The sequence below is a fragment of the Thermoclostridium caenicola genome, from assembly GCF_900142095.1.
GTDB lineage: Bacteria > Bacillota > Clostridia > DSM-8532 > DSM-8532 > Thermoclostridium_A > Thermoclostridium_A caenicola.
In genome coordinates this window covers 1-52760 of the sequence record NZ_FQZP01000014.1, presented here as the reverse complement: position 1 = coordinate 52760, position 52760 = coordinate 1, and the positions used below count along the sequence as shown (strand labels likewise).

Here is a 52760-nt window from a genome sequence, read left to right as displayed (position 1 = left end):
CCGTACTTTAAGCAATTGAAAGCAATAGCGGCTAGTATGAGCATTATTTAGTAATCTCCAAAGAAGGTGTCTAGCAAAATCCTACAACAAGTTGACACCGTCCGGCAAAAGCACTGTGTTGCACCGACAGCCGGGGAAATGGTAAGCTAATGTCGTAATGAAATGAAGCGTCAAACGCTTCAGGCAATACCGGAGGACTTGCAGATGGGACATTTGCTAACCCCTGATGCCTTTCTGAAATCCATCTATGCCATCCATCCCGATGGCCTGCGCAAGCTTGGCATCAAGGGCCTGATCCTGGATATCGACAATACCCTTGTACCGACCTATACCAGGGATGCGGACATAAAGATCAAAAGCTTTCTGGAGGAGTTGAACAAAAACGGCATCAAAACCGTGATCGTATCCAATGCCAAACAGGCAAGGGTAGAACAGTTTTGCCGCTATCTGAACATAGATTACATTTATAAGGCCAGAAAGCCCTTAAGCAACGGCTTCCTCAAGGCTGCCGGCAGGATGGGGCTTGAGCCCTGTCATGTGGCTATTGTCGGTGATCAGCTGTTTACCGATATCCTTGGCGGAAACCTTTTGGGCATGAAAACGTTCCTGATAAAACCAATTGATGACAACGAGCCCTTTTTCATTAAGTTCAAGCGGCTTTTTGAAAAACCGTTTCTCAGAGGCAGGCATTACATGGATAAATTATGATGAATTGTTTTTTCGGATATGCTATAATCCATATCAAAAGATGAGGAGGGAAAAATATGCTTTCAATAAAAAATTACATGGAAGTCATTGTGATGAATGCGATGGATGATATCCTCAAGGATATCAACATGTGCAAATGCGAGAAATGCAGACTGGATATTGCGGCCAAGGCCTTGAATGATTTGCCTCCTCAGTACATAGTCTCTGAAAAAGGGGTGATCTATTCCAAGATCAACAATCTGAAGGCCCAGTTCGAAGTGGACGTGATTGCCGCCATAACCAAGGCAGCCATACTGGTAAAAAGAAATCCCAAGCATGACGAAACCGGCGAGTAGGAGCATGATATCATCCTTTTGCCGAATTCCCATGTTTCGGATATTTTCTGTTGTCACGGCATAAAGCCTGTGCTATAATACTACAGGTGTTTTCAGTACACACGTTGCCCGATTTACAGTTTGTGCTTTGAAAAAAGTGGGCTGTAAAGCTGAAGGCGACGGAGGATTAACAAGAAGGAGGAATTGACATGTCAGTTATTTCAATGAAGCAACTGCTCGAAGCAGGCGTGCATTTCGGTCACCAGACCAGAAGATGGAATCCGAAGATGGCCGAGTACATCTTCACCGAGAGAAACGGTATCTACATCATCGATCTCCAGAAAACCGTCAAGAAAATTGAAGAAGCCTACTACTTCATCCGCGATCTGGTGATGGAAGGCGGAACCATTCTCTTTGTGGGAACCAAGAAGCAGGCTCAGGATGCCATCAGGGAAGAAGCTGAACGCTGCGGCCAGTTCTATGTCAACAACAGGTGGCTCGGCGGTATGCTGACCAACTTCAAGACCATCCGCAAGGGTATCGATCGCCTGAATGAACTGAAGCGATTTGAAGCTGAAGGCGTATTTGATGTGCTTCCCAAGAAGGAAGTCATCAAGCTGAAGCTGGAAATGGAGAAGCTCCAGAAGAACCTGGGCGGTATTGTTGAAATGAAGAAGCTTCCCGGCGCCCTGTTCGTTGTCGATCCCAAGAAGGAAAGAAACGCCATTCTGGAAGCACGGAAACTGGGTATCCCCATTGTCGCCATCGTCGATACCAACTGCGATCCCGATGAAGTGGATTATGTCATCCCTGGTAATGACGATGCGATTAGAGCCGTTAAACTCATTTCCTCAAAGATTGCCGACGCCGTCATCGAGGCCAGGCAGGGTGAAATGGGTTCTGCAGCCGTTGACGAGGCACCTGTCTCCGATGAGGGAAACGCTGCGGAAATGAGTGATGAAAATGAAAATATTGCAGAAGCTACAGTAGAAGAAGCTTAATTCGGGAATATGAACCAGTGTCAGGAGGAATGTACAGATGGAAATCAGTGCTTCAATGGTAAAAGAATTGCGTGAACGCACCGGAGCAGGGATGATGGATTGCAAAAAGGCCCTGATCGATGCCAATGGTGATGCCGAGAAGGCGGTTGAGCTTCTGAGGGAAAGGGGACTTGCCAAGGCTGCCAAGAAGGCCGGCAGGATCGCATCCGAAGGTATCGTTGATGCCTACATCCATGGCGGCGGCCGTATCGGCGTTCTGGTAGAAGTCAATATAGAAACCGACTTTGCCGCAAAGAACGAAGATTTCAGAGCTTTCGTAAAAGATATTGCCATGCAGATTGCCGCTATGAATCCGCAGTATGTGAGGAGAGAGGAAGTTCCTCAGGAAGTCATTGACAGGGAGAAGGAAATCCTCAAGACCCAGGCCATGAACGAAGGAAAGCCTGAGCACATTGCGGAGAAGATGGTAGCCGGCAGAATCGAGAAGTTCTTCAATGAGGTATGCCTCCTGGAGCAGCCTTTCATTAAGGACAACGACAAAACCGTTGAGGAAATCCTCAAGGAAAAGATCGCTCTCATCGGCGAGAACATCAATATTCGCAGGTTTGCCCGCTTTGAGCTTGGCGAAGGCCTGGAAAAGAAGAATGAAAACTTCGCTGAAGAGGTTGCCAAGCAGCTTAAATAATCGGCTTAAAGGGTATTTTGAGTTTTCAAAATACCCTTTTGGTATCTATACCATGCTGCCATCGATTGATTTCATTCTACTATGTTGGAGGCAACTATGGCTTTAAAGTACAAGCGCGTTATGCTTAAGATCAGCGGGGAAGCGCTCGCGGGAGAAAAGGGTTTTGGAATTGATCAGAACATCCTCAGCAAGATCAGTTCCAAGATCAAGGAAGCCCATGATATGGGAGTGGACATGGGCATCGTTGTGGGTGGCGGAAACTTCTGGCGCGGACGGAGCAGTACCGGAATGGACCGGACGACCGCCGACCATATGGGCATGCTGGCAACCGTCATCAATGCGCTGGCCCTTCAGGATGCCCTGGAGGAAAGGGGAGTCCCCACAAGGGTACAAACGGCCCTTGAAATGCCAAGGGTAGCCGAAACCTACATCAGAAGAAGAGCCATACGCCACATCGAAAAAAGGCGGGTCGTCATTTTTGCCTGCGGCACCGGTAATCCTTATTTCTCAACAGACACCGCCGCCGTATTGCGCGCCGCCGAGATAGAAGCCGAAGTCATCCTGCTGGCCAAAAACGTTGATGCTGTTTATGACAGCGATCCGAAGCTGAATCCCAATGCGGTCAAATACGACCGGATCAGCTTCATGGAAGTGCTCAGCAAGCAGTTGGGCGTCATGGATTCTACCGCCACATCCTTGTGTATGGACAATAATATTCCCTTACTGGTATTCAGCATAAAAGAGCCGGAAAACATTATCAGGGTTTTGAATGGTGATAATGTTGGTACATTTGTAGCAAGGGAGGTCTGATTATGACAAAGGATAATTACAAGGCATATGTGACAAAAATGGACAAGACCCTGCAGGTGCTGAAGGAAGAGCTTGCAGGCATTCGTGCCGGCAGAGCCAACCCGCATTTGCTGGACAAGATCACTGTGGACTATTATGGTTCTCCGACTCCTATCACTCAGCTGGCCAACATCACCGTACCGGAAGCCCGGCAGATCACCATCCAGCCTTGGGATGCCAAGATTGTGAATGATATCATCAAGGCCATCCAGACCTCGGATCTCGGCCTGAACCCCAACAGCGACGGCAAGGTGATACGCCTGATATTCCCGCCTCTGACCGAGGAAAGAAGGCGTGAACTGACCAAGGACGTCAAGAAGATAGGCGAAAGGGACAAGGTGGCCATTCGCCAGATCAGGCGTGATGCCCTGGAAGCCTTCAAGAAGATGGAGAAGAACAAGGAGATCACTGAGGACGATCTGAAGGATGCCGAGAAGGATATCCAGAAAATCACCGATGAATATATCGATAAGATCGATCAGATCGTTGATGCAAAAGTAAAGGAAATCATGGAAGTCTGATGTTTGTCAGGCTACATAAACGACGCATCATGACTAAGTGGGGATATTGAACCACTTAGTCATTTTCATATGGATGCCTGATCACAAAAGGCCAAGGAGAAAGTTTATATGCGAATCGAGGAGATCAGCGGAAATGACAGGGAACAGGCTTTAAAGCTAGTCCTGTCGGTTTTCATGGAATATGAGGCTCCGGATTACTCGGAGCAGGGTATGCAGACGTTCAAAGACTTTATTGGCAATCGGGAGGCCATAGACTGCCTGAAGATCTATGGGGCTTACCTGGATGATGAACTGGTCGGCGTCATCGCCACAAGAAACCATGGCAATCATATCGCACTGTTTTTTGTGGACGGCAGGCATCACCAGAAAGGCATAGGGCGAAAACTGTTTGAATATGCTCTTGAAAAAAGCACCGGCAACAAGATCACGGTCAATTCTTCGCCTTATGCGGTTGAAGTCTATAAAAAGCTGGGCTTTGTGCCCAACAGCGGAGAACAGGTTGTGGACGGTATCCGGTTTACGCCGATGACGTACATAAAAGGATAAGGAACCAGGTGATTGGGATGTGCGGAAGGTTCTATGTGGCAGAAAAGGATCTGGACGATTTTGCGGCACTGGTGAATCAGGTGGAAAAGCATTTGCTGAAGAAAGCCGGCGAGATCTTTCCGGGAGATTATGCACCGGTGATTACGCCGGGGAAGAATCATGAAACCGGCCTGGAAGAGGGGGGTAGGCCCGACCAGGTCCATGCCCTGAAATGGGGTTTTCCATCAAAAAGCGGGAAGCTCATCATCAATGCCCGCTCGGAAACCATCGCGGAAAAGCCCATGTTCCGACTGCCGTTTGAGCGCAGAAGATGCCTGATACCTGCCCGGGGATTTTTTGAATGGAAGGACAGCGAAACGGGGAAAAAGCGCGTTAAGTTCTACATCGCTCCGCCGGATTCAAGCCTGATTTTCCTTGCCGGTATCTACTGGTTCTTCAATGACAATTCGGGAAACCTGATTCCGTGCTTCACCATCATCACCACCCAAGCCAATGAGGATATCCTTCCGCTGCACGACAGGATGCCCGTCGTCATCGACAGGGAGAATAAGGACACCTGGCTCTATGGTGACCACCGTTCAGAAAGCGTCAGGAGCCTGATGCTGCCCGCACGAGCCGGGCTTCTGCTGCCTTCATTGGCCGAGAAAGTGGACCAGTCCTGAAAAGGTGGTGATGTGATACTGTCATGACATGGCAACATCCTGCTATTGCGGACCTGGTCTCGCATCAAAAAGAAGGAACAACATCTTGTCGTCTTGATGTAATGACGTTATACTATATCATTACAACCTGGTTATAATAAATTGGGGAAGCACGCCAGCATTCCGTTTTATATGCCATTGGCGCATACTCAAGAGGTTCATGATGAACGCTTTTATGAAAAAAGTTTATGAAATCGTATCACGCATACCGAAAGGAAAGGTAGCCACCTATGGCCAGATAGCGGCTCTCTGTGGCAATCCGCGAGCAGCCCGGGTTGTAGGATGGGCCATGCGGCATGCGCCCGAACACCTGGCTCTTCCTTGTCACAGGGTTGTGAACCAAAGCGGAAGGCTGGCGCCGGATGATGTCTTCGGCGGTCAGCATATCCAGCGTGAAATGCTGTTGCAGGAAGGCATTCCGTTCAGGGAAAACGGATGCATCGATATCAAAAAATGCTTATGGATTCCCGGACAGTCTGACCGGATGGTTCCGTAATCTGTGTTCACCGTCTTTCAGCAGTTTGACATTTGGGAGGATGGGGTTTTGTGAGAGAGAAGCGGTATAAAAAATATAATTCACATTATACAAAATAAAAATTTTGTTTAATATAGAAGGGTAAGTGGTATAATATAAGCATCAGGGATTCCAGGATTGTCCAAAATCCATCCCTGCTTATAGAGTACATAAACGGATAATGCTTACGAATACATACTGAAAGGATGTTTTTATGTCGGTGATTTCCTATGAGGACATGCCTGATATCGCCGTTGAATTCCTCAATTACATGCTGACTATCAAGGGCAAATCCATTAAGACCGTTCAGGAATATTATTATGATCTGCGCACCTTTTTCCGCTATATCAAGCTGACCACACGCCCTGGCTTCAAGGACGCGGATTTTGATACCATCGATGTTCGGGATATTACACTGGATGACATCAAAAAAATTGATCTGGCCGATCTGTACAGCTTTATGTCCTTCATCAGCAGGTTTCGCGGCAATTCCGCCGTTACCCGTGCCAGAAAGGTCGCCTGCCTGAGATCCTTTTATAAATATCTCTTTACCAAGGTCAAGCTGATCGACTACAATCCGGCCGCTGAACTGGATTCTCCAAAGGTGGTTCACCGGCTGCCCAAATATCTCAATGTGGATGAAAGCATCCAATTATTGGAAAGCGTTGAAGGCAAGAACCAGGAAAGGGATTACGCTATCCTGGTCCTCTTTCTGAACTGCGGTCTCCGGTTATCGGAGCTCGTCGGGATCAACCTTTCCAACATACGCGGTGACACCCTCACCGTTATCGGCAAGGGCAACAAGGAACGCACCATTTACCTGAACCAGGCCTGCCTGGACGCGATCAACGCCTATCTGCGCGTGAGGCCTGTGGAAGGTGTCAAAGACAAAAACGCGCTCTTTTTAAGTGAAAGAAAACAGCGAATCAGCCCGAAAACCGTTCAGTACCTTGTAAAAAAATACCTGGGCGCTGCAGGTCTTGACACACAAAAGTATTCCACCCACAAGCTCAGGCATACTGCGGCCACGCTCATGTACAAGCACGGTCATGTGGATATTCGCGCCCTTCAGGCCATTCTGGGCCATGAGAGCATCGCCACCACCGAGATATACACCCATATTGACGACGACCAGCTCCGCAGGGCTGTTGAGAGCAATCCCCTTTCCAGCTATTCCGGGCGATTGAAGCAAAGGGGCAAAACATCAAAGGCCGGTCCCCAGGACTGACGGAACCGGCCTCTAGCAGACAAGTTAAGGCGCATCTGACGGGTTCATTTCTTTGCGTATTTATTCCGCAATTCCCGTTCAAGCTCCTCTGCCACTTTACTGCCGTAGTGGTTGAAAATTAGCGCAGCAACAAATACGATACCGCAAAAAACGATAACGCCGATATCTAGCACGCTCACGGGAGTGCCACCTCCTTACCCGATATTCAAGATTCAGACAAAGAGGTACTTATTTGAATTTGCTCCCGTGATAGCGATTGGACAGAGCTTCGCGAATCTCCCTGCGCAGATCGGAAAAAAAAAGCCTTCTGTAATCGGATTTGGCTGCCCAGGCTGCGAGGGCAAATGCCATAAAGGCTGCCAGGCCAACGTATGCAATAATGCCGAGGACGGATCTTCTGGCCTCATCTTCCGCAAAACAGAGGGCTGTTGGACCGGTTTTGCTGAGCGAGAAAAAAAAGCCATCAAAAGATCCCTGGCGGTTATCCGTGCCAAAGGATAAACCGGCCAGATTAATGATGCATACCAGGATGAGAATGATGACGAACAGAATCCTGAACTTTTGCCTGTTCAATGGGATGTCTCCAGTCCAAAGCATGATACAGATTCCATTATATCATAGAACAGCCTTGCAGGTTCAGGTGTAGTTTACCACAGTCGTCATTGCCTACAGGTCCCGATCCGGTTTTGTCGCCTGTTCCAGCATGGCCAGGTAACGCCAGGCATGGTCGTTGTCTTCGCCGCACATTTCCGGCGTTGGCTCCAGTGAGACGCAAACGGCCGGCCTTTCAGGTTTCCCAAAAAGCTTGCAGCGGTTGTCCTCCGTCAGATTGACGCACCTTTCCCCTGCTTTCTTGCCATGCGGCATCCCGGGGATGGGCGAAGATATGGAGATGACTACGCAGCACGCGCCGCAGCCCGGCCTGCATTCCATAGCACGACCCCGCTTTCCGACAAATGATGCCACCCTGCCGTCCTTACCGGCAGGATTCGCTATTCATGATGCTTATTGATTGCAGATCGGCCAAAAATAAGGGTTGTACCGCCGTACAACCCTTTGCCGTTTTCTATTTCAGGAATACCGAGTAACCTTTGAACGCCGCATAAACATCTACCTTGCTGACCACTTCGAAGGGTGCATGCATGGATAATACCGGCACGCCGACATCCAGCACATCCACGCCCAGATTGGCGATCATCATGGCGATGGTACCGCCGCCGCCCTTGTCAACAGCGCCCAGTTCGGTGATATGCCAGGGGATCTTGTTTTCATTGAAGAGCCTGCGAATCTCGCCGACAAACTCGGCATGGGCATCGCTGGCTCCCGATTTACCCCTGGAACCGCTGAATTTCAGAATGGCAAGGCCTTTTCCGAGATAGGCCGCATTCAGCTTGTCGTGCGTATCGTCAAAATTGGGATCTACAGCAGCATTCACGTCAGCAGACAGCATCTGCGATTTGTCCAGGCACGAGCGCAGCAGGCGGTCGGAATAGGGTTCCTGTGTCGTCAGCGCACAGAGATCGGCCAAGAAGTTTTCCAGAGCCCTTGACTGGGCGCCGGTATTTCCTACGCTTCCGATTTCCTCCTTGTCGGTGAGGACGCAAACCGCCGTGTATTCAGGATTCTGGGTTTCAAGGATGGCCATCAGGGCCGGATAGGCGCAAACCCTGTCGTCATGTCCGTACGCACCGATCATGCTCCTGTCAAATCCCAGGTCCTGGGCCTTGAAGGCAGGCACCATTTCCAGTTCGGCGGATATAAAATCCTCTTCGGTGATGCCATATTTCTCATTTAAAATCTTCAGGATGTTCAGCTTAAACCGGTTCTTGGCCTCCTTGTCGGGATCCGGACGGGATCCGGCCAGCACATTCATGGCTTCGCCCCTGAAGGCGACATCCAGCTTCTTGTCCATCTGATCTTTGGCAAGGTGAGGCAGCAAATCGGTGATGGTAAACACGGGATCGCCCTCATCTTCGCCGATACAGATATCGATTACCGAGCCGTCGGCTTTCATGATGGTACCATGCAGGGCCAATGGAATAGCCAGCCACTGGTATTTCTTTATTCCGCCATAATAATGGGTCTTCATGAAGACCATATCAGTGGATTCATAAAGCGGATTCTGCTTGATATCCACCCTCGGCGAGTCGATATGGGCGCCGATCATTCGGGTACCGGCTTCACAGGGCTTGTTGCCGATAACGGCCAGCATCATCATCTTTTTCTTCACGATGCGATAGACCTTATCGCCGGGTTTCAAGGGCGTCTTGTTCTCCAACACCTTGTCGAGATCCACAAAGCCATTGCGGATGGCCAGTTCTTCTGCTTCGCGGACAAACTCCCTTTCCGTTTTGGCCTTGTTCAGGAACGCTTTATAGCCTTTGCAGAATCTTTCTATTTCCCGCTCGCTCATGGAAGGATTATCCCACGCGTTCCCGGTTCTGTAAACCAGCTTTTCTGCGGGATTGGTGGCTTCCGCAGCCTTATTCTTGGGAGGTCTTCCCCTTCTTCTTGCGGGTTTTTCTGCAGCGGCTGCCACGGCATCCGGGTTTTTTCTGGGTCTTCCGCGCTTTCTCTTTTCTTCAGCCATATTACGGGTTCTCCTTTCTTTTTTCCGCAACCATTTATTTCAATGCAAAAACCTTCGTTCTGATGCGCATTATATATACCTATTATTTATTATACCACTTTTTCTCACAGCTAATATTTCCAGCGCTAAAATTATGCCCAAAAAGAACCGGTCACAGCCATACCGGACTGTGACGCGTCAAACAGCGGAAATGTGAAAGGCCATATGGTAAAACGGGGATGGATCAGAGTATGATGCAGATCAACCCGCCGCTGCCCTCGTTGATGATCTTTTGCAGGGTCTCCTGCAGCTTCAGCTGGGCATCTTCAGGCATCCGGAACAGCTTGTTCTGGAGGCCTTCCGATATCAGTTCATGCAGGGATTTCCCGAATATATTGGATTCCCAGAGCTTTTCCGGCGCGCCTTCGAATTCTTTCAGCAGATAATTGACCAACTCTTCCGATTGCTTTTCGGAACCCACCAGCGGCGCTATTTCGGTCTCGATGTCGGCACGGATCATATGAATGGATGGCGCGCTGCCTCTGAGCTTGATGCCAAAGCGGGTTCCCTGGCGGATGATCTCCGGAGGCTCCAGGGTAAGCTCGTCGATGCTGGGCGTTACGACACCATAGCCCTTTGTCCTGACTTCCTGGAGCGCATTGGCGACCTTGGCGTATTCAGCACGGATGGCGGACAGTTCCTTGAGCACCGAAAACAGGCGCTGCTCGCCGTCGATCTCCAGACCGGTCTCCTCCTTGATCACCTTGAAGAACAGGCCATCGGAAGGCTTCATCTCAAGGCAGACTTCTCCGGTACCCATCTTGACATCCTGGATGGCGGTTTTGCTCAGGAAGTCATAAACATTGAATTTTTCTGCTGCTTCATAGACATTCTGCACCGTGGATCTGTCCGAGAAGGCGTTCCTGATGGCATTGATCAGCTCTTTCTTGAGCCAGTGTTCATTGTCCAGCGAAAGGATCCAGCCTGGAATGTTGAAGCAGATTTCGCGTACCGGGAAGTCAAGGAGAATGCCGTTCATAATCCTGTTGATGGATTGAAGTCCAAGGTTCAGACAGTCAACCGGTATCACCGGTTTACGGTATTTGCTGCTCAACTCTTCTGCCAGGGCTTTGCTTTCCGGGCTTTCAGGCGTGGTCGAGTTCAGCAGGATGACAAACGGTTTTCCTGATGCCTTCAGTTCATTGACCACCTGTTCCTCGGCTTCTTCGTATTCTTCCCTGGGAATATTGGTGAATGAGCCGTCGGCTGTAATCAGGATGCCAATGGTGGAGTGATCATTGATCACCTTCCTGGTGCCAATGGCTGCCGCTTCCTCAAAGGGTATGTCATAATCATACCAGGGCGTCTTGACCATCCTGGGCATTTCACCGTCCATATGGCCGATGGCGCTCTTCACCAGGTATCCCACGCAGTCGACCAGCCTGACGCGCATGCTCACATTGTCGTCCATGGTCACCGTAACCGCTTCATTGGGAACGAATTTGGGCTCAGTGGTCATGATCATGCGCCCTGAAGCGCTCTGGGGTGTTTCATCAACGGCCCTATCCCGTTCGTAGGGGTTCTTGATGTTCGGCAAAACCAGGGATTCCATAAAGCGTTTGATAAAAGTTGATTTACCGGTCCGTACCGGGCCGACCACTCCTATGTATATATCGCCATTTGTTCTCTCAGCAATGTCGCTGTATATGCTGTACAAAGCTTCCACGGCCAATCCCCCTCTGTTAAAGCCTGCGGCACATGCAAACAGCATGGCCAATCGGTCAGTATAAGTATATTGGCCGCCCCTGCGAGATATGAAAAAATTTTGGGCAGCATTATGATTTTAATATTTTCAGACATGCAGCATAGCGGCCGGTCTTTACCGGGTTCAGCCGCCCCCTGGACGAACAGTTGCCGTTTCGCAGGCATACGGCATGACGGCGGGCTTTGCAGCCTCCCGGCCTGAAGCTTTTTTTCGCATTGCTCCTCGAATAACATTTTGTGTAAAAGAAGATTGCTGCGAAACCACTTTGCATGGATCGCAATAACAATAAAAAGAGCGGATCCATGTCCGCTCTCATAAATCCATGCCATATGATGCATCCGATAATGCCATGACGCTTATTTATGGTTTTCAAAATTCAGAACGCATTTGTCCGCCCGGTATTTGCTGACGATGTATTCCACCGGCTGGCCGTTCTTTGCGTAGAGCATGTTGCTTACACGGATCAGCGGCTGACCCGGCTGTACCTTCAGATAGGCCGCATCCTTCTGATCGGTATAGATGACCTCCAGCACGCTCCTGGAGGTGCTGGGAATCAAGGGATACTTGCCCCTCAGAATATCGTGCGAAGGCTTTTTCAGGCGAATGTCCTCGCAGATGTCCGGAAAATGGTACAGAGGAATATAGGAGGTATTCAGGGAGAATACGTCCCCGCCAAGATTGTTGATGTAGGTAATGGCTGCGAATTCCCCGGGCATTTCCGGCTTGAGCCCGAACAATTCGCCAAGCTTCTCATCCTGTTTGCTGCTGACAACCTCAATGGACACGATGTTCTTCTCGGCAGGATTGTTGCTATCCAGGATGGAATCGGTAAAACCGGTGTAATCCTTGACATGTATGTGGGTTTTCCGGGTAGAAACAAATGTACCCTTCCCCTTGAGCTTATAGAGATGCCCGCTGGCTGTCAGCTCGTTGATGGCCTGACGTACGGTGGGTCTGCTGATATCATACTTTTCACAGAACTCCTGTTCTGAAGGGATTTTGGAATCTGCCTTGAACTCACCCTTTTCAATCTTGTCCAGGATGAGGTTCTTCAACTGGCAATACAATGGCACATTGCTATATTTATTAATGTCTACCATACCAAAACCCTCCATCGCATAACCATATGACGTAATGACAATATAACATGAAAACAAGCTCGGTTCAATAGGACTATCAAGCTATTTCGGTCATGCTTTCAGTTCCACATGGACGTCTGATACCTGGTTGGACCGCAGTAAAGGATAGACATGGGTTTCCAGGAATTCTTCCACCTGTTCACGGCTGCGCCCGATATAGTTGGCGGGAGCAAGAACCGCCATGATTTCATCCTTTGTCATGCCAAAGGCCGGATCGTTGGCAATGCGATCGATGAGATCGTTGGGCAAACCATCGACCTTGATGCGCCTGGCTGCAGCCATGGAATGCTGACGAATCTTTTCATGGAGCTCCTGGCGGTCTCCCCCTCTCTTGACAGCCTCCATGAGGATGTTCTCAGTGGCCATGAAGGGCAGCTCTTCCATGACATGCTTTTCGATGATCTTGGGATAGACCACGATGCCATCGGCAATGTTCTGGTAGATGTTCAGTATGGCGTCTACAGCCAGGAAGGCTTCAGGAATGCTGATTCGCCTGTTGGCCGAGTCATCAAGCGTTCTCTCAAGCCATTGGGTGGATGCTGTAATGGCTGGATTCAGCGCGTCCACGATGACGTACCTGGCCAGGGCGGAGATCCGCTCGCTGCGCATGGGATTTCTCTTGTAAGCCATGGCAGACGAGCCGATTTGGTTCTTTTCAAAAGGCTCTTCAAGTTCCTTCAGGTTTGCCAGAAGGCGCATGTCATTGCTGAATTTATAGGCGCTCTGGGCAACTGCGCTCAGGGCATTGAGAATCCTGGAATCCTGCTTTCGGGTATAGGTTTGTCCTGAAACCGGAATGACCTCGGTGTACCCCATCTTCTCGGCGATGAGCCGTTCCAGCTTTTTAACCTTTTCATGATCGCCGTCAAAAAGGGCCAGAAAGCTTGCCTGGGTTCCCGTTGTCCCCTTGTTTCCAAGAAGCCTGAGATGGGAGATCACAAAGTCCAGTTCCTCCACGTCCATCAGCAGGTCCTGAATCCACAGGCATGCCCTTTTCCCCACCGTCACCAGCTGGGCCGGCTGGAAATGTGTAAAGCCCAGGGTCGGCATGTCCTTATATTTCTCCGCAAAGCGGCTGAGCTTCAGGATGACCGAAAGGACCTTGTCCCTGATCAGCCTGAGGGCTTTATGATAGATGATGATATCCGTATTGTCGGTCACAAAACAGGATGTTGCGCCGAGATGAATAATGCCCTTGGCCTTTTCGCACTGGGTGCCGTAAGCCCGGATATGGGACATGACATCATGTCGGGTTTCCTTCTCGATCTGCTCGGCCAGTTCGTAATTGATTTCATCACGGAAGGCCTTGAGTTCATCAATTTGTTCCTGGGTGATATCCAGTCCCAGTTCCTTCTCGGCTTCAGCCAGGGCAATCCAAAGGGACCTCCAGGTTTTGTACCTGGTATCGGGAGAAAAAAGCTCAAGCATTTCCTGGCTGGCGTATCTCAGATTAAAGGGGCTTTCATACGAATTTCTGGACAAGATATGTACCTCCGGAAGCGATAATATGTCAACCTGACATCAGTACATTAGTACATCAATACGATAATATATCATGTTCATATTATCGGTGCAGTAGTATTATATATCTAAACCATCCAAAAATCCAGTAAAAAAAGAGTGAATTTATTAAGTTTATTCACTCTGCACAAATGAAGATGATATATGTGTGTGGAGGTTGCTTTATACCATTTTTTCCAAAACCGCCAGCTCAACGCAGACGCACAGGATCTCGATGGCTGTTTTCAGCTCGTGGAGCGGCGGATAAGTAGGCGCAATCCGTATGTTGGAATCGTCCGGATCTTTGCCGTAAGGGAAGGTGGCTCCCGCCGGAGTAAACGTAACCCCCGCTTCCTTTGCAAGTTCCACGGTGCGGCGCGCACAGCCCTTCATCACGTTGAGGCTGATGAAATAGCCTCCACGGGGCTTATGCCACGTGGCAATCCCCTTCCCTCCCAGATTCTTTTCCAGAATATCCAGGACGGTTTCAAACTTGGGCCTGAGGATTTCGGCGTGCTTCTTCATATGCGCCTTAAGGTGTTCCGGATCCTTCAGAAAACGGACATGGAGCAGCTGGTTGATCTTATCGTATCCAATGGTCTGAATGGATATCTGCTTTTTCAGGTGGGCAATATTTTCCTTGCTGGATGCCACAATGGCCACGCCGGCTCCAGGGAAGGTCACCTTGGAAGTGGAAGCGAACATATAGGCCCTGTTGGGATGAGCGGCCTTCCGGCATTCCTCAATGATATCCAGCAAAGTATCGGGCGTGTCATACAGATGATGGAAGGCATAGGCATTGTCCCACATGATGATGAAATCATCCGCTGCGGTTTTCATGGCTGCAAGACGTCTGACAACCCGGTCCGAATAGGTGATGCCCGTTGGATTGCTGTACATGGGGATGCACCAGATACCCTTGACAGACGGATCTCTGGAAGCCAGATCTTCCACCATGTCCATGTCGGGACCCTCATCGGTCATGGGAACGGTAATCATTTCGACGCCAAACTGCTGGGTGATGGCAAAATGGCGATCATACCCCGGGCTGGGACATAAAAAGCGTACCTTTTCCAGCCTGGACCAGGGCTGCATAAAACCGTTGAGGCCAAACAGAAAGGCCTTGCTGATCAGGTCATACTCGAGATTCAGGCTGGAATTTCCGCCCACAAAGATCTCATCGATTGAAAGGTTAAACAGCGAAGCAAACAGCCTTTTGGCTTCAACAATGCCGTCCAGCCCGCCATAATTGCGGCAGTCGAGCCCATCTTCGGAGATCAGATCCTTCACGTTATCAAAAAGGCCCATGGAAAGATCAAGCTGGTCACTGCCCGGTTTACCCCTGGACATATCCAGCTTGAGGCCTTGATTTTTAAAGGCTTCATACTTTGTCAGCAATTCTTGTCTCCGTTCAGACAGCCTGCTTGAAGGCATGTTCATACATGCTTCCATCTTTGCTCCTCCTAAAATTTAAGCTACGTTTTATTCTAGCGGAAGCATGGTGATTTTGCAAGTTTTATTTTTAAATATTGCAAAAGATTTTCCCTGATTTCCCATCGGACTGCCTGAACAGCTTGATTTATTGCAGAAATAAAGGCCCGGTGCAAGCGGGCTTGCTGTGATTTCCATGACGGACATTTGCATGTTATGAGCCAGTGCTATTCAAAATTCTAGTTATACCAGTCCTGTGGTCCCTGGCCGGAAAACCTGCTGCGGCTGGCTGTCACGCCTTATTGCAGCATATGCACCCAATGATCAACCACCTGGTTCAGATAATCGACAAACTGCATCCTTTCCGCGCTTTCCATGGCGATGAGGGAGCTTTCCCCGATGATCTCGTCCCCCTTGTAAACCGAGACTGTGCCCAGGATGGTTCCCTTGCGGACAGGCGCTTCCACATCCTGCAGGAGCGAAATACGGGTTGACAGCATATCCTTCTCGCCATGCTTCAGGATGGCCTTCACATCATTTGCCACACCTGCCGTAATGGTTTCCTTGTGGCGGGCGCGGATCACCGGCACCTCGCCCATGATATTCCCTTTCCGGAGAAGCTGAACATAACCGTAGTTTTCAAAGGCATAATCCAGGATTCTCATGCTGCTTTGGGCCCTAAGACTCCTTGAGTCGCAAAACAGCACCACCGAGATGAGCCGGATATTGTCCCGTGTGGCCGACGTGACCAGGCATCTTCCGGCCAGCCCGGTATACCCGGTTTTTACCCCATCCGCCCCCTCGTAAAGCTCCAGCATTTCGTTGGTATTGGTCAGCGTCCTTCCGTCATAATAATATTCCCGCGTCCTGACAATCCTGTTGAAAACAGGGTTCTGCAGGGCATAGCGGGTGATCTTGGCCAAATCATAGGCTGTCGTGTAGTGGTCTTTGGCATCCAGCCCGTGAGGGTTGGAAAAATGGGTTTCATAGGCGCCTATTTGGCGGGCCTTCTCATTCATCATGTCGGCAAATGCCTGAACGCTTCCCGCGCAATACTCGGCAATGGCCACCGCAGCATCATTTCCGGAGCAGAGCATAAGCCCGTAAAGCAGATCCTCCATACGGACGTTGGTTCCTGCCTTCAGACCCATAACCGAACCGCCAATGCCGGCTGCCCTGCCGCTGATGGGCACCCAGGCATCCATCGGACAGTTTTCAATGGCCAGAATGGCCGTGATGATCTTGGTGGTGCTGGCCATGGGCCTTTTCACAAACGCGTTCTTCTCGTACAGAATGGTTCCGGTATCGAAATCGATGACACAGGCTGAACGGGCATTGATTGTCGGAAGGGATACGGGTATGGCCTCCTCCGGAAAAGCCTGATCCGAAAAGAAAGGTTCCACGAGATCGGGCAAGATCCCGGGATTATCCTCAGGATCGGGTAAAGCAGAAAGGGTGTCCGGTGAGGTCCCGTTGGGCGCATTGAAAATGCTTCCGAAAACCAGGTTTAGGATGAGAATAACGGCTATGAGATAGAGCAGGTCTCTTGCTTTCAACTCGGTTCCCACCGGATATTGTACTACCCAGTGTCATTTATATGTTTTTCAGGGGCCTATAAAACCATCCTTACGCAATATTTCCACAATCCTTTGGATGGTATGGGACAAATCATTGTCGGAAACCACATGGTAATCGCAGCAGGCCTTGTAAATGGGGTATCGTTTTTCCGCCAGGGAGCGGAGCGCTTCAGGACCGTTTTTCAACAGCGGACGGCCCGAACAGTCAATGTCTTTGACGATGAAGTCAACAGGCCTGTCGATGAAGATGATAATGCCGTTTTTCTTCAGGGCTTTAACGTTTTCTTCCCTCAGGACAGCACCTCCGCCGGTGGAAATGATCACGCCTTCCAGGGCAGATACCCTGGAAATGATTTGGCTTTCCACCTCCCGGAAATAATCCTCCCCCTGTTCAAAAAGCTTTGGAATGGGGCCGAAATCCTTTTCTATCAGCGCATCGGTATCCAGGACAGGCCTTTTCAGTTCCTCACCCAGGCGTTCAGCCACCGTTGTCTTGCCGCATCCCATGATCCCGATCAATACGATGTTTTTCATATACTCCCCCTGATCTCGTCCATGACTTTGCGAATGAGGGCCCTGTCCAGGGTTTTACCCTGCCAGATCTCTTCTGCGCGGAAGGCCTGGGCCACCAGCATGTACAGGCCGTTGTCATGGCGTATGCCCAACTCCTCCGCATATCGGAGCAGGACGGTTTTCTCGGGATTGTAGATCAGATCCATCACAAACCCTGCCCCATCCAGCTGATCCTTGCGAAGTGGGCTTCTGTCCACATCAGGATACATGCCCACCGGCGTGGTGTTGATCACCAAATCATAGCCCCTGGCCGAGAAGGCATCGAGGCTGATACCGGCAAGTCCCGGGAACTTCTGCACGGCACTTTCCGGATCGCGGGATACGAGGGTGATGGTTGCCGCGCCATGATCCTTCAGGTATGCCACGACGGCTCGGGCTGCGCCTCCGCTTCCCAGCACGGCGCATCTTGCGCCTTGGGTTTTTGCACCACAGGCCTCCAGGGCCATGCCAAAGCCGTCGTAATCGGTATTATAGCCCCTGTAACCTTCGGTCAGGCAGATGGTATTGACAGCGCCGATATGGGCCGCCTCGTCGGACAGGGAATCCAGATAGGGCATGATGTCCTTTTTATAGGGAATGGTGACATTAACACCCCGGTAGCCCAGGGATTTCAGGCGCTCAAGAAGCCCGGGAAGCTCTTCGGGACTTGCTTCAACCAGGTCATACTGTCCCGGTATCCCCATTTCCCCGAACAGAAGATCATGAATCTTCGGGGACAGGCTATGGGAAAGCTTTTTGCCGATAAGGCCGTACTTTGCCCCAGAACTTTCCGAAGGCATGGAAAGAAGCCTTGCCTGGAAATCCCGCGAAGCCTTCATGATGGCGGTATAGACAGATGCAATGGACGCCTTGTATGCCGGATTATCCACCTTTGACAGGATGCGTTCAAGAATCTTTTGCTCCCTTGCCGGATCGTGTATGGCCATGCCGGTCCGTTGCTTATAGGCCGCAACCTCCCGTACATAATCCATCCTTTTTTCCAGGAGCCGGGTTATGGCTTCATCCACCTCATCAATTCCCTTTCTGATAGCATCCAGGTTGTCTGCCGCAGACATGGTCCTATACCCCCCATCATGAATCGTACCGTCATGCAAAAGCAGGTCAAAGCATTCTATCTGAACCGGAAACGTCCTTCCTGAGACAGTCGCTTCTTTTCCTGGGCATTTTTCAAATGGCACACGCATCAACTCATAAAACGTGATGTCTGACGTTTATTGGCCTTGCGAACCAAACTGCGCAAGCATCAGATCGCACAGGGCTATGGCGCAGGCCGCCTCCACCACGGGCACCGCCCTGGGAACGATGCAGGCATCATGCCTGCCCTTTATCTCAAGCTTTGCGTTCTCCATCTTCATGATATCGATGGTATCCTGGGCCTTAGCGATGGAGGACGTGGGCTTGAAGGCTACCCGGAACACAAGGGGCATGCCGTTGGTGATGCCGCCGTTGATACCGCCGTTATGGTTGGTCCTGGTGCGCACCTGGTCGCCGTCCATGTAAAAGCTGTCGTTGGCTTCGCTGCCTTTCATCCCGGTAATGGCAAAGCCTGTCCCGAACTCCACACCCTTGACGGCGGGTATGGAAAACAGCATGGAAGCCAGCCTGCCCTCCACATTGCCAAAAATGGGCGAACCCAGTCCGGCGGGAAGACCAATCACTGCTGTCTCGATGATGCCGCCCACCGAATCCCCCTGACTGCGGGCTTCTTCTATGATTTCCATATAGGCATTGGCGCAGGAGGCATCGTTCACGGGCATCTCCATGCGCCATAATTGCTGTAATTGCTCCCTGGAAATGCGGGTCATGTCAAACCCCACATCCTGGACATCGCCGATGCGATAGATATGGCTTCCTATATAAATAGCCTTCGATTCCAGGTATTGACGGGCCAGCGCGCCTGCAAAAACCAGGGGCGCGGTCAGCCTGGCCGAGAAATGGCCTCCGCCCCTGAAATCATTGAACCCGCCATATCGGACATACCCGGTATAATCGGCATGGCCGGGCCTGGCCAGATGGCTGGTTCGCTCATAGTCCTGGGATCGGGTGTCAGTGTTCCGGATAAGGCCGCAAATGGGCGTGCCTGTGGTCCGTCCCTGGAACACACCGCTAAGGATCTCCACCTCATCGGCTTCCTTCCTCGGTGTGGAATAGGCTGAGGATTTGGGCCTTCTCCTGCCCATTTCCATGCCGATTTTCTCAACATCCACAGTTATCCCGGAAGGAAAACCGTCCACCACCACCCCGATACCGGGGCCGTGTGATTCGCCAAACAGCGATATTTTCAGCCGTTCACCCCATATGCTGCTCATCGAAACGACCTCCCAGCGACCTGAAATCATCCCAGAACTCGGGATAGGACTTGGAAACAGCTTCATAGCCGTTGATTTCCATGGGACCATCGCAGCAGGACGAGGCAATGGCCAGCGACATGACGATCCGGTGATCGTTCCAGCCATCCACCGTAGCACCGCGGAAACGCCCAACACCGTTTATGACCAGGCCATCCTCCATCTCTTCCACATGGCCGCCAATTTTGTTGATCTCGGAGCAAACCGCGCTGAGCCGATCCGATTCCTTGAGCCTTAAACGGCGGGCATTGCCGATCAGGCTTTTTCCTTCACACAGCGCGGCTGCCACGGCGACGGCCGGAACCAGGTCGGGGCACTGGGAGGCATCCACCTCGATGCCTTTCAGGGTCCCCGGTCTTACCAGGAGGGTGTCCTGTTCCCAACGGGTATCGGCCCCCATTGCGCGGACAAAATCCAGGATCACCCGGTCTCCCTGGAGGGAAGCCTTGCTTAAACCATCGATGGCCACTTCACCGCTTATGGCGCCCAGAACACAAAAGAACGCGGCCTGTGACCAGTCCCCTTCCACGGCCAGGGAACGCGCCTCTGCCTTCTGGCCGCCCCGTATGCGGAACAACCTGTAGTCTTCGGAATGTTCAACGCTAATGCCGAACTGATGCAGCGCGTCCAAGGTCATTTCCACATAGGGACGGGATTCCAGGGGCCCGGTGATCCGGATGGTGGAATCCCCCTCAAGGAACGGCAACGCCATCAGGAGCCCGGAGATGAACTGAGAGCTCACGTCGCCCCGGAGTTCATACTCACCGGGATTAAGCCTTCCTGAAAGCCTGATGGGCATCCTGCCGTTCTCATCCTCAAAACCGACGCCCTTGCCGGGCAGAATGCTTTTATAAACATCAAAGGGACGTTTTACAAGCCTGCCCCTTCCCGTCAGCGTGACAGGGTCCGCGCACAGCCTGCTGACGGGGATGATGAACCGGGCCGTGGTACCGGATTCCATGCAGTCGATTTCGGGCCGGCTCAACCGGATTTCCCCCGGAGCGGAGAGGAGGATCCGTTTTCTGTTGGCAAAACGCGGGCTGTCCTCAATGCTCACGCCGGCGCCCAAAGCCTGGCAGGCACCCAGGGTAGCCCGGATATCGTCGGACAGGACAATATTGTCGATGACGCTGGTCCCACGCGCCAGGAGGGCGCAAAGGATCAGACGATGGGCCATGCTCTTGGATGGCTGTATAAATATCCTTCCTGAAAGTTTCCTCGATTCAATTCTCAAGCTCGGCAAACAGGTATTCCTCCAATTCCTCGAAACTCCATCGGATTAAATCGCTCTCGCCTATTTCCCGCAGGTAGGCGATGCTGATAAACCCGGAGCGTGATTTTTTATCGATGAGGATGGCACGGAAAAGATCTTCCCTGCTGATCCCCGGCATGTCAACGGGAAGGTTGAAGGATTTCAGCAGGTTCATGAGCCGTTGACAGGTTCCCGGCTTTGTCAGGCCCAGCCTTTCGGTCATGCGGGTGATAACTGTCATGCCCACCGATACGGCTTCACCGTGGGTCAGACCGTTATAATTCTGGACCTTTTCAATGGCATGGCCTATGGTATGGCCAAAATTCAGGAGCTGCCTGACCCCGTTGTCGTTTTCGTCCTGTTCCACAACGGAGCCTTTGATCCTGCAGCTGATGGCGATGATCTCATCGAGATGCCCGCTAATGCTTTCGCGGCTTCCCAGGCTTTCAAGCCTTTGACATAAATCCTTGTCCCGTATCAGGCCGTGTTTGATGAGCTCCGCCATGCCGTCGGCAAACAGCCGGTCGCTGAGGGTATTCAAAAGGCCCGGATCGGTATAGACCGCATCGGGCTGGTAAAAAGCGCCGATCAGATTCTTTCCCTGCTGCATGTCGATGGCGACCTTGCCGCCGATGCTGCTGTCCACCATGGCCAAAAGGGACGTGGGAATCTGTATAAAGCCCAGCCCGCGCAGAAAGGTCGCAGCGGCAAGTCCGGCCATATCCCCGGTCACACCACCGCCAAGGGCCACCACATAATCGCTGCGGGTAAAATTGGCATTGGCAAGGGCCTGGTAGATCCTGTCCAGGGTTGCAAGATTCTTGTGCTGCTCGCCTGCAGGAAAAGTAACCGTGATGGTATCGAATCCCTGCTGCGTGAGTCCGTGGGCAAAACGCTCCCCATAAAGGGCGTATACCGTGTCGTCGCAAACCAGGGCCAGGCGCCTGCCGGTATACCGTTCCCGGAATACCACAGGCAGGCGGTCAAACAAACCGGTCTCTATCTCTATTTCATACGTCCTGGAAGGGGCATTCACCCTGACCTGAATCATAACTTCCTCCTCATGTTGCGCTGACGTCCGACTAGAACTCGGTCCGACGCCCTTCAAATTCGGCCAGTTCCCTCAGGCCGGGAACCAGTGCGGCGTAATTGTCGGGTGTCAGGGATTGCTCACCATCGCTCAGGGCACCCCTGGGATTGTTATGTACTTCAACGATCAGGCCATCGGCTCCCGCAACCACGGCTGCCTTGGACATGGAGGCCACCATCCAGGACTTTCCGGTGCCGTGGCTGGGATCCACGATGATGGGCAAATGGCTCAGTTTCTTAATGGCCGGTACAGCACTCAGGTCTAGGGTATTTCTGGTATAGGTTTCAAAAGTGCGGATGCCGCGCTCGCAGAGAATGACATTCTCATTGCCTTCGCTCATGATGTATTCCGCGGACATCAGCCATTCCTCAAGGGTCGCAGACAGGCCGCGCTTGAGCAGGATGGGCTTTTTGGTTCTTCCCAGTTCGCGCAGCAGGACAAAGTTCTGCATATTCCTGGCGCCCACCTGGATGATATCCACATCTTCAATAAAGCGATCGAGGACATCGGTGGACATGATTTCCGAAACGATGGGAAGACCGACTTCCTTTCCGGCTGTTTTCAGCATTTCCAGCCCTTCCAGGCCAAGTCCCTGGAAGCTGTACGGGGATGTGCGCGGTTTATAGGCTCCGCCTCTTAAGAAAGTGGCGCCTGCCTCCTTCAATGCCCGTGCAATATTGATTATCTGTTCCTCACTTTCCACCGAGCACGGACCTGAAATCAGCACGAAATGCCCTGCCCCAATCTTTTTGCCGCAGACGTCAATCACCGTATCCTCGGGCTTGAACATGCGGTTGGCCTTTTTGAAAGGTTCCCTGACCCTCAGGGTGTTGGCCACGATCTCATGGGAGGACAGGGCATATGGATTGATCCTGGAGACATCGCCGATAAGGCCGATGATGGTGGTTTCTTCACCGACCGAAACGTGCACCTTCAATCCCAGGTTTTCGATTTCCTTGATCAGTTCTCTTCTCTGCTCTTCTGTCGATCCGGGTTTCAATACCAGAATCATAGTCTCAACTCCTCTTGGGCATCAAAGGTTTGCCCGGGTAATATGTATCAAGATGGTTCATGCAGCAGGAGGCAATGCCTGCTACCTGAAAAATTCGTCATAAATGCAGACAATGGCCTTGTCCACGTCCGCCTCGGAGACGCCAAACATGATGCTGACCTCGGATGAACCCTGGTTGATCATCCTGATGTTGATGCCACTCTTGGCAAGGGCCTTTGTAATCCTTGCGGCAATACCCACCGTGTGCATCATGCCCTCGCCGACCACCATGACCAGCCCAAGGTCATACTCGATATTCACGCTGTCAACACGGAGATCCTTGGCGATCCTTTCCATGATGCGGCTCTTTTTCTCATCATCCATGTATTGTTTCCGGATGATGATGGAGATATCGTCTATTCCCGAAGGCATGTGCTCAAACGGCACAAACTCTTCCTCAAGGATTTGGAGCACCTTGCGGCCAAAACCGATCTCACGGTTCATCATATATTTATGGATATTGATGCTGCAGAAGCCTGTTCCGCCCGCAATGCCGGCCACAGGCGACATGGAAGCGTCCCTCATGGGGGTGATCAGCGTACCGGGGGCATCCGGATTATTGGTATTTCTGATGTTGACAGGTATACCTTTCTGGTATACGGGCTCCAGGGTATCCTCATGGAGCACCGTAAAGCCGGCATAGGCCAGCTCGCGCATCTCACGGTAGGTAAGAACCGAAATGGGCTTTGGGTTCTCGATGAGTTTGGGGCTTGCTGCAAAAACCGAATCCACGTCTGTAAAGTTCTCATAGACATCCACTTCCAGGGCTGCGGACAGAATGGAACCCGTGATGTCTGAACCGCCCCTGGGGAAGGTGACCACATCGCCGGACAGGGAATAGCCGAAAAAGCCCGGGAATATGACAATCCCCTTCATGTCTTTTATCTTTTTGAGGTTTTTGATGGACTGGGGAAGCACCCTGGCATTGCCATACTCGTCGCTGAGGAAAAGACCGGCGTCTTTGGGGTTCAGATACTGGGCCTGGTATCCGATGGATTTCAGATAGGCCGCCACCAGCCTTGCGGCGTTATCCTCGCCGGCTGCCTTCATCCGATCCATCAGTTTCTCCTCGGAATCGTATCCCATCTGGAGCCTTGTCCGGATGTTGTTCTCAATATCGATGACGATTTTGTCTCCAAGGCCGAGATCGGCTGCAATCTCGCGGAACCTGGAAATGATCTTTTCCAGGACTTCCTCATGATCCTCACTCTTCAGGAACCGGTTGGTGCATTCGATAAGCAAATCGGTGACCTTGGTATCGGAACCAAACCGCTTGCCCGGAGCTGAAACCACAACGACGCGCCTCTCCGGATCGGAGGTGATGATGGAACAGACCTTCCGAATCTGCTCCGCATTTGCCATGGATGTTCCACCAAACTTACAAACCTTCATGTAGCATACCTGTCCTTTCCTTTGCGGATTATCGGTTCCCGGCATCTTTCCCATGCGGGTAAGGCATGAAAAACCCATAAAAAAAGCTTGTTAAAAATATGGACGCCGGGAAGCGCAAGCAATGCCTGCATAATAAAAATATCACACGACAAACAGATTCATTCTGACTGTCGTGTACAGGATTCTTTCTGTTTCTTGGCATAATAAAAAAGATAAAGGGTCGCCCCTTTATCCATAGATTTTAATATCAAGCCCAATCTTTGTCAATCATCATATCCATGTTATCTCTATGGGAAACCCATTATCTACCGATAAGCCGGATGGTTTCCTTGGCGATGGCCAGCTCTTCATTGGTGGGTATGACCAGTGTGCGTACCTTGGCCCCCTCCGCGCTGATATCGATCTCGGCGCCCCTAATCTTGTTCTTTTCCGGATCAATTTTAATTCCCAGGAATTCCAGGTTGGAGCAGATCCGCTGGCGGATACCCGGGTTATTCTCCCCTATGCCCGCCGTGAACACGACGGCGTCCAAACCGCCCATGGCGCAGGCATATGCCCCGATATACTTCTTGACCTGGTATGCAAAGATCTGAAGAGCCAGCTCCGCACGCTCATTGCCCTTTTCAACGGCATCGTCCAGATCCCTGAAGTCGCTGGAAACGCCCGATATGCCATAAACACCCGACTTCTTGTTCATGATCTCATCCATCTGTTCAGTGGTGAGTTTTTCCTTGTTCATCAGGAAGGTCACGGCAGCAGGGTCTATGGTACCGCAACGGGTTCCCATAGCCAGTCCGTCCAGTGGTGTAAAGCCCATGGAAGTTTCCACGCTCTTACCGCAGTCTACGGCGGTGATGCTTGAGCCATTGCCGAGATGGCATGTAACGATCTTCAGCTGATCATAGGGTTTGTTCAGCAACACAGCGGCCCGCTCTGAAACATATTTGTGGGATGTGCCGTGGAAACCGTATTTACGCAGCTTGTACTTCTCATAGTATTCATAGGGCAACGCATAGATATAGGCCTTCTTTGGCATGGTCTGATGGAATGCCGTATCAAAAACGGCCACCTGGGGCACGCCCTTCATAATTTCAGTACAAGCCTTGATGCCTGTAACATTCGGCGGATTATGTAGAGGTGCCAGTTCCTCGCATTCCTCAATGGTTTTCAGAACCTCGTCGTTAATGACGACAGAACTGAAGAATTTTTCTCCCCCGTGCACAACGCGATGGCCCACCGCATTGATCTCGTCAAGGGATTTGATGACACCCACCTGCTCGTCGGTCAGAACGGCAATCAGCTGTTTGATGGCATCCAGATGGTTGCTCATGACGATTTCCTTCTCGATGGCCCTGCCATCATGGGTCTTATGCTTGATAACCGACCCGGAAAGGCCGATCCTGTCGCACAAACCTTTTGCCAGCACCTTTTCACCATTCATGTCGATGAGCTGGTACTTCAAGGATGAGCTGCCCGCGTTGATAACCAGAATATTCATGTCTCTCTATCCCCTTTATTTCTTTATGCTCTGCGCTTGAACGGCCGTAATGGCCACAACACCTACGATGTCTTCTGCCGAACAACCTCTGGACAGGTCGTTTACAGGCTTTGCAATACCCTGGGTAATAGGCCCGTAGGCTTCTGCCTTAGCCAGCCTCTGGGTGAGTTTATATGAAATATTGCCTGCATTCAGGTCAGGGAATATCAGAACATTGGCCTCACCCTTCAGCGGGCTGTTGGGCGCCTTGCTTTTGGCTACCTCAGGAATAATGGCAGCATCCACCTGAAGCTCGCCGTCTATCAGGCAATCAGGGGCTTTTTCCTTTGCAAGCCTGGTGGCTTCAATCACCTTTTCAGTCAATTCGCTTTTAGCGCTGCCATAACTGGAATAGGACAGCATGGCCACTTTGGGTTCGGCGCCTACCAGGGCCCTGAAGCTGTCAGCCGAGCATACGGCGATTTCGGCCAGTTCTTCGGCATTGGGATTTTCAACAAGCCCGCTGTCCGCATACAGGAACGTGCCATGGTGCCCGTATTCACAATCAGGCACACACATGATAAAAAATGCAGAAACCAGCTTTACTCCGGGAGCGGTTTTAAGGATCTGGAGGGCCGGTCTCAGGGTGTTGGCCGTTGAGTTGATGGCTCCTGCCACCATGCCGTCGGCCTCATCCTTCTTGACCATCATGACACCCCAGTAAAGCGGGTTTTTCATGGTTTCACGGGCTTTTTCAATGGTCATGCCCTTATTCTTTCTCATTTCATAGAAGGTATTGCAATAATCCTCGAACTTTTCTGATTTTTCGGGGTTGACTATGGTTGCTCCAGAAATATCTATTCCAACCGCAAGGGATTTTATCTCTTCCTCATCACCCACCAGCACAATGTTCGCAAATCCTTCCTTGAGGATGATCTCTGTGGCCTTGAGGGTACGAATATCGGTACTTTCCGGCAAGACAATCGTCTTTTTGTCAAGTTTCGCACGCTCGATGGTTCTCCTCAGAAAATCGCTCATAAAGAATAAACTCCTTTCGTGTTATCACACTTTAATATACCCTGGACACACAGAAAAATTATAATACAAATGTTTTTTGTATACAAGGAAAAACGGGAAAAAACTAATAATTATCACCTGATTATATGTATTTGATCACATGACCAGGTCATAATTATCTCAGATCCTGTAAAGGATGTGCCTGATCGGCATCAAGCGCCGAATACCGAGATTTTTTAGCAAGACTTTCCGTAATTTTTGCGATACGCTCCGGACAACCCCGAGCTCTTCCCCGGTTATCTCCTTGTTCCCGTACCTGGCTCGGCAGAAGATCTCTGAGGCGTCGGACATGGTATATGGGGTTAATGAATAGATGTTGTCAACGCGACGACCGAAATCCAGTACCGTTTCACCGGGTTGGAGAGCAAGACCTGAGCTTTCCAGCCATTTGATCATGGTCTGGTACAGGCGTATTACCTTTCTCTTGTCATCAAGGCTTAGGAAAATCAGGGTTTCGATGAGAACAGTCACCCGATCAATGATAAGCATGGCCAGGAGTAAAACGGCGATGGCCATGGGAAGGTACCTGGCATATGCTGCAAGAGGGTTGGCAGTTGTTTCTCTGCGGATTGCCGCAGGCTGATCAGAAGATGTCCTTCCGTACATTTGGGCGTACCTGTTCATCAGGACCTCCATGTCTTTTGGAGTTTCGCCGACCTTGCGGATATCATCCTCGGAAGGCAGGTATTGCATCACATCGGCATAGACGGGTGTGGGTTCAAAGGTGAGCCATCCGAATCCCTGAAAATATACCTCCACCCACGCGTGGGCGTTCCGTCCGGTGATGGTATAAACGTTATCCTGGTGTTTTGCGGGCATGACGAACCCTTCCACGTACCTTGCCGGGATCCCGGCCGCACGGAGCAAAACCACCATCGATGTGGCATAATAGGTGCAGTACCCCCTCCTGTCCTCGAACAGAAACCAATCCACGAAATCCCGTCCCTCGGGTACATTGCTTGGGCTTAACGTGTATTCATAATTGCTCTTCAGGTATTCCTCAATGGCGATGACCTTTTCATAGTCGTTGGCGCAAGGCGTTGTCAGGTCCCTCGCCAGGTTCAGGACACGTTCCGGCGTATCATCGCTGAGCTGGGTATATGCTTCTTCAATCTCCTTTGAGCGGGCCAAAAGAAATGTCAATGCCTCTATTTTTCTTTCCAGTTCTTCCAGGAGCGGGCTTTGAGCAGAAGCACCGCGGGCCAGAAGCACACGCCGATGCCTCACAACCTCGTCAAGCGCATCCTGATACAGGCTGTCATAACTGAATGCCAATGCTCTTTTCAGCATGGGAGCCCCATACATGGGCTGCAGGTAGTATACGGTATATTGTGAGCCCCTTGTCAGTTTTTCCGGGGCAATAGCGATACCATGACTATCCTGCTGTACATCCAGGTTCCCGCCCTCGCCGCTGGTGATGGGCAGAATGGTGAGAAGTGGAGCAAATACGGTTTTTGTTGACAGGCCTCGGGGACGCACTTCTATGGAATATGTAGGAAACAGGAATGGTTGTGCTTTCCCGGATGCGAGGTTTTGCAATAGCTCCTTATCGTTTTCCTCCGCTTCCGGAAACAACTTTTCGACCGGAATGTGAAGCCATCCTATCCGGTTTTCCAACAGCGTGTTTTCAATCTCTGTGATATCCTGCTGATCCCCGGTGCTTTGGTGCCACATATTGCTCTCATACCAGGAATATGCGGCTCCGCGCAGATAGGTCCGCTTGATCCCCTTAACATCCATCATGACGGTATTTTTCGGTCTTACCTGCCCGCCTAGCCTGTTGGCAAAGCCGCTGAATCCCGTTGCCGAAAGCGTGAAAAATTCCACATCGGTGCGACCGAACCTTTCCTCCAGGTACTGGTAAGCCTCGTATGCCTTCCGATCAAGCCAGGGCCACCGAATGGGGCGTTCGCTTTTTGGCAGGGAAATGACAATGAGAACCGGAAGAATAACGGCAGGCAGTGTAAACAGCATCAGCCTGCCCGCCGACATGCCTCCTGTGAGCAGGCCGTATCTGGCCTTCCGTTCATAAACCTGCCTGAAATAGGACAGGACAGTCAGGATCATTGTAAAGGCCAACAGGGTTTTGTTCTCCTTTCCCGTGAGGGACCAGATACCGATATGCATGGCAAGGACAAATCCGGTCAGAAGGAACATCCGGAAACAGCGGTTGAAAAGGTAATGCACCAGTACGGACAACAGAGCGGAAGCCAGGCTGACAAGCATGATGACGGATGCCGGCGGCTGTTCGGAAAGGATAAGCATCTGGCCGTAATAAACGCTTTCGAGCATCCTGGCCAGTGGGGTCACCTGATCGGCAAGAAAACCGCCATTTCCCGTCAAATAAAGCGCGACAGCCCCTGTGCACACGGCTCCGAAAACCATGCAGGAAGCAATCCGGCTGACCCTGAACAGGAGAAGCAGATTGATAACAAAATATACGGCTGTTGCGGTCAGAAGCAGCATGGCTGCGGGGATTTGACCACTGAACACGGACGAGGCAAGAAAAAGCATAACCAGTACATAGAGATATCCTATGAAATAGATGAACAACTTATCAAGCCTGCTTTTCATGTGCGTTCACCTTTTCCCTTTTCTTCTTCCATGGCCAGGCCATCACGGGTTCACTTTCCCACGCCTTTTCGGGCTCCTCCTGTTCTTCCGGTATCTCCACGACGCAGGGTGTCAGAAGATAACCCCTGATGTTGCTTTTCATCAGGAGGTCGGCCAGTTCGTTCTTTGCCTCTGCATCATCCTGGCTGATGCCCACAATATCCACATAATAGAGCTCGATATCGAAGCCTTTGTTTTTGATGCGGTGGGATGCTTCAATCATTTTTCCGTCAAGATTGACTGAAAAGACATAGATCAACCTGCAGTTCTGCTCCGTATCGGTAAAGTAATGATAAATGCTCTCGAAATCGTCATCTCCGGAAAACTTGACTTCGCTCAGAATCTGATACAGGCCTTCAAATTCATTGAGAGACGCGGCACGGAATGTATAGGGCCCTTCTTTGAAAAAGCAGAGCTTGACAGGGATATTTCGCCTCAAAAGAAAATAGATAGTCGATACCATTTCCTCGATGAGACAATCCTCCTTGATGAGGGTCTCCTCGTTGACGGGCCCTGATTTGTTCAGGTTCAGGAGCAGTATAATATCATTGTCCAGTTCATTGCGGGTATCTTTGACCATGGGTTTTGAGAGCTTGGATGTGAGTTTCCAGTGGATCTTTCTGAAACTGTCCCCATAGACGTATTCCCTGATATCCTTAATCTCATTGTGACCGGTTTCGTGGAGTCCGGCGGAAATCTCGCCTTCCGAAAGCCTTGCTGCTGATATGCTTTTGCTGTTCTGTTCCAGGATCCGCGGCTTAACCAGAATGCTCTTCTTTTCGAATGGATTCAACCTGATCTTGATTAAGCCAAGCAGATCCTGGATTTCAATATAGTTCACGCCGATATCATAGCGGCCTCTGAAATAAAGGGGCATCCTGTATTTGAACTCACGGCGGCTGAAGGGAGCCAGGGAAAGGTGTGCACTCCTGAGGTTTTTCAGAATGAACTGCCCCTCCAATTGCATATGGACGGTGATGTAGGGCATATAAAGAAACGAGGTATTCTGAAGGATCAAATGATAAGTGGCGCATTCTCCCTTAACGAAGGTTCTTTCGCCAACACGCTCGCTCATTCGGAAAAAGTAGCAGACAATAGCCATATGCAGGGCAGAAATAACAGGCAAAGCCAGCATCATGTATAGGAAAGTGTACGGGAATATGCCGCCGTAGAATAATGCATAGGCAAGGCTTGCAAACAGAAGCAGAAGATAGCGGGCGATATTGCGCTTTCTATACCTTGATTCCGGATCCTTCCTCTTGGCCATGGCGTGCCGTCCTCCGTTCCATGTTTTGGAATACCGTGATACTCCCCTTATACCCGCTATTTGACGCCAACCGGAATTTTCTGATGATTCACGATGTCAAGAATAATGCTTTCATCGGTAATGCGCCGGATTTTGGCTTCCTGCTTCAGGACGAGCCTGTGGCTGAGGACGGGTACGGCCAGATCCCTGATGTCTTCCGGAATCACATAATCCCTTCCGTCGTACAGTGCGGCAGCCTGTGAGGCTCTGAAAAGGCTGAGGGATGCTCTGGGACTGCATCCCAGCATGACATGCTCATGCCTTCTCGTGGCAGTGACCAGATCCACAATATACCCGGCAAGGCTTTGGTCCACCCTCACCTTTCTGACCTGTTGCCGGAGATCCAGCAATTCCTCCCTGGTAACCACAGGATCAAGATCGCTCAGCGGACTGGATTCCTGAAACCTGTACAGGATATCCATCTCCTCTGACCTGGAAGGATAACCTATGGCAATCTTCATCATGAACCTGTCCATCTGCGCTTCAGGCAAGGGATAGGTCCCCATGTATTCGACGGGGTTCTGGGTGGCGATCACCATGAAGGGATCGGGAACCGGATAGGTTTTTCCGTCCACCGTAACCTGCTTTTCCTCCATGACCTCCAGCATGCTGGCCTGGGTTTTGGGAGAGGTCCTGTTGATTTCATCCGCCAGGATAATATGGCTCATGATGCCACCGCTTCTGTACTCAAACTCCCCAGTCTTCTGGTTGAACACGGTGAATCCTGTAATATCCGAAGGCAGAATGTCGGGGGTGAACTGGATCCGGTTGAAGGACAGGCCAACCGTTTTTGCCATGGCATTGGCCATGGTTGTCTTACCTATGCCCGGTACGTCTTCAATGAGGACATGACCGGAAGCGGCAAGGGCTATTACCATCAACCTTGCGGATCCCTCCTTGCCCACAATTACCCGGGACATATTATCCACGATACGTTTCATGACCGTTTGATTCTCTTTCATGAGGATTCAGACACGCTCCTCTTTTCCTGAGCTACGGGCGGCAAGGAAAATCCACAATCTTCCCATTTCTCAATACCGGATCAACCGTAACACAGACAGGATATTTACTATAATTATAACATTAATTATAACATTAATTAGCATCATTTGGTTGTCCAGGTATCCATTTTTCAGGAGTATATAAAAACGGGCTGAAAAACCAGCCCGTCAGTCATGTGTCCTGTGCTATTCATATCTCAAAGCCTCTATGGGATCAAGCCTTGCGGCCTTCCTGGCGGGATAGATGCCGAAGAAAATACCCACCGCCGATGAGAACAGAATCGCGATGATCACCGTACCGGGTGAAATGTACGGTGAGATTCCGGCTATGGATCCGAGGCCATAGGCGCCTGCAATACCGAAAATCAGGCCAAGGATGCCTCCTATGCAGGAGATGATCACCGATTCGGTCAGGAACTGGAACAGGATGTGCCCGGTTCTGGCACCAATGGCCTTTCTGATGCCTATCTCACGGGTACGCTCGGTTACTGAAACCAGCATGATGTTCATGACCCCAACGCCGCCCACCAGCAGGGAGATGGCCGCCACCGCAGCAACAAAGGTCGTAAAGATCCCCAGCACGTTATTGATCTGATCCAGTTGCTTCATGAGGGGCTCGGCCTTGTAGATTTCCCTCCCGCGGTTACCGTGCCTGTTTTCCAGCAGTTTTACTGCCAGGTTTCCGGCGGATTCGATATTTTCCTTGCTGTCGGCTACGATGTACACCTGGGTTGTTGCCCCGTACATGCCAAAAAGCTGTTTGAGAGTGGTTGCAGGCATATAGATAATGGCAGGCAGATTGTCCTCATTGGTCATGTCCGAAAACATTTCGATCTGATTCTTTACCACTCCAATGACCGTAAAGCTTTTTTTCGCAAAATCAGATCCGATGTCGAGGGTCATGCCCACAACGTCTTCCATCTTAAACAGGCTCTTTGCCGCCGAGTTGCTGATGATGGCCACAGGCTTTCCTTCCTCATATTCCGCGTCATTGTAAAATCGCCCATATGCAAGCTCAATGTTGTCGACCTGGTAGAGATCGCTGGTACCGCCGATAATATAGGCTCTCTTGGATTTCAGGCGGGAATTAGCCTGACCCTGCACCTGGAAGACCGGCGTGGCATACCGGATATATGGAACCTTTTCCTTGAGCTGTTTCACATCCTCAAGGGTGATATAGTCGCTCAATTCGGCCTTGCTGCTATCCACAGTGATCAACACCGTATTGGCTCCGATTTTTTCAAACTCGCCGGTAATGGTGTGCTGGCCTCCCTGGCCCAGGGAGACCACAGCAATAACCGAGCTGATTCCGATGATGATGCCCAGCATGGTGAGGAACGAACGCATCTTGTTGGACCAGATGCTGGCAAGTGCCATCTTGACGTTTTCCATCAGATTCACATTCCCCACCCCCCTTATAGAACGGTACGGTTTTGGACCGGGTAGTCATCGATTATGCAGCCGTCCTTCATCCGTACGATTCTTTTGGCATAATTGGCCACGTCGGGCTCATGGGTCACCATGAGAACGGTTACGCCTTCATCATTCAGTTGCTGAATAATTCTCATGATCTCTACCGTCACCTTGGTATCCAGGTTCCCGGTGGGTTCATCCGCCAGGATGACCGATGGTTTGTTGACAATGGCACGGGCAATGGCCACCCTTTGCCTTTGACCGCCGGAGATCTCGCTTGGTCGATGCTTGATCCTTTCGGAAAGATCGACCCTGGCAAGCGCTTCAAGCGCTCTTGCCCGCCTTTCCCTGGCCGGTACCCCGGCATAGACCATGGGGAGTTCCACGTTTTCCAGTATGGTCATGCGCGGCAGCAGATTGAATGACTGAAAAACAAACCCGATCTCCTTGTTGCGGATATAGGCCAGTTCATTGCCGCTCAGCGTGGAAACATCCTTGCCGTTCAGGATGTATTTCCCTGAAGTTATGCTATCAAGGCAGCCAAGCAGGTTCATCAGGGTGGATTTCCCGCAGCCCGAGGGACCCATGACCGCCACGAACTCGCCCGGCTTCACATGCAGCGAAACCCCTTTAAGCGCAGTCAGCTGGATTTCCCCGTTCCTATAAACCTTGGTGACATTCTCAATGCGGATCATTGCTCTGCTCCTTCCACCACAACAGCCATACCGTCCTTAAGATCCATGGAAGGATTCAGGATGACCTTGTCTCCCTGCTTCAGGCCTTCCACGACCTCAATCTCCGATTCGGACTGAAGCCCAAGGCGAACAGGTGTAAGCTTTGCCGTTCCATTTTCCACCACAAAAACGGAAGTATTGTATGCCTTATCGTACTTGATGCATTCAACAGGGATTTTGAGCACATTCCTGACCTCGCCCACCAGGATATCTGCGTCCACATCAAAGCCTATCTTCAGCGCTGCATCCGGATTGACGATCTCTATCTCTGCCATGAGGGATGTTTCCTGGCCGGTCATGCCCGCTGCCATACTCCTTGTGGCGGCCGGGCTGATAAAGGATATCTTTCCCTCGTATGTTTTATCCGAGTATTCCAGGACAGCTCTCTGACCCAGCTGTATTTTGGCGGCATCATACTTGCCCAGCTGGATGACACCCTTCAGGCGGGTCATATCCTGTATCACAGCCACCGGCTGTGTCATGACAGGAGCGCCTTCCTCAGCGTTAAGCGCTGTCACCGTGCCATCCATGTCGGCAACAAGACCGTCCCTGACTTCATCAAGCCTGGCACGGGCAGAGTCCAGGCCGATTTTTGCCAGTGCCACCGAGTTGTCCATCAGCTTGATTTGCTCATCGGATACGGTTTTCAGGGCGTCACGCTTTTGGATCAACGCCTGCAGGGTGGCCAGATCCTGGGGATCCGAACTGCCATCCAGCCTGAGGATTTCTGCTTCCAGGTCAGCCATGTCCTCCTCGATCTGTTTTTTCTGGCTGATGAGTTCAGCCCGGTTGAGCAGGGCGTTTTCATACTGGATTTCAGCCTGCTCCACAGCTGCTATCAGATCGGTCAGATCATACTCCAGGATGATGTCACCCTTCTTAACCGTATCCCCTACTTCAACATAAACCTTTTTAACTTTTAATCCCGAGGCGCCATAGTAGTTTTTGACATCGCTGGATTCGATCATGGCGTTGGTGGAAAGCCAGGACTGGATATCTCCTGTCTCCGCTTCCTTCACCCTGACCATCGGAGCAACACTCTGGTTCCTGCTGCAGAAACTCAGAACCACAGCGATGGCGATAATGGCGATGACGGCAATGATAATGCTTTTTTTCTTCTTCATGTTGTTCTCCCTCATATGTATAGCATAGTCTGCCTGGCAGCTCAGTTTACATGCACAGCCTTGCCATAAATTTAATACAGCATCATTTGCCAGGATGTCTGATTGGAAGCTCAAATTCATTGGGAATCAGGCGCTAAGAGCGACAATACCGCCATGATGGCTGTCTCCTGATAACGTTGCTACCTGCACCGCATCAAGGCGCGGAGAGGTCATGTGTGCCAAATTGTGTGCCAGAAGCTAAAAAGGGTTTCAGGCTTAATACCTGAAACCCCTGGTGCGAAAGGCGGGATTTGAACCCGCACGTCCTTGCGGACACTAGAACCTGAATCTAGCGAGTCTGCCAATTCCACCACTTTCGCACGTTTCCAATTCGCTTCACTTGCCGGACCGAATCGGCAAAACTAAGTATACATGAAAATCTTCAAATGATCAAGAGTTAATTTTTTATTTTTTTCACACCCCCAGGGACAGAACCCGTCGGTGGGCAGCACACGCCTGCAGCGGACCAGCTTTCCGGCCCATGGTGCCGGATGTCCCCTCCGGGTTTGGTACCTGAGGGAGGCGTAACGCATGCCTACTCGATGAAAACGGCCGAATACCAGTTCTGGGGGTCTTCCTCATGCTTGAGGGTATCAATGGGAAGGCCAAACTGGCGGACTGTTTTGAACACATCGATCCCGACGCTGTGGAAGGCGGGTCTCGCCTTTCCGGGATTGGCACATCTTCCTCCCGAAAAACCGGCACATTTGGCACAGCAGGCGCAATCGCTCAGGGAAAACGCGAAGTAATACCCGTCCAGAAAGGCCATCCGTTCGATGGCGTAGGAAACCTCCTGGGATACCTTCTTATCGCCTGAATGGATGATGATGCCCCACTGATACTTTTTAAGCACCTTTTCGTATTCCCAGGGCATCAGGGAGCCCTTGCGGGACGGGCAGGTGAGGCCATATCCCCAGTCCGAACAGCCGAACATGCACTTGAGAATGGTCCTGGAATCAAACGCAATCTGATCAATGGTAAACGGCACCGCATGATCGGCTCCCATTTCCAATGCTGCCTTGCAATACTTGTCCTTCATACCGTTGTCTCTCCCCATTGCTTGATGCATTATATCGACGATTGTTTCATTATACACAACAGACTTCCTAAAAGGAAATCCGGGTTTTTACGCCCGGACTATTCAATCTCAAAGAAGATTTCGGTTATGGGCCTTACCAGCTGATGTGCCCAATCATCCTCCGTCAGTTCAAAGGACAAAAACATGAACACACTGAACAACAGGGTCAGGACCAGCACGATGGTTGGGATGATCTTGCCCTTCTTCACGATCAGCCTGAGGTTGAGGGTATAGATCAGCAGCAGGATGGTGATAACCGGCGTCAGGATTCTGAAGGTATCGATCGTCAGATTGTTCAGCGGATTATGGACGCTCTGATTGGGATATGTAAACCATGCGACAATCCATACGCCAATAAAGATAAGCATTCCGCCCCATAATATCGCAAAAAACCAGGGGAACCGCTTTTTCGGCTTTTGCTGCGGAGCCGCTGCCTGCAACAATTGCTGCGCATAATCCGGTTTATTCTCCTGAACGGGCTGAGCCGGCTGCTGGAAAACAGGCTGCGGCTGCTGAGGCTGAGCCGGACTCTGCCCATAGGTCTGCGCGACCGGTTCCGGCCCGGCGGAGGCTGTTTGCTGCTGCAGAGCCGCGGTTGTCGTTTCGTTTGCGTTGGGCTGCTGTTGAGGGATGAAGTCCGTTTCAACAGGCGGTTGCTGAACAACTGTTTGGGCGCTTGCCTCCGGAGCCTGATCCCCTGCCCCGGCAGAGGCCTCGGATACTTGAATATCCTCCGTTGGCGTCATTGCAGGTTCTTCCGGTGTCTGAACAACTCTTTCCGGCTCTTGAGCAATGGTTTCCTGTTTCTGGCCGCAATGGGGACAGAACAGTGCTGCAACAGGGATATTACTGCCGCATGAATGGCAAAACTTGGTATCTCCCATGAAATCGCCTCCAATACTTTCTGTTAGGTAGATTCTATCAAATTGTGGAAATACAATCAACAGCATTTTCCATGCGCTTTCGACCTTAAGGATCCCTTTCCTCCCCCATACCCATTCGTTGGTCTGCACGGGATTGACATGAATTGGTGTACCATGGTACGATTATTTCAAAATGAACAGGAAAGGAGAGCTTCCGATACCTGTACGGCACGGTGTCGGAACCAGGTGACGCGACGATGATTGGCTGATTTCGGATTGTGTTTGTTTTGATACTGCGCATGTTCCGGAATTGGCCTTTTATACGCTTTTTTCGCGATCACCAAGCCGTGTGAAATCATGGCTTTTTGGCTTGTACATGGCCTTCCGGAACTAGCTTTCGGGAGGTTGTTTTTATGTCATTGGTTCTTCAAGCCCATCAAATCAGCAAAAGCTACGGTGAGCAGCAATTGTTCAACTCCTTTTCCCTGAAGGTTTATTCGGGTGAACGCATAGGAATCACGGGTCCCAATGGAGCCGGCAAGTCCACATTGCTGAAAGTGCTTGCAGGTATTGAAAGTCCGGATGAAGGTTCTGTCCGCCTCTATACCTCATACTCCTTTCTCAGGCAGCAGGATGACGGCGTTCCGGAATCCATGGCATCATCCCTGCCGGTTGGACGGAATCAGCGGCTCATGGGCCTTCTGGACTGGGAACCTGACAGACAGCATGTGCATTTAAGCGGTGGCGAAAAGGCCAAACTGCGCTTCCTGCATGCCTTTGATCCGGACTGCGGCATCCTGTTTGCCGACGAGCCCACAAGCAATCTGGATATGGAATCGGCAGACATTGTCAAAAAGGAACTGAAAGCCTATAAAGGTACGCTGCTTCTGGTTTCCCACGACAGGGATCTGCTGGATGAGCTCTGCGATACCATCCTGGAGATCATGAACGGCGAAGTCCGGGTATTTTCGGGGAACTACACGCAATATGTCCGGCAGCGTGAAGCCGAATACCAAAGACAGGTTTTCGAGTATGAGTCCTATATCCGGGAACGCGAGCGTCTTAAGGAACGAATCCTGGAGCGAAAGGCCAACAGGCAGGCCATCAGGAAGGCGCCAAGCCGAATGGGAAACTCGGAAGCCCGTCTTCACAGGCGCAATTGGACCGCCATCCAGAAGAAGCTCAGCCAGAGCATTGATCAACTGGAAACCAGGCTGGAAAAGCTGGAGAAAAAGGAAAAACCGCGGGAGCTGCCCCAGGTGCTCATAAAGATTGAACCGCCCAGTAACCCCGTATCATCCAAAGCCGTCCGGGCCAGGAACCTGACCATCGGTTTTAATGTTCGAAAACTGATCACAAATGCGACTTTTGAGATTCCCACCGGGAAGCGAACGGCCCTGCTTGGAAAGAACGGCAGCGGCAAGACCACCCTGGCCAACCTGATCGCAGAAAGAGACAGCCGTCTGTCAATTGCCCCGGGCGTCGAGTTCGGCTTTTTCAAACAGGATTTCTCCATACTGGATGAAACGAGGAGCATCCTGGAGAACGTAATGGCCGAAAGCGAAAAGCCCGAACATGAGGTCAGGGGTGTCCTGGCAAGGCTTCTGATACCGGCCGGCCATGTCCATAAACCGGTAGCCCTCATCAGCGGCGGCGAGAAAGTGAAGGTCTCCATTGCCAGGCTGCTGGTTTCTAAAGCCAACTTCATCATCCTGGACGAACCCACCAACTACCTGGATGTCTTCTCACTGGAAGCCCTTGAAAGCGTCCTGAAGGATTACACCGGAACGCTGCTCCTGATCTCCCATGACAGGCAGTTTGTTGAAAACATCGCCCAACGGCTTCTCATCATTGAGGATAACCGGCTGAAAACCTTTGAAGGATCGCTGAAGGAATACGAGGAAAGCATCCGGGCAAAGGAGGAAAGAACCGTTTCGTCTTCAGGACTCGAGGAAACCATCAGGCAGATGAAACTGGCCGAACTGTCGGCCAAAATATCCGCTTGCAGCGATGAAAGCCAGAAGCAGGAACTGGAAGCACAATACCAGGCATTGCTGAAAAGGAGATAACAGGCCTATGCGGCAAGGGAGGCATATCATTGCCTCCCTTGCTGTTCCTATGCGCCATGATATTCTACGGTACGGATTTCAGGGTGATTTCGGTCAGTTCCGGCCGGTTGAACAACCGCATCTGGATTGCCGAATTGCCCAGTCCCCTGTTCACAATCATCTTGCCGGTTCCTTCCTCAAAAAGCCCGGCATCAAATTCTGGAAAGAATACATGTTCGGGTGACAAAAGCCCCCCCTTGAAAGGAATTCGGATAACCCCGCCATGCATATGCCCGACCAGAATGAGATCCGCCCCCCACGCCGTATATTCCCTGAAATAGGAAGGGTTGTGGACCAGAAGGAGGTTGAACCCTTCTCCGGCCCTTCCGACAGCCTCTTCTATGTATGGGGTCTTCAGCAGGAGGTTTTCGTCGGCATAGGGCTCATCCCGGCGCGAATAGTGATAAAGCGCCAGCGTCAGGCCGATGATGCGGATTTGATCCCCGTCCTTTTCCAGGATCTCCGTCTCGTTGTTCAGGATGCGCACACCGTACTCCCGAACCTTCCGGATGAAAGCATCGTAGCCATATTCCGATTCGCTCTCCAGCTCTTTCCACTCCGCGATCTGTTCGTGGTTCCCGAGGCACATGTATATGGGATACTGATCCCCCATGCTTTCGAGAAAGTCAAGGAATGCCTGACCGTCCTTTGCATGGGAACTGATCATGTCACCGGTACAAACCACGATATCCGGATTAAACTCCCGGATGCGCCTGGCAAGCGTACTGTTTTTATAGCCAAAGGCCATGCCGTGCATATCGCTGATATGGGCAATTTTATACCCGTCAAAGCCCTGGGGCAATTCCGCGTAGGAAAGGGTGTACCTGACGATTTGAAGGGTATAGTTCTGCCAATACCAGAACATGACCAGGAAGAGCAGGCCTATCAGGAAATACAGGCAGCCAAAAGGCCTCTTTTTTCTCATCATCTCACCTCTGAAGGTCAGTTCATCATCATAGCACAGGCAGGCATAAAAAACAACCATTTTCCGTGATGCTGCACACATTTTCCGGTATCCCTTTTCCTCTGCTTCGGTTATCGGTCTTTCTGTGTGGGCAACAAAAAGGACCGCCGATGAACCCGGCGGTCCCAAAAGTCCCGTATGCATTTATCTTGCTCCCTGATCGTAGGGGACGCCCGCTGCCTTGGGCGCCTGCGAATTCCTGGAGCTGAAAACCAATACCACCAGCGTCGCAATATAGGGAATCATTTTATAGACATATCCCGATACCTGGAGTTGGACGAGCCAGGGTATGGACGAATAGGTCGCGGATATGGTTTTCATAAACCCGAAAAAGAGCGCAGCCAGGGCAATCCGCCACGGATTCCATTGTCCGAAGATCAGAACTGCCAGCGCCAGGAATCCGTATCCCGCCACCGTAGCGTTGAAGTTGGTGGACGTGGTGACAACAAAGATCAATCCGCCAAGACCGCCCAACGCGCCGGAGATCATCACGCCCGCATAACGCATGCGATAGACGTTTACGCCCACCGAGTCAGCTGCCTGGGGATGCTCCCCGCAAGCCCGCAGCCTGAGCCCAAATTTCGTCTTATAGAGCAGGATGGCAGCGATGATCAGAATAGCCACGCCAATATAGGTAGTCAGGTAAACATTCTGGAAAAACATATCCCCAAGGATCGGAATATCTCCCAGGACGGGCACCTTTGCAATCCTGAACGTATTGGTGAACTGAATCTGCTGAACGCCGGAAGGTTGGATCATTCTGGCTGCAAATATGGATACAGCCGGTGCCATCAGGTTCAGCGCCGTTCCGCTGATGGTCTGGTCGGCTTTCATATTGATGGAGGCATAAGCGTGCAGCAGCGAAAAAACCGCCCCGGAGATCATGGCAATGAGGATAGCCAGGAGCAGCAAGGGCTGACCGGCCATGGTATCCTGCATGAAACTGATGAACAGGATGCTGCAGAAACCGCCCATGATCATGATGCCTTCAAGAGCGATGTTGATAACACCGCTTCGCTCGGAGAACATGCCTCCCAGCGCCACCACAAGAAGCGGGATGGTAAAAAACATGGTTTGCTGTATCAGGAAAAAGAGCGTGTTCATGTTCTCTCGCCTCCTTTTCTCAAGCGGAACCGCTGCAGAAGATTTCTCATGATCAGCGCGAAAGCCGCAAAGTAGATGACCGTCGCCGTGATGATATCGATGATCTCAGGGACAAATCCCGCCAATTGCATGTAGGATCCGCCCACGGTGATGTATGCGATGAACAGTCCTGCAAACAGGGTTCCGATGGGATGGGACATACCCAGGAGCGCTACAGAGATTCCCGTGAAACCCTCGGGAGCCAGGACATCTTCAACATTGATATATTTGCCGCTGCCGGCCAGATACAGGAGGCCGCCGCCAATTCCCGCCATGGCGCCCGAGATCACCATGGCCATGATAATGCTCCTTTTTTCGCTGATACCTGCATACCGGCTCGCAAACCTGTTGTAACCGCATGCCTTCAGCTCGAAACCGAAAGTGGTCTTGTTGAGCAGGATATAGGCAAAGATGCATATCAATACGGCAATGATGAAGCCGCCATTGATGCTTGAACCCGGAAACAGCTTGTCCAGGCCCAGTTTGGGAATGTTGGCTTCATTGGCAACCGGAAGGGAACGGTTGGTCAGCTGGTGGTAAACCGTGGATTTGACAATCCAGTTGACCAGGTACATGCCGATATAGTTGGTCATGATACAGGATATCACTTCATTAACATTGTTGTATGCCTTCAGAAGGCCTGGAATCAGGGCCCATACCGCACCGAACACCATGGCGGCAAGAAGTCCCACAACCCACTGGAATGATCCCAGGAACGTGCATTTGACGCCTACCAGAACGGCTCCCAAAGCTCCTACGATGAACTGCCCGGATGCGCCGATATTGAACAGGCTGGTCCGGAATGCAAAAGCAACCGACAACCCCGTCATGATGATGGGAGTGGCGTAATAGAGGACATTGCCCAAATCCTTCGCGCTGTTGATACCGCCCCCGATGATCCAGGCAAATCCTTCGAGAGCCCTGGCAGGATTGCTGATGAGAAGGATGATAAATCCAATCATGAGGCCCACCGCAATGGCAACAATCGAGGATATCGGCCCGGCAGCCCGGCTCAGATCCGGGATCCTGAACCCTGTCTTTTCCTTTCTGGTTTTCAAACCGCTTCACTCCTTTTTGAGCCGGCCATGTAGAGACCCAATTCCTTTTCGGTAACTTCTGAGGGCTTAACGTTCGCCACTATCTCGCCCTCATACATGACCAGTATCCTGTCAGCCAGATTCATGACCTCGGAAAGCTCGAAGGAAACTACCAAAACCGCCTTCCCGCTGTCCCTGGCCTTGACAATCTGCCCATGCATGTATTCAATGGCGCCGACATCCAGTCCCCTGGTAGGCTGGACAGCCAGCAGCAAATCAGGATTTCTGCTGATTTCGCGGGCAGCAATGGCCTTCTGCTGGTTTCCGCCGGACATGCTGCGAACCCTGGTTCTTGCCCCCTCGCTGCTCCGGATGTCAAACTGACTGATAAGCTTTTCGGCATAGGCCGTAATCTCTTTTTGCTTCAGGAATCCACGCGACTGGAAGCGCGGCTCGAAATACTCCATAAGAACAAGGTTTTCCGCCAGGTTGTAATCCAGGACCAGACCGTACTTATGCCTGTCTTCCGGGATATGGGACAAACCATGGGTGTTCCTGTAGCGGATGGACTTTTTGGTCACATCTTCGCCCTTCAGGATGATCTGGCCTTCATCGGCGGGGATCAGCCCCGTAATAGCCTGGACGAGTTCCGACTGCCCGTTGCCGTCGACACCGGCTATGCAGACGATCTCGCCCTCCCTGACCGTCAGGCTCAGGTTGTGCACCTTGTTCTTCCTGGACTTGGATTTATGGTCTCTGATGGTGAGGTTTCTCACTTCCAGCACCGGACGACCGGGCTCTTTTTCCTGCTTCTCAACCTTCAGGATGACTTTCCTTCCCACCATCATTTCCGACAGCTCTTCCACCGTCACATCGGCAACATTGACCGTACCGATGCATTTCCCCATGCGAAGAACCGTGCAGCGGTCGGCAACCCGCTTGATTTCTTCCAGTTTGTGTGTGATGAAGATAATGGATTTGCCCTCAGCGGCAAGCCCCTTCATGATATCCATCAGCTCATCGATTTCCTGGGGTGTAAGAACGGCCGTCGGCTCATCGAAGATGAGGATATCATTTTCCCTGTAAAGCATCTTGAGGATCTCCACCCTCTGCTGCATACCCACCGTAATTTCGGATATAAGGGCGTCGGGATCCACTTTAAGCCCGTACTTTTCCGACAGGGCCACCACTTTCTTCCTGGCTTCATCCATTTTCAGAAAACCGTTTTGCGTGGTTTCCACACCCAGGATGATGTTTTGCAGGACGGTAAAGTTATGGACCAGCATGAAATGCTGATGCACCATGCCGATTCCCAGCTCATTGGCCATTCTTGGGCCGCTGATATGGACTTCTTTTCCCCTGAGAAGAATACTGCCGCTATCGGGCTTGTACATGCCGAACAAGATACTCATGAGCGTGCTCTTGCCGGCACCGTTCTCTCCCAACAGGGCATGGATTTCTCCCTTTCTGACTTGAAGCGTGACATGGTCATTGGCCCGGATTCCCGGAAAATCCTTGACAATATCCCGCATCTCAATGATATATTCCAAGGCATTTCACCCCTTGATTCCTGTTCCTTTCATTATCCATCCAACAGCGAAACAGCGCCCTGCCATCCCTGCCCTGTTATGGATAATGGGTGTCAATCATCCAGTCATATTGTTTGCTGACAGCCTGAAAATTCATGCCTAAAAGATATTATTACAACGGAAGGTGCCTTTGAGGCACCTTCCCTATGCTTTTAAAAGACATTACCGCCGTTTTACGGTATAGATTCAATTAGTCAGCTACTTCAGTAACTGTGACATACTTCAGACCAAGATCCGCAATAGAGATGTCGGATGCGTTGTTGATCTTGTAAGTGCCGTCCTTGATGCCTTTATAGAGAGCATCATAGTCAGCCTTGGAGAAGGAACGCCACCTGGCGTTGTCCATAGCCAGACCTACGCCGTCATTGTTGACGTCGAGCACCCATGTCTTTCCGCCGTCCCACTTGTTGCCATAGTAGGCTTCAAGGGCCTGGTAAACGGAGTTACCCAGCATCTTCATGGCAGAAGAGATAACCGTATTGGATTCTGCATACTGGTCAACGTCCACGCCGATAACATACTTGCCGGTTGAAGCTTCGGCAGCAGCCATAACCGAGTTACCCACAGCGCCACCGCATGCGAAGATGACTTCGGTACCGGACTGATACCAGCCGGCAGCCCTGGCCTGGTTCTCGGGCGTAGCCGCAAAGTCACCGGAATAATTGTACATCACGGAGATGGAACCCTCAGGCAGGCCCATTTCCCTCGCGGCGGCCTCAGCACCCTGCAGGAAACCGTAGCCATAACGGATAACGGCGGGAACAGCCATACCGCCCTGGAATCCCAGCTTGGTGAAGCCATCCTTTACAGCGGCATAACCAGCCATGAATCCGGCCTGTTCCTCGGCGTAGAGGATGCAGAGGGTGTTGGCTTCGGTTTTGTAGGTAGCGTAGTCTTCGGTGTGGGGTTCACCGTCGAGGAGAACAAACTTGACATCGGGATAGCGTGTTTGTGCCATGTAAACGGGAACCTCAAAAAGGAAACCAGGTGTGACGATTACCTTGGCCCCGCCCTTGACCGCCAGGTCTATGGCTTCAAGGTAAGCCGCGTTGGTGGCTTCGCTGGGCTGGTAATACTGGTAGGTCTTGTTATGCTCTGTCGCATATTTCTTCAGGCCTTCCCAGGAGCCCTGGTTGAATGATTTGTCGTCGATGGTTCCCAGGTCGGTTACAAGCGCCAGTTCGAAACCGGAACCTTTGCCGCAACCTGCAAGCATGGTTAATGAAAGGGCCAATACCAGGCACAGTACTAGAAGTTTTTTCATAATATTCCTCCTCTGTTGGGCATTTAAAACCCTTTTTCACTTATAATAATATCTTTCTTGGGTATAAATTGCAACGGGGTTTTGCTGTCTCCGGCATACCCCCGGTTGCCTCAAGACCACGCATGTTCACAGGGTTTCAGCCGCTGCCTGTCTTTTGGGGGCAGGCAGCCGGCTCATTGCTCAAAAAGCCCCAGGGTATATTCGATCAGTGAGGCATCCCCCCACTGCCCATGCCCGGGTATCACGATCTCGATATCGTCATAACGGCTCATGATGTTGTAAAGCGAATCCATCCAGTCTTTTTCACCTGTATCTCCGGGCTTGCCAAGGGAACGGGCACCATATTCCTTCACGATGTTCCCCGCAAAAAGAAGATTGTACTTGTCTATCCAGACAATCGTGTTGCTCTCGGAATAACCCTTGCCCGGATAAAAAATTTCAAACTCCGTATCCCCGCATGTAATAAAAGCTTCATCACCTTGCAGCACCGTACCCGGTTCAAACAGGCTGAGTTCCTGGGCCTTCCGGGCCACCGTTTCCAGGCAGGTTATCCCGATCCCCTTTTCCATCAGGCGGCACATGCCACCGGCATGGCCGGGATCCGCATCGGTCACAATGGCCTCGACAAAATCGCAGTTAAATTGCTCCCGGGCCAGCGTTACAAGGCTGTCCACCTGCTTTCCCGTCCATGGCGCGTTGACCAGGACAAGCCCGTCGTCGGTGAGCACAACCAGGCCGTTAAGGGATGTCAGGGCGCCATGAATTTCATCATAGGAGGTATGAACCCAAACCGAATCGTTGATTTTGATCAGTTCCACAATATCGGTATATTCCTCTCCGTATTTCAGGAAAGATTCATCCGGTCTTTTTATTTCAGGTTTCGTGCTGCCCTCTGCCCGTTCCCCGCAGCCGGCTGCAAACAGCAGGAAAGCTATAGCCAGAAGGCTGCCCAATCGCTTAATGGTTTTCATATCGTCCTGCTCCTTTATCTTACCTGCTCCTTTCACGAATATTCATGCAGGTTTCTGGTTTATCGAAAGATCATGAATGATGGAGACCGGTTGTTCCATTTTGAGCCTGATAACAAGTATACACTATTCTGAAAAAAAAGATAGGTTCAGCACAAGGTTTTTGCAATGCACCCTGTTCGGGGAAGCGGTCATATAATGTGGTAAGGCAATTGAACGGGATTGGGATGACATGAACGGATTATCTGGCTCCGACATCAGTACCGGTTGGAAACCCGTTTCCCACGAGGATGAAAACGTCACCCCGCCGGAAGAAACCGCCCCGGGGCTACAGTCCGGGCCGGAAAAGCCCGAACAGGCCCCTGATAGCGGGGCGATAATGGAACAGACCCTGCCGGAAATCCTTAAAAGGCTTGACGAAATCCGGCAGGAAATCATCTCCCTCAGGCAACTGGTAACGGACATGGAATTCTGCGAGCCATCAAGAGATATGTTGCGGAGAAGAAGAAAATTGCGGAAGAGATACTTCTTCAAAAACGATTAGGCATTCAGGGAGAGATGGGGCATGACCGATGCGGTAAACTCCGTTTACGACTGGCAGAGAATAGAAATCTATACCAAGCAGATATTGGGTAAAAAGGCATTCCGGGATGTCTGCGTTTTCTGGCAGAACAGGCCCGGCGAACAGCCTGACCCAGTCATCAGGCATCCTGTCAGGCTCTATATCATCAACGACGGATCCTGTCCCGGCCCATCCCCTTCCGCCGGTTCTCCCGTAAAAAGCGTCAGGCTCTGCAAGCGTGCCGTTATGCCCGATTACCCCAAAAACACCATCACCGGGTCAAGGAAATCCAGGATCACGCACCGTTTTAGTCTGGTGCTCCTGGTAGAGTATGAGAATGGCGAGTTCAAGGTCATCACCCTTCCCCGCCAGCTGTCCGCCCCCGGTTTCAGCCGAGGGGGATCCGCCATGGTCTTCTCCGAACTCATCAGCCCGGGCACGGATAACACCGTTTCCCAAAACCGTAATGATGCCGGGCTATCTGAAAAACTGACACTTGTGGCTGAAGGCAATATCCTCACGGCCTTCGAATATGCGCTGACATTCCCGCTCAGCGTCTTCGAGCCGGAAATAAGCCCCATAGATCTGGAGAATCCGACGCTTCAGTCTATCATCCTTCTATCCAACCTCAGGTATGAAGCCGATGTGGTGGAACCATATATGGCGCCTGCCGGGGAAGGACAATTCGTGTGGACGACGGCCGTGGACTTCATCCTTTATGAGGACATCACCATCAAACTCGGCATTGAGCAGGATATCCTGGTTCAGGGACTTTCAGAAGGCTGAAACGGAAAGGTTCTATTTTTTCTTCTTTTTCCGGGCCATCTGCAGGGAAAGGGTTCCTGTGTTGCCACGTCACCATGCTTTTCTTCCCGGCATACCATAAGGTAGGACAACCTTTCGGAGGTGAATGCGATGAACGATTTGAAAGAACAGATCCTGGTTCTTCAGTTGCTGCTTCTGCAGCAGCAGATACTCCAGTTGGCCTTCATAAAAGGTCTCGTTCGGGATGAGCTTGTCCGGTTGTACTTCAAGGAACAGAACGAGCAGGATGCACAGAGCGAAGGCAACAACTGAATCTTACTCCTTTTGCCGCAGATCAGAACATGAAAACCTGCCCGTACCATTCCCGATCACCATCAGGCTGTGCGAAAATCCGTCATGACAAACCATGGCATCGGCTTTCCATAGCCTGATGGCTCAGGCGACGGTTCTTTGCCGTCTTCCTGCCCATCCGCTAATCTTTTCGGTTTTTGTCCAGGAGTACCAGGAGCTTGCTGATAATCTCCTCCCGTTCCCTCAACTGGGACTGAAGCTGGGCAATGGTCATGCGGCTTGAGCGTATGCGCTCCTCCAGGGATTGATTTTGCTCCCTCAGCTTTCGGTTTTCACCTGCCATATCGGGTATCATGCCTTCTCCGGAGGGATAGGGTGTCTTGTTTTGATTTCCGAACAACGCCCGCGTTTTTATCAGCCTTATCAGGTTCTCAAGGCAGGCCATCGCATCCTCAAACCCGATATTGTCAAAAACGGTCTGCCAGTTGATGCATTCAATGGGCCCGGGTTCTGGCTGTTCTTTTCCGCATGCATGGATATTGGCATAGTAGCCGAAGGTTGCAAGATATTCAATGGAAGCGCTGATGATCAAACGGATTCCGAAGCCATCCCCGGTGATCATGTATCGGTATGCCATGCCCCTGACCACCGGTGTGACATATAGCTGCTCCGCTTCCGAAGGCCTTGCGGCAAGCCCGCGGATATCGGGATGAAGCCGTTGATGGCAGGACAGTTTCCTGATATGCTGCAGCCTCGCTCCCGCGGCATCCTGGTACTCATAGGCCAGTTCCACGATAAAGTCGGCTTCCACAAGCAGCGCATCGGATGCAGGAACGTTTTTGAAATGCAGTTCATAGACATAACAGGACGTGATGTCCAGCACCCTTCCCTGTCTGCCTTCCATCAGGCGGACCTCTCCGTCATACAGGATTTCACGCTCTTTCTCCGCCCGGCCTGCGATGCTTGTGGTCAGGAACAATGGGCAGTACCCCCAAAGGAATGTCTTTTTTCATTATATTCGTGAAATCAGGCAAAAAGCATAGAGCCTGCCACCCCAAAACCCATCGAGCCTTCCCGTCGTTTCCCCAAAAGCAAAAACCCCTGAAAGCCATTTGCTTTCAGGGATATGGAGCTGGAGGACGGATTTGAACCCCCGACCTGCTGATTACAAGTCAGCTGCTCTACCTGCTGAGCTACTCCAGCAAAAATGGTGACCCCTAGGGGATTCGAACCCCTGTTGCCGCCGTGAGAGGGCGGAGTCTTGACCGCTTGACCAAGGGGCCACATCAACTGCCCGTGAACCGGACAATGACTATTTTACTGGCTGCGGGGTGAGTTGTCAAGCGTTTTGCTTTTTTATTTTATGGACTTAACGGGTATGCATGCCATATTCCCGCAAAAGCCTTCCGGCAACCGGCCGGGCCAATATTCCGGATCCTGCAGTACAGGAAAAGGCTCTGCATGCATGCAGAGCCTCCCAGTCATTCCTGAAACCCGTTTTGTGAAACCGAGCCATCAATAGGCTTCCAGATAGATATAGCCAAGGTTCCAGTCCTCTGTTTCGTCAGACCCTACCACGATGGCATCGTTTTCAAAGATGGGCGCATAGCCTTCTGCACCCACGATGACAGCGTATGAGCCGCCAACGGGAACATCAGGGCAGTAGAAGAAGCCATCCTCATCAGCTAAGCCATAGGTCAGAATCATGCTATCCTGTGCATTGAGGGAAAATTCCTGGTAGGTGATACCCTCTTTCAGAATGAGAAATACGGCGCCTTCAATCGGCTCAAAGGTATAGGCATCAACAATGTAACCGTAAATATCAATCACGCCGTCCGCGTATCCATTTTCATAGGGATCGTTGCGCCTGGGAAGCTCCGGTAATCCGCTCTGAGCATAGGCCTCTTCCAATACATCAATGGCCTGGTTGATTGGCTTCAGGTAGAACATGATATCGCTGTCGTAGCCAATCCGCTTGAGGGTGGGAACACCTATCATTTCACCCTTGCCGTTGATGGCCGTTCCGCCGCTGTTGCCATGGTTGACGATTGCATCGGTCTTAATCCAGTCAACCTCGTTGTCATAATCCATATCGACGAATCCGGACACCTTCCCCGCGGTAAAGGTAATGGTCTCGCCACCCACACCCGGATAACCGAGGATGTTGATCTCATCCCCGATGTTCAGGTCGTCAGAATTGCCAATTCTGGCCGGAATCAGTTTCAAATCCCCGGGGTATACCTTGTTGCCGTTGATATCCTCCACGATTTGCACCACGGCCAGGTCCAGCTCCATGTTGCCGCCCCGGTACTGGGCAAAATACTGGGGCTGTGATTGGACACGCACATCATCGGTCAGCGCAATGGCCACATATCCTTCACTGTTATAAAGACCATAGTCATCCCCAACACAATGGAAATTGGTCAGTATGTAACCCTGCTCATTCATAATGGTACCGGAACCCGTTCCGATGCAGATGAAATCATCGTCCAGGATGTAAAGACGCACGGTGGATTTAGCCAGTTTGTTCAGATCGATCACGTCATCAGTCTGTACCGGTTCCACAGTCTCAGAGGCATCATCTATTTTGACGGTCTGCCTGACGCTCTTTGAAGACCTGTTCCCGGCCTTGTCATATGCGACAACATAATATTCATATTGCTTACCGGGCGTGACATCATAATCGTCATATTCGGTATCATCCACGTAAGCCAGGATATCACCGTTGCGATAAAGCCTGTATTCATCTATGCCACTGTCATCGTAGGACTCGCTCCAGACCAGGGATACGCAGTTACTGCGGACTTCCTTTATAGTGAGCACCGGAGTAGATGGCGGCTTATTGTCCTCCTGGCCTCTCACCGAACAGGATGCAAACAGCAGGGCCATTGCCAGGGTTATGCATGCAAGCCATTTATATTTATTCGTCAGCTTCAACATAATACCACTCCTATTCAATACAGGTATGCCTGCCAACGGTTAGTTGCTGCCCAAAGACAGCGTTATCTTTTCAAGGTTATCCTTTTTGAGAATCCAGTCGTTATAGCTGGTGGAAACGGTAATCACATAAACCTGGTCCCCGCTTGCCGTGATGATATCCCGTGAATAGCCAATGCCGGGGGTCGGGCTTTTGGAACCCAAAACAGGCGACTTATTGTCAGAAATATAAATGTACTCTATGACATAGGTATCCAGACCATTGAACTGAAGCGGGTAGCTCTTGACGGCCTGATAGAACCGATATTCCCTGCCGGTTCTTATCGCCCAGGCAGCACCGATATCCTCCAGTTCCGGCGTCCCCTCATCGCCTCTCAGGCTGATAAGGGTATTCACCCCCACTTCCTTGACGCTGACAAAATTCTGTCCTCCGCCGGACATGAGATCGACGGCCATGAAAAGATAATCATCCCTTGTTGATTGCGTCCATGACGAAGGATAGGCTATCCGGATGCCACCGTTCAGGCTGACGGTTGCAGTCTGGATCGGAGCATTTTTAATGGCAAGCCCTGTGATCATGGCAGCTATCAGGAGAACCCATACCGGGAGCACTGACAGGAAGGCCTGCCGCTTGGTCATAGCGGTGCCTTCTTCCTTGCCCTTGGTCCTGAAGGTAAGGATCACCAGGATGCCAAAGATCACGACGGCCAGAAGAGCAGCCGGAATAATCCCCAGCATGTAGTTCATTCTGAAGCCGTCGCGTACCAAATCGTCGATCAGGATCCTGGAAAGCGCGTTCAGCGCTGTGGCAAGGACGACTGCGCCCGGCAGTCTGAACATATTGAACTTCCCGAATTTGTCCTGGCCGAGGAAATAGCAGCTCAGGCCGGTAAAGCTGGCATGCGCCAGGGACTCAATGACAACGATTGAGGAAATGGCAGTCAGGACACTGCCGCCGTTCCGGATGATCATGTCAAGATTGGTCATGGCGGCAAAGCCAAGCCCCAGCGCCGAACCGTAAATGATACCATCAATCTTTTCATCAAACTCTTTGCTGACATAGATGCTGTACCTGACCGACAGCAGCTTCATGGATTCCTGGATCAAGGCAACCAGAACAACCGAGAGTATGTAATCCGAAGCATTGGGCCCGGCCTGTGCTTCCGGCATAACAACGCTTATAACGGGAGCATAAAGGGCCTTTTGGACCAATGCGCCCAGGATCAGTGTTTTAAAGACAAAGCTTTTGGGCTCCGGATCAAGCCTGTCCTGCCTGTAAAACACGGTTAACCAGATAAGCGGCGGGACAAAGGCGATTAAAAGCGATATGAGGGTCCGAAGCGTGGAATGAATGGTCAGATCAAGCGTTCTCTCCACAATGTAAGAGAACAGAACAACCAGAAGCAAACCGACAATGGATACGGCAGTTGAAAGCCAAAGTCCGGGTCTGTTTCTTTGGCTTGGATTCATAGCGTTACCTCCATCCGCATGCAATTCTTACCACAGTCTAGCATAATCCAGGGATTATGTCTATGCGTTTCATTCCTGCCACATATTAGGGAAGTTGTAAAATAAAATGCCGTAATATATAGAAAACTCATGGTAATCCATTGTAAAATGTTTAATAACCAAAGAAAAACATTAGCAAAGGAG

At 51.2% G+C, this 52760-nt stretch carries 50 protein-coding genes and 3 tRNA genes; 14 read left to right on the top strand and 39 right to left on the bottom strand.

Features of this window, described 5'->3' with window-relative positions:
- Positions 1 to 204: 204 nt before the first annotated feature.
- The 10 genes from F3H12_RS05755 to F3H12_RS05710 all read left to right on the top strand — a co-directional run bounded on the left by F3H12_RS05755 (position 205) and on the right by F3H12_RS05710 (position 7067).
- Complete coding sequence (locus F3H12_RS05755; protein ID WP_188118399.1) at positions 205 to 708, top strand: YqeG family HAD IIIA-type phosphatase; 504 nt, start codon at positions 205 to 207, stop codon at positions 706 to 708.
- 56 nt (positions 709 to 764) lie between these two features.
- The gene (locus tag F3H12_RS05750) at positions 765 to 1043 is read left to right on the top strand and encodes a late competence development ComFB family protein (protein WP_149678388.1); all 279 of its coding nucleotides are present in this window, start codon (positions 765 to 767) and stop codon (positions 1041 to 1043) included.
- 188 nt (positions 1044 to 1231) lie between these two features.
- Complete coding sequence (gene rpsB, locus F3H12_RS05745) at positions 1232 to 2023, top strand: 30S ribosomal protein S2 (protein WP_149678387.1); 792 nt, start codon at positions 1232 to 1234, stop codon at positions 2021 to 2023.
- A 37-nt stretch (positions 2024 to 2060) separates the two neighbouring features.
- Entirely contained in the window at positions 2061 to 2708 is a 648-nt protein-coding gene (gene tsf, locus F3H12_RS05740) for a translation elongation factor Ts (RefSeq protein ID WP_149678386.1), read from the top strand.
- A 96-nt stretch (positions 2709 to 2804) separates the two neighbouring features.
- Positions 2805 to 3518, top strand: a complete 714-nt coding sequence (gene pyrH, locus F3H12_RS05735) for a UMP kinase (RefSeq protein WP_149678385.1) — start codon at positions 2805 to 2807, stop codon at positions 3516 to 3518.
- A 2-nt stretch (positions 3519 to 3520) separates the two neighbouring features.
- A complete protein-coding gene (gene frr, locus F3H12_RS05730) occupies positions 3521 to 4078 on the top strand; it encodes a ribosome recycling factor (protein ID WP_149678384.1) in 558 nt (185 codons plus the stop codon).
- Between the two features lie 108 nt (positions 4079 to 4186).
- Positions 4187 to 4624, top strand: a complete 438-nt coding sequence (locus tag F3H12_RS05725) for a GNAT family N-acetyltransferase (RefSeq protein ID WP_149678383.1) — start codon at positions 4187 to 4189, stop codon at positions 4622 to 4624.
- Between the two features lie 17 nt (positions 4625 to 4641).
- Positions 4642 to 5286 (top strand): SOS response-associated peptidase, encoded by a 645-nt coding sequence (locus F3H12_RS05720; RefSeq protein ID WP_149678382.1) that lies wholly within the window; start codon positions 4642 to 4644, stop codon positions 5284 to 5286.
- A gap of 214 nt (positions 5287 to 5500) precedes the next feature.
- A complete protein-coding gene (locus F3H12_RS05715; protein WP_243133203.1) occupies positions 5501 to 5821 on the top strand; it encodes an MGMT family protein in 321 nt (106 codons plus the stop codon).
- Between the two features lie 232 nt (positions 5822 to 6053).
- Complete coding sequence (locus F3H12_RS05710; RefSeq protein ID WP_149678380.1) at positions 6054 to 7067, top strand: tyrosine recombinase XerC; 1014 nt, start codon at positions 6054 to 6056, stop codon at positions 7065 to 7067.
- A gap of 44 nt (positions 7068 to 7111) precedes the next feature.
- On the opposite strand, the gene F3H12_RS13575 is transcribed toward F3H12_RS05710, so the two are convergent.
- From F3H12_RS13575 to F3H12_RS05580, 28 genes are all read right to left on the bottom strand, one after another.
- Positions 7112 to 7246 (bottom strand): hypothetical protein, encoded by a 135-nt coding sequence (locus F3H12_RS13575; protein ID WP_279231989.1) that lies wholly within the window; start codon positions 7244 to 7246, stop codon positions 7112 to 7114.
- Between the two features lie 49 nt (positions 7247 to 7295).
- Positions 7296 to 7640, bottom strand: a complete 345-nt coding sequence (locus tag F3H12_RS05705) for a hypothetical protein (protein WP_149678379.1) — start codon at positions 7638 to 7640, stop codon at positions 7296 to 7298.
- Positions 7641 to 7733: 93 nt separating this feature from the next.
- The gene (locus F3H12_RS05700) at positions 7734 to 8000 is read right to left on the bottom strand and encodes a YkgJ family cysteine cluster protein (protein WP_149678378.1); all 267 of its coding nucleotides are present in this window, start codon (positions 7998 to 8000) and stop codon (positions 7734 to 7736) included.
- A 133-nt stretch (positions 8001 to 8133) separates the two neighbouring features.
- Entirely contained in the window at positions 8134 to 9657 is a 1524-nt protein-coding gene (locus F3H12_RS05695; protein ID WP_149678377.1) for an aminopeptidase, read from the bottom strand.
- A gap of 223 nt (positions 9658 to 9880) precedes the next feature.
- Positions 9881 to 11362, bottom strand: coding sequence for a stage IV sporulation protein A (gene spoIVA, locus F3H12_RS05690; RefSeq protein WP_340162574.1), 1482 nt, complete (start codon positions 11360 to 11362; stop codon positions 9881 to 9883).
- A complete protein-coding gene (locus tag F3H12_RS13225) occupies positions 11299 to 11730 on the bottom strand; it encodes a hypothetical protein (protein WP_188118400.1) in 432 nt (143 codons plus the stop codon). The genes spoIVA and F3H12_RS13225 overlap by 64 nt, the downstream gene beginning before the upstream one ends.
- 27 nt (positions 11731 to 11757) lie before the next feature.
- Positions 11758 to 12501, bottom strand: coding sequence for a GntR family transcriptional regulator (locus tag F3H12_RS05685; protein ID WP_149678375.1), 744 nt, complete (start codon positions 12499 to 12501; stop codon positions 11758 to 11760).
- Positions 12502 to 12591: 90 nt separating this feature from the next.
- Positions 12592 to 14022 carry an adenylosuccinate lyase gene (purB, locus tag F3H12_RS05680; protein WP_149678374.1) on the bottom strand — a complete coding sequence of 477 codons (1431 nt, stop codon included), beginning with the start codon at positions 14020 to 14022 and terminating at the stop codon, positions 12592 to 12594.
- A gap of 201 nt (positions 14023 to 14223) precedes the next feature.
- Complete coding sequence (locus F3H12_RS05675; RefSeq protein WP_149678373.1) at positions 14224 to 15492, bottom strand: aspartate aminotransferase type Ic; 1269 nt, start codon at positions 15490 to 15492, stop codon at positions 14224 to 14226.
- A 278-nt stretch (positions 15493 to 15770) separates the two neighbouring features.
- The gene (locus F3H12_RS05670; protein WP_188118398.1) at positions 15771 to 17027 is read right to left on the bottom strand and encodes a D-alanyl-D-alanine carboxypeptidase family protein; all 1257 of its coding nucleotides are present in this window, start codon (positions 17025 to 17027) and stop codon (positions 15771 to 15773) included.
- A gap of 48 nt (positions 17028 to 17075) precedes the next feature.
- The gene (locus F3H12_RS05665; protein WP_149678371.1) at positions 17076 to 17582 is read right to left on the bottom strand and encodes a shikimate kinase; all 507 of its coding nucleotides are present in this window, start codon (positions 17580 to 17582) and stop codon (positions 17076 to 17078) included.
- The gene (gene aroE, locus F3H12_RS05660) at positions 17579 to 18676 is read right to left on the bottom strand and encodes a shikimate dehydrogenase (RefSeq protein ID WP_188118397.1); all 1098 of its coding nucleotides are present in this window, start codon (positions 18674 to 18676) and stop codon (positions 17579 to 17581) included. The genes F3H12_RS05665 and aroE overlap by 4 nt, the downstream gene beginning before the upstream one ends.
- 156 nt (positions 18677 to 18832) lie before the next feature.
- Entirely contained in the window at positions 18833 to 19930 is a 1098-nt protein-coding gene (gene aroC, locus F3H12_RS05655) for a chorismate synthase (protein WP_149678369.1), read from the bottom strand.
- Entirely contained in the window at positions 19911 to 21212 is a 1302-nt protein-coding gene (aroA, locus tag F3H12_RS05650) for a 3-phosphoshikimate 1-carboxyvinyltransferase (protein WP_149678368.1), read from the bottom strand. Before aroA ends, aroC begins: the two co-directional genes overlap by 20 nt.
- A complete protein-coding gene (gene aroB / locus F3H12_RS05645) occupies positions 21193 to 22272 on the bottom strand; it encodes a 3-dehydroquinate synthase (protein ID WP_149678367.1) in 1080 nt (359 codons plus the stop codon). Before aroB ends, aroA begins: the two co-directional genes overlap by 20 nt.
- Positions 22273 to 22303: 31 nt before the next feature.
- The gene (aroF, locus tag F3H12_RS05640) at positions 22304 to 23323 is read right to left on the bottom strand and encodes a 3-deoxy-7-phosphoheptulonate synthase (protein WP_149678366.1); all 1020 of its coding nucleotides are present in this window, start codon (positions 23321 to 23323) and stop codon (positions 22304 to 22306) included.
- Positions 23324 to 23404: 81 nt separating this feature from the next.
- Complete coding sequence (locus F3H12_RS05635) at positions 23405 to 24754, bottom strand: aspartate kinase (protein ID WP_149678365.1); 1350 nt, start codon at positions 24752 to 24754, stop codon at positions 23405 to 23407.
- Positions 24755 to 25055: 301 nt separating this feature from the next.
- On the bottom strand, positions 25056 to 26252 hold the full coding sequence (locus tag F3H12_RS05630) for an acetate/propionate family kinase (protein WP_149678364.1): 1197 nt from the start codon (positions 26250 to 26252) through the stop codon (positions 25056 to 25058).
- A gap of 15 nt (positions 26253 to 26267) precedes the next feature.
- Positions 26268 to 27269 (bottom strand): phosphate acetyltransferase, encoded by a 1002-nt coding sequence (gene pta / locus F3H12_RS05625; RefSeq protein ID WP_149678363.1) that lies wholly within the window; start codon positions 27267 to 27269, stop codon positions 26268 to 26270.
- A 159-nt stretch (positions 27270 to 27428) separates the two neighbouring features.
- Positions 27429 to 29882 carry a DUF4129 domain-containing transglutaminase family protein gene (locus tag F3H12_RS05620; protein WP_149678362.1) on the bottom strand — a complete coding sequence of 818 codons (2454 nt, stop codon included), beginning with the start codon at positions 29880 to 29882 and terminating at the stop codon, positions 27429 to 27431.
- Positions 29866 to 31188, bottom strand: a complete 1323-nt coding sequence (locus tag F3H12_RS05615) for a DUF58 domain-containing protein (protein ID WP_149678361.1) — start codon at positions 31186 to 31188, stop codon at positions 29866 to 29868. Before F3H12_RS05615 ends, F3H12_RS05620 begins: the two co-directional genes overlap by 17 nt.
- Positions 31189 to 31244: 56 nt before the next feature.
- Positions 31245 to 32189, bottom strand: a complete 945-nt coding sequence (locus F3H12_RS05610) for an AAA family ATPase (protein WP_149678360.1) — start codon at positions 32187 to 32189, stop codon at positions 31245 to 31247.
- A 225-nt stretch (positions 32190 to 32414) separates the two neighbouring features.
- The gene (locus tag F3H12_RS05605) at positions 32415 to 33629 is read right to left on the bottom strand and encodes an ABC transporter permease (protein ID WP_149678359.1); all 1215 of its coding nucleotides are present in this window, start codon (positions 33627 to 33629) and stop codon (positions 32415 to 32417) included.
- A gap of 14 nt (positions 33630 to 33643) precedes the next feature.
- Complete coding sequence (locus F3H12_RS05600; protein WP_149678358.1) at positions 33644 to 34336, bottom strand: ABC transporter ATP-binding protein; 693 nt, start codon at positions 34334 to 34336, stop codon at positions 33644 to 33646.
- Positions 34333 to 35499, bottom strand: coding sequence for an efflux RND transporter periplasmic adaptor subunit (locus tag F3H12_RS05595; protein ID WP_188118396.1), 1167 nt, complete (start codon positions 35497 to 35499; stop codon positions 34333 to 34335). Before F3H12_RS05595 ends, F3H12_RS05600 begins: the two co-directional genes overlap by 4 nt.
- Before the next feature lie 272 nt (positions 35500 to 35771).
- Positions 35772 to 35858 (bottom strand) — tRNA-Leu (locus F3H12_RS05590).
- A gap of 215 nt (positions 35859 to 36073) precedes the next feature.
- Positions 36074 to 36577: a DUF2284 domain-containing protein gene (locus tag F3H12_RS05585; RefSeq protein WP_188118395.1), complete on the bottom strand. Its 504-nt coding sequence runs from the start codon at positions 36575 to 36577 to the stop codon at positions 36074 to 36076.
- A gap of 98 nt (positions 36578 to 36675) precedes the next feature.
- A complete protein-coding gene (locus tag F3H12_RS05580) occupies positions 36676 to 37500 on the bottom strand; it encodes a zinc ribbon domain-containing protein (protein ID WP_149678355.1) in 825 nt (274 codons plus the stop codon).
- A gap of 392 nt (positions 37501 to 37892) precedes the next feature.
- On the opposite strand from F3H12_RS05580, the gene abc-f reads away from it, so the two are divergent.
- A complete protein-coding gene (gene abc-f / locus F3H12_RS05575; protein ID WP_149678354.1) occupies positions 37893 to 39548 on the top strand; it encodes a ribosomal protection-like ABC-F family protein in 1656 nt (551 codons plus the stop codon).
- Between the two features lie 64 nt (positions 39549 to 39612).
- Here abc-f and F3H12_RS05570 read toward each other — a convergent pair whose 3' ends face one another.
- From F3H12_RS05570 to F3H12_RS05545, 6 genes are all read right to left on the bottom strand, one after another.
- The gene (locus F3H12_RS05570) at positions 39613 to 40695 is read right to left on the bottom strand and encodes a metallophosphoesterase (protein WP_149678353.1); all 1083 of its coding nucleotides are present in this window, start codon (positions 40693 to 40695) and stop codon (positions 39613 to 39615) included.
- Positions 40696 to 41655: an ABC transporter permease gene (locus tag F3H12_RS05565; RefSeq protein WP_149678352.1), complete on the bottom strand. Its 960-nt coding sequence runs from the start codon at positions 41653 to 41655 to the stop codon at positions 40696 to 40698. It abuts the gene before it with no gap.
- Positions 41652 to 42752, bottom strand: a complete 1101-nt coding sequence (locus tag F3H12_RS05560; RefSeq protein WP_243133202.1) for an ABC transporter permease — start codon at positions 42750 to 42752, stop codon at positions 41652 to 41654. Before F3H12_RS05560 ends, F3H12_RS05565 begins: the two co-directional genes overlap by 4 nt.
- Complete coding sequence (locus F3H12_RS05555) at positions 42749 to 44281, bottom strand: ABC transporter ATP-binding protein (RefSeq protein WP_188118394.1); 1533 nt, start codon at positions 44279 to 44281, stop codon at positions 42749 to 42751. The genes F3H12_RS05560 and F3H12_RS05555 overlap by 4 nt, the downstream gene beginning before the upstream one ends.
- 229 nt (positions 44282 to 44510) lie before the next feature.
- Entirely contained in the window at positions 44511 to 45584 is a 1074-nt protein-coding gene (locus tag F3H12_RS05550) for a BMP family lipoprotein (RefSeq protein WP_149678351.1), read from the bottom strand.
- Between the two features lie 173 nt (positions 45585 to 45757).
- Positions 45758 to 46555: an MBL fold metallo-hydrolase gene (locus F3H12_RS05545; RefSeq protein WP_149678350.1), complete on the bottom strand. Its 798-nt coding sequence runs from the start codon at positions 46553 to 46555 to the stop codon at positions 45758 to 45760.
- Between the two features lie 229 nt (positions 46556 to 46784).
- Here F3H12_RS05545 and F3H12_RS05540 point away from each other — a divergent pair, with 229 nt between their 5' ends.
- From F3H12_RS05540 to F3H12_RS13220, 3 genes are all read left to right on the top strand, one after another.
- A complete protein-coding gene (locus F3H12_RS05540; RefSeq protein ID WP_149678349.1) occupies positions 46785 to 47096 on the top strand; it encodes a hypothetical protein in 312 nt (103 codons plus the stop codon).
- Positions 47097 to 47117: 21 nt separating this feature from the next.
- A complete protein-coding gene (locus F3H12_RS05535; RefSeq protein ID WP_149678348.1) occupies positions 47118 to 47900 on the top strand; it encodes a hypothetical protein in 783 nt (260 codons plus the stop codon).
- A gap of 129 nt (positions 47901 to 48029) precedes the next feature.
- Positions 48030 to 48191 (top strand): hypothetical protein, encoded by a 162-nt coding sequence (locus F3H12_RS13220; protein ID WP_188118393.1) that lies wholly within the window; start codon positions 48030 to 48032, stop codon positions 48189 to 48191.
- Between the two features lie 160 nt (positions 48192 to 48351).
- On the opposite strand, the gene F3H12_RS05530 is transcribed toward F3H12_RS13220, so the two are convergent.
- From F3H12_RS05530 to F3H12_RS05510, 5 genes are all read right to left on the bottom strand, one after another.
- Entirely contained in the window at positions 48352 to 49149 is a 798-nt protein-coding gene (locus F3H12_RS05530; RefSeq protein WP_149678347.1) for a hypothetical protein, read from the bottom strand.
- Between the two features lie 148 nt (positions 49150 to 49297).
- Positions 49298 to 49373, bottom strand: a tRNA-Thr gene (locus F3H12_RS05525).
- Between the two features lie 5 nt (positions 49374 to 49378).
- A tRNA-Glu gene (locus F3H12_RS05520) sits at positions 49379 to 49453 on the bottom strand.
- 232 nt (positions 49454 to 49685) lie between these two features.
- Positions 49686 to 51110, bottom strand: a complete 1425-nt coding sequence (locus F3H12_RS05515) for a trypsin-like peptidase domain-containing protein (protein ID WP_149678346.1) — start codon at positions 51108 to 51110, stop codon at positions 49686 to 49688.
- Positions 51111 to 51149: 39 nt separating this feature from the next.
- Positions 51150 to 52577, bottom strand: a complete 1428-nt coding sequence (locus tag F3H12_RS05510; RefSeq protein WP_149678345.1) for a PrsW family intramembrane metalloprotease — start codon at positions 52575 to 52577, stop codon at positions 51150 to 51152.
- Positions 52578 to 52760 lie beyond the last annotated feature (183 nt).

Bases quoted from the DNA above. Each gene is read 5' to 3' on its own strand.
- aroC (WP_149678369.1), bottom strand. From the start codon at position 19,930: ATGAGCAGCATATGGGGTGAACGGCTGAAAATATCGCTGTTTGGCGAA.
- F3H12_RS05535 (WP_149678348.1), top strand. From the start codon at position 47,118: ATGACCGATGCGGTAAACTCCGTTTACGACTGGCAGAGAATAGAAATC.
- aroF (WP_149678366.1), bottom strand. From the start codon at position 23,323: ATGATTCTGGTATTGAAACCCGGATCGACAGAAGAGCAGAGAAGAGAA.
- F3H12_RS13225 (WP_188118400.1), bottom strand. From the start codon at position 11,730: ATGGCATGGATTTATGAGAGCGGACATGGATCCGCTCTTTTTATTGTT.
- F3H12_RS05675 (WP_149678373.1), bottom strand. From the start codon at position 15,492: ATGGAAGCATGTATGAACATGCCTTCAAGCAGGCTGTCTGAACGGAGA.
- F3H12_RS05725 (WP_149678383.1), top strand. From the start codon at position 4,187: ATGCGAATCGAGGAGATCAGCGGAAATGACAGGGAACAGGCTTTAAAG.
- aroB (WP_149678367.1), bottom strand. From the start codon at position 22,272: ATGATTCAGGTCAGGGTGAATGCCCCTTCCAGGACGTATGAAATAGAG.
- pyrH (WP_149678385.1), top strand. From the start codon at position 2,805: ATGGCTTTAAAGTACAAGCGCGTTATGCTTAAGATCAGCGGGGAAGCG.
- F3H12_RS05750 (WP_149678388.1), top strand. From the start codon at position 765: ATGCTTTCAATAAAAAATTACATGGAAGTCATTGTGATGAATGCGATG.
- F3H12_RS13220 (WP_188118393.1), top strand. From the start codon at position 48,030: ATGAACGATTTGAAAGAACAGATCCTGGTTCTTCAGTTGCTGCTTCTG.
- F3H12_RS05570 (WP_149678353.1), bottom strand. From the start codon at position 40,695: ATGCATACGGGACTTTTGGGACCGCCGGGTTCATCGGCGGTCCTTTTT.
- pta (WP_149678363.1), bottom strand. From the start codon at position 27,269: ATGAGCGATTTTCTGAGGAGAACCATCGAGCGTGCGAAACTTGACAAA.
- F3H12_RS05630 (WP_149678364.1), bottom strand. From the start codon at position 26,252: ATGAATATTCTGGTTATCAACGCGGGCAGCTCATCCTTGAAGTACCAG.
- F3H12_RS05755 (WP_188118399.1), top strand. From the start codon at position 205: ATGGGACATTTGCTAACCCCTGATGCCTTTCTGAAATCCATCTATGCC.
- F3H12_RS05720 (WP_149678382.1), top strand. From the start codon at position 4,642: ATGTGCGGAAGGTTCTATGTGGCAGAAAAGGATCTGGACGATTTTGCG.
- abc-f (WP_149678354.1), top strand. From the start codon at position 37,893: ATGTCATTGGTTCTTCAAGCCCATCAAATCAGCAAAAGCTACGGTGAG.
- F3H12_RS05550 (WP_149678351.1), bottom strand. From the start codon at position 45,584: ATGAAAAAACTTCTAGTACTGTGCCTGGTATTGGCCCTTTCATTAACC.
- F3H12_RS05515 (WP_149678346.1), bottom strand. From the start codon at position 51,110: ATGTTGAAGCTGACGAATAAATATAAATGGCTTGCATGCATAACCCTG.
- F3H12_RS05685 (WP_149678375.1), bottom strand. From the start codon at position 12,501: ATGGTAGACATTAATAAATATAGCAATGTGCCATTGTATTGCCAGTTG.
- F3H12_RS05665 (WP_149678371.1), bottom strand. From the start codon at position 17,582: ATGAAAAACATCGTATTGATCGGGATCATGGGATGCGGCAAGACAACG.
- F3H12_RS05635 (WP_149678365.1), bottom strand. From the start codon at position 24,754: ATGAAGGTTTGTAAGTTTGGTGGAACATCCATGGCAAATGCGGAGCAG.
- rpsB (WP_149678387.1), top strand. From the start codon at position 1,232: ATGTCAGTTATTTCAATGAAGCAACTGCTCGAAGCAGGCGTGCATTTC.
- F3H12_RS05610 (WP_149678360.1), bottom strand. From the start codon at position 32,189: ATGAAAGAGAATCAAACGGTCATGAAACGTATCGTGGATAATATGTCC.
- tsf (WP_149678386.1), top strand. From the start codon at position 2,061: ATGGAAATCAGTGCTTCAATGGTAAAAGAATTGCGTGAACGCACCGGA.
- F3H12_RS05615 (WP_149678361.1), bottom strand. From the start codon at position 31,188: ATGGCCAAGAGGAAGGATCCGGAATCAAGGTATAGAAAGCGCAATATC.
- F3H12_RS05580 (WP_149678355.1), bottom strand. From the start codon at position 37,500: ATGGGAGATACCAAGTTTTGCCATTCATGCGGCAGTAATATCCCTGTT.
- F3H12_RS05510 (WP_149678345.1), bottom strand. From the start codon at position 52,577: ATGAATCCAAGCCAAAGAAACAGACCCGGACTTTGGCTTTCAACTGCC.
- F3H12_RS05545 (WP_149678350.1), bottom strand. From the start codon at position 46,555: ATGAAAACCATTAAGCGATTGGGCAGCCTTCTGGCTATAGCTTTCCTG.
- F3H12_RS05540 (WP_149678349.1), top strand. From the start codon at position 46,785: ATGAACGGATTATCTGGCTCCGACATCAGTACCGGTTGGAAACCCGTT.
- F3H12_RS05565 (WP_149678352.1), bottom strand. From the start codon at position 41,655: ATGAACACGCTCTTTTTCCTGATACAGCAAACCATGTTTTTTACCATC.
- F3H12_RS05710 (WP_149678380.1), top strand. From the start codon at position 6,054: ATGTCGGTGATTTCCTATGAGGACATGCCTGATATCGCCGTTGAATTC.
- aroE (WP_188118397.1), bottom strand. From the start codon at position 18,676: ATGTCTGCGGCAGACAACCTGGATGCTATCAGAAAGGGAATTGATGAG.
- F3H12_RS05695 (WP_149678377.1), bottom strand. From the start codon at position 9,657: ATGGCTGAAGAAAAGAGAAAGCGCGGAAGACCCAGAAAAAACCCGGAT.
- F3H12_RS05585 (WP_188118395.1), bottom strand. From the start codon at position 36,577: ATGAAGGACAAGTATTGCAAGGCAGCATTGGAAATGGGAGCCGATCAT.
- F3H12_RS05715 (WP_243133203.1), top strand. From the start codon at position 5,501: ATGAAAAAAGTTTATGAAATCGTATCACGCATACCGAAAGGAAAGGTA.
- F3H12_RS05595 (WP_188118396.1), bottom strand. From the start codon at position 35,499: ATGAAGAAGAAAAAAAGCATTATCATTGCCGTCATCGCCATTATCGCC.
- F3H12_RS05700 (WP_149678378.1), bottom strand. From the start codon at position 8,000: ATGGAATGCAGGCCGGGCTGCGGCGCGTGCTGCGTAGTCATCTCCATA.
- F3H12_RS05620 (WP_149678362.1), bottom strand. From the start codon at position 29,882: ATGAAAAGCAGGCTTGATAAGTTGTTCATCTATTTCATAGGATATCTC.
- F3H12_RS05600 (WP_149678358.1), bottom strand. From the start codon at position 34,336: ATGATCCGCATTGAGAATGTCACCAAGGTTTATAGGAACGGGGAAATC.
- frr (WP_149678384.1), top strand. From the start codon at position 3,521: ATGACAAAGGATAATTACAAGGCATATGTGACAAAAATGGACAAGACC.